The organism is Rhodococcus sp. IEGM 1381 (genome assembly GCF_030056795.1).
Lineage (GTDB): Bacteria > Actinomycetota > Actinomycetes > Mycobacteriales > Mycobacteriaceae > Rhodococcoides.
Genome location: NZ_JASHKQ010000001.1, coordinates 1,893,294 through 1,950,964 on the forward strand (window position 1 = coordinate 1,893,294; position 57,671 = coordinate 1,950,964).

Sequence of the window (57,671 nt, forward strand, 5' to 3'; positions counted from 1 at the left end):
GAGGCCAACCAGTTGACCGTCGCCGCGATCGGTGCCGGAGAATTCTCGGCGCCCGCACCGTGCAATTGCGCGACGAGGCGAACCGATCGAACAGCCGACACGATTGCAGGCACGTATTCGGCGATCATGCCGGCATCGTCCAGAACGACCGCCGCCACACTGTCGTACCCGGATGACACCCAGGTGGCCGCGTCGCTTGTTGCACTGTTGGGACCGATGAACCGGGCCGCGCCGGCTGCGTGGTTCGGAACTCGACCGGGGTGCCACGGGTCGCTGGATGCGGGACCGCGAATCTTCGACCACTGCCATCCGCCGGTGTCGTGAGTTGTGACGGACGTGGTGACGAAACTCGATCCGTATGTCGTCTCACTCATCGAAGTCCTCCTGGTGTTGTTCCAGGACTGCCCGCACTGCACCGCACGCCGCCGCAGTGCCGAAATAAGCCTGCATGCCGCTGGTGTTGAGAACCAACTCGTCGACTCCTGCCGATCGATAGGCTTTCAACAGTGAGGACAGTCGAGCGCTTTCCGCATCGAGCACGGCCGTCGATGCCGCCAACACCTCGGCGTTTCGCCGTCTGTCGTCACCCACGTCCAGACCGGCTCTACGCAGCATGTCGAGGTAATGCGGCATACCGAGATGCGGCGACTCGACCAGAACGTTTGCGGGAATCCCGTGTCCCGATTCATACAGCGGGTTGACCGCGACCAGCCGTGGCGTCGGCCGACCCAGTCGTTCAGCGCCACGCTTCATTGCCGGAACGACGACATCATGTAAGTACTTCGGCGGGCACAACCACGTCACTGCGAAATCGGCTGTTTCGCCTACCATTTCGGCCATTGCCGGCCGGAGCACCCCGACTCCGATTTCGATGCCTGGGAGGTGGGTTCCCCTGCTCTCGATCTGCATTCGCAAGCGGTCCGTATGCGCGCGGAACTCCTCGACATACAGGCGCGTGGCCTGAATCGGCTTCCGTATACGGTGCCCGAGCCAGCTTTCCTGATACTCGATCGAACCCGGTCCGACGCCGAAAGCTACCGGCTGTCGCGACATCTGAGCATGCGCAGTCACCTCGAGTGCAGCAGTGGACGCCGGCCGCATTCCCATCAGCGCGACGGAAAATCCGACCGCCGACGATCGACCGGCACCGGCAGCATAGGCGAACATCGACGCTGCTGATCCGAGATTGGCCTGCCCGGTCCACAGGGTGGTCTCGAAACCACTCGCCAACTCTGCGAAGGGGAGTAGGTCGGCTGGTGCGTCGGGCGCCCGTCCTACGATCAACGACAATTTCACCGGGACCTCCGTATCGTACGCAACGCTGGAGTCCACGAGGACTCCAGTAGTCGGTGAAGGTGCTGGTCGATATCGGCCAACCTGCGGAGCGGAACCCCTGCCGCGTAATAGGACGACGCCATCGACAGCAGGCCCCGTCCGGACGATGCTGCATAGTTGTGGCGCGTCGAAACGGTTGCGGCCGCGGCTGTCAGAGTTGGACGAGGCACCCCTCCCTCGAGGTCGGTACACACCGCTGTCATGTTGTCGACACAGTCTCGGACCTTGCTGTGTGCAACGCGTGCGTGGGCGAGGACAACGTGCCTACCTGCCCGAGACTCGACCCCGGACCACACCTCGTAGGCTATTCCTGTCTGCTCGCGCAGCTTGCCGATCAACAGGGAGTTACGCGTAGATCCGAGAAGAGCCGACACCAACTGTGTCTCAGGGAAATCGCTACCGATGAAGTCGGTGGCAACAGCCATGGTTACGACCGCGTTTGCGCCGTTCTCGACGTGCACCCACGGTTCGCAGGAGTCTCCGACGTGCGCGAAGACGGATCCACCCACGATATCGGTCACGGTGATTGTGGCGGTCGATTCGGTGATCACGTCGATCATTCGGTCGGTGTCGAATGCGCCACCCAGGCATACCAGGGGAACGAGATCCCGTCGTACCGTTGTCGTGGTACTGGTCGGCCTCAATTCCCGATACAGACTGGCTTCGGCCGAGCCAACGGCAAGAGTGGAGTGTATTGGCGGGAGTTGTTCTGTGACAGGTGGTCTCGTGGCAAACCGCGCGACGGCAGAACGCAGATTCGTCAGGCAATTACGCAAGGCCGATTCGCCTGCCTCGGGAGTGGCAGTGAACTCTGCGCACAAAGCGGTACGGTCGTCGTTGTAAGCGAGTGTGCCGGCGTGATGATTGCCGACGAAGGTCGTGGTATCGATCGAAACCGTTGCCGCGACCCATCGTGGAACCGGGAGCGAGACGGTTCCAAAACATATCTCCGATGCGAACGGGCTGAGAAGAGCCTGGCTGGAGTCAGTTTCGATGGACACTGCAGGCGCGCCGAGGAAATCAGTATCCGTGCGCATCGATACCGACCCAGTTGTTGTGCCGTGTGAGTAGCGTGTGGACGAACGCTTCGACGTCTGATGACGTCACGGATCGAACTGCGATCCTGAGCCGGTCGAGAGCGGTGTGGTCTCCGAATAACTGCTGACACCGTGCGAGCGCGCTTGCGTAGAACTCGTTGTCGTCGAGGGCTGTTCCGATCTGCACGGCCGACGCAACCGCGCTTCGTGCCGCACTCTCCGCGTCGATCGAGTGTGCGAACTCTTCGCAGACGAGGTGTGCTGTCGTTGCCAGCTGTTCGGCGTGCGTCCCGCCGGTGAAGCACAGAACGAACGTCTCGGGCCCGGCTGTCGTGGCGGTACCGAAGTACCCGACCGAGGCATCCAGAGCGACCAGCGAATGTCCGGCGGTTCGGGCGGCTACATTGCCGAACGTCGAAATCCATTGAGCAGTGACAACGGCGGTAGCGTACTCTTTCTGGTCTTCGATCATGGACGCGATCCTCACTCCGATCGCTACCGCGGCGTGGCGACCCGCGCGAACGAAGGGTGAGCACTTCTCGACCTGACCGTCGGGATCCGGTGGAATGGGTGCGCCCAGAGCGGCGGGAACTCCTTCGAGAATGTGAGATGCTTGTTCCAGCACGCAGCCGACTCTTTCGGGGCTGCACAGTACAGAGACCACCAGCCGGTCGGGCCGCCACGCGGTAACGAACGCATCCACGGTGTCACCTGGCGTGGGGAGGTTGTCGGGTCGGCCGTACCCGTCACTGCCGTGTGCGGTAGCCGGGTGCAGGGCGGCAGGCAGAATCCGCCAGGGAAATCCGCCGTAGGGCGTCGACTCCATGACGTTCAGCTCGTTGGTCACTGCCGCTGTCTCGGCCCGCACGTCGTCTTCGTCGATAATGCCGTGCACGCCGATCGTTTGCAGAGTGGACAGTGCGTTGCCGATGCGCGAAGCAGGCACGATCTGCGCGATGGTCATCGAGTCCCGAAAAGTGCGTCCATTGACCAGAGGATCGTCGGCCAACCTCGAAATCCCCCGTACGGCAAGATGCTCGAACAAATGTGACAAACCGGGATTACCAGAGTCTTGGTCGAACCCATGAGCAAAAGAAGTCGAAACCGCGGCCACTGTGGAACTTCGTATTTCGCCCGCGATGACTGTAATTCCATTGTCGAGTGTCCGCACGAGTGTCCGAGTGTGCATCGTGATTATCCGAACCTTTCGGCGGCGCTGTCGGAAATTTCCGTAGCCGTGCACTCCGGTAACGTCGAGAGTGCACGGCAGGCGAAAACTGACTCAGCAGTTGTACTTGAAGGTGAGTGCGGTATCGACGCCGCTCGTGACCGAGATGATCGAAATAGTTACTGCAGCAGACGACTCGATCGAAGCGGGTGCCGCCGAGGCGGCGGACGCCACCATGTCGGCTGGGGCGGTGTACGTGTCGATGGAATCGAAAAGAACGTTGGACATTGTTTTCTCCTCGTGTGAAGTATCTCCGAAACGAATTACTTACTTATGCTAACTTGCGTGCAGCTTTTTCGCAACGGCTGCATCGGATTCGATAATCGATCGCTGCGCTTTGGCCATGGTTTCCGAAATTTTCTCCATTCCCATCGGCTCGAAGTCGAGAATGTCCGGTAACCGGTTCACTCCCGCGATCAATGTAATGAATCCGATTTCACTTGTACGGGTCAAGTATTCGCCCTGAGCTTGTGCGCGCTGCATGTAATCTTCGCGCTTCCGGTGGGGATCGTAGAAGTATCGAACGTAGCCGAGTATGTCGTCGACCAATTGGCGATAGATCCGTTCGTACGCCTCGAAAGGAGCGGCCGCGGTGTTACCCGGCATCAGAGCTGCGTCGATACTTTTCGCGGCGAGCCACCCGGCCGATCCGGCAAGAAAGACTCCGGAGGAGAAGAGAGGGTCGACGAAAGCGGCCGCGTCGCCGGCCGCCATCCAACCGGGGCCGTGAAACCGATCCGATGTGTGCGACCAGTCGCGGGCCGTGCGTAATTGGGCATCGTCGAATCCTGCACGAGGCGGGACGGCGTGTTTGGTGACCGTCGAGCGCTCGATGGCATCGTGAAACACATCCGCAACGGTGCGTGTGCCGTCACTCATCGATCGGCGTAATTGGGATGCGGGCAAAACGTGTCCCACGCTTGCCCTGTTCTTTGCCAGCGGTATGGTCCACAGCCACCCGCCGTCGTTCATGGACTCGATCAGAATGTCGTTTTCCGACTCATCCGAGTACGGCGTGAAGTCGCCGTACCCCCATATCGCCACGTTGCGGAGATCTTCGTGAAACTCGACCTCGGCCCGCCCGCGGGTCACTACCCTTGCCTGCCCGCTGCAATCCAATACGACCGAGGCAGAGACGATGTGTTCGGCATCGTCGGCGCGATATCTCAGCCCCGTCACGACTCCGTCGGTTTCCGACACGGACGTCACCTTCGCTTGCTCCCGAACCACAGCACCATGATTGCGCGCGTTGTCCAACAGCAGGAGATCGAACTGCGCGCGATCGACGTGCCACGAGTGGGTGTAGCGGCTTGCCAATCCGAACGGCGTTCGCCACGGGCCGGGATCATGCCCCCAGATCAGGGATATCCCAAGTTTCTTCTGAAATCGGGCGTCCATATCGGCTTGGGTGATGCCTACTTCTTCGAGTATTGGAACGAACCCGGTAACGAATGATTCGCCGATGTGGTAGCGCGGGAAGCTTTCCGATTCGAGAACCAGTACGGATCGACCGCGATCGGCGAGAGAGGTAGCCGCTATGGAACCGGCTGGACCACCTCCGACGACGACCACGTCGAATGATTCGACCGACATGAGTTCAGTCCTTTCGCATTTCGTCGAGCCACGGAACAATAGGGGAAGAAAGATTGCGACTGAGGTCCGTTGGATCGATTCCACGGGCGGCGAGGCGCTCGACCAGGTATTCACTTTTCGGCTTCGCGGTCAGGGCGGAACCGGCCGCATGACTGATCAGCGCTTCCGCCACGGCAGTCGAGCGATGTTGTCCGAAGCTCATCGCAGTGGATCGAGGGTCGGGGTCGGCCGGCTCGAAGGCGTAGGAAATTCCTGGTCCCACGCGTGTGGTGAACGGTGAGTGACGATCGGACGTCGTATCGGACAACGCGATTGCCTCGACCACAGCCGGAATTGTGGGCCATGCTCGGCGTGGGAAGTAGATGACAAGAGAATCGTTTCTACCCAACAGTGGCGCGTCCGAGATCATCTTCATCTGCCACGGCACATCTTGCTCTCCGAGGAATCGAACCAGGGTCCGCCAGAGCCCGAGCGCGGCAACCGGATTGTCTACGGTGCAGTACAGCCGCACCAGCGTGCCGCGGCCGACGAAAGGACGGCGACTGCCGCGGACCAGAAAGAAGCCGGGCGATACCCGTGGTCTGCGGCCGTCGAGCCGAATCGACGCCCCGTCCCTTGTCTCTGTCACCGATCGCGCCGGAACGGCAATTCTCACTCCCTGATGCATCACGATCCACCGGTCGGCGTCCCGTCGATCCACGATGTCGACCGGCGTTACCGACACGAAGTCAGCTGCTGCAGAGGCGATGTCGTGCTCGAACGCGTTGCCTGAACCCCGCTTGACGAATTGGGCGGCTTTCGGATCCCGGCCCGCGTGCTCGCGCACATAGATACGGTCCGACAAACGGGCGATGAGCGCTCCACGCGTTCGAGCGTCTATCGTGTCGCCTGCGTATTGCGCAGAGGTGGATTCGAGATCGACGGAAATATCGTCGAGGAGGTCGGCCAGCAGACCGGATTTCGTGTCGGCGGTGGTGGTCATCGGATCAGTCCCTCGATTCCCAAACTGTGTGCGTGTGATTCTGGTTGCAAGACCAACGATCGGCCGATCCCCGCCGCGGCCCGCGCCACGGCCGAAACAGACGACATGGAACCGGCAAGCGCAATCATTCGGTCCCACAGATGCCAGCCGGCGAAGGCCGCGACGCGTTCCGGTAACGGCCTGCAGTGATCTGTGTTGGACGCATCGAGGTGGGTCACACGCCCTCGATACCCGTCGGTGAAGGCCCGGACCAGTGGCTTTGCGTTCTCGAATTGGGCCGCCGCTACCTCGCTGACCAGTTCTCGGGTGACGTTCGGGTCCTCGGATTCGCCGGCCAGCAGCGAAGGTACATCTGCGATCGCGTAGTACAGCCATTCGCCCACCATGGAACCGAGATCACGCGCTCGGTCACCGAGTTGGAGATCTTCTAGGTCCAGAATGTATGTGTCGTCATTCGAAAACAGGAACTGGTCGAACCGGAGGTCGCCGTGGATCGGTACGTCGCCGACCTCGTCCCGTAGCAGTGTGTCGATCGAACGCGCGAGTTCCATGTCTGCATGGAGTAATTGCCATACTGCAATTTCGGCGGCCGTGGCGCCGAGATATCGGTCGAGAGTGACCTCCGTGATCCCGATCAGACGCCACGTCGGGTGAGGATGGGGTGTCACCGAAGCGGGGGCGATGTTGTGAATTGCCGCGGTCAGCTCTCCGCACCGTCGGGCTTGATCGGTCGTCAACGCGCCCTTCTCGACGCTGAGCTCCAGCCCGGAGCGTGCTTCGACGATCTGCTCGAACACGATCAGAGAATTCTCTGGGTCCGTGGCAACGATGCGAGGAGTCGTGAAGCCCTCGGTACACAGAGATTCGGCAAGCACCGTTCGCTGAAACCGTTCGGCGTCGGTGTCGCCGAGGAAGCGTTTGGCGAACAATCGATCGCCGAGACTGGTGGTACCGGCGAGGGTTTCGTTCCGTCCGTAGAAACTGTGTCTGTCCGACGCTTCCAGCACGCCTAGCCCGCGGTTGGACAACAGTGCCTCGAGGCCCGGAAACATCTCGGCCGGGGACAATCGGAAGGTCGTCACAATTGGTGTGCCTCTCTGCTTGGTGAGCGGTGAGCATCTGGCAGGAGCCGTAACGCGAGATCGTTACCGAGAGTAACTGATGCGACATACCATCCGCGCTGTTTGGTAAGTGAACTTTATGTGAACTAATTAGTTGAAGTATTGAGTTTGTCCATATTGACCAAATTTGTTCCTCTGCAAAATGTTTCGTAGAGCGGTGCATGGATACAGGGCTATGCAAGACGGACATCGCGTCCTACACTCGGCCGCAGACGATCGATTCTCGACGGCGTTGTAGCGAAGCAGTCGTCGATTCCATGCCTCGAAGAACTCGACGAGAGGAAACACGTGACTGTCAACCGACACGGGGGCGCGCTGACTGTGGATGGCGTCCACAAATCTTATGGAGTTGTCTCTGCACTCGTGGATATGACTTTCTCGGTCCAGCCCGGTGAGATCTTCGGCTTCGTCGGCAGTAACGGAGCAGGGAAGTCCACCACCATGAGGATCGTGCTCGGCGTGCAGTCGGCAGATGCCGGCCGCGTTCTCCTCGATGGTCGCGAACTGGACCACCGGTCGAGGCGGTCGATCGGATACATGCCGGAGGAGCGTGGGCTGTATCCCAAGATGGCAGTGGTGGAACAGCTTCGGTACCTTGCGAGATTGCACGGCGCGACGAGAGAGCGAGCGGCCGAAAACGCGGAGCGTTGGATTCGCCGGCTCGGTCTGCACGAACGTGCCGACGACAACGTCGGCGACCTCAGTCTGGGAAATCAGCAGCGCGCTCAACTCGCTGCGGCACTCGTTCACGATCCAACGGTTCTCGTTCTCGACGAGCCATTTTCGGGTCTGGACCCCATCGCGGTCGATGTGATGAGCGATGTCTTGAAAGAGCAAGCAGCCGAGGGAGTTCCGATCCTGTTCTCGAGTCACCAACTCGAACTGGTGGAGCGGTTGTGCGATCGAGTCGGCATCATCGCTGGGGGACGCATGCGTGCGCTGGGGTCAGTCGACGACCTGCGCTCGAGAGGAGCCAGCACGCTTCGCATCGACGGGAGAGGCGCGACAGGGTGGGCCGATGGACTGCCCGGTGTCGTCGACGCGGTGTACAGCCCTGGAACGGTGGAACTCTCGCTGTCGCCTGGTGCCGACGAGCAAGCAATCCTGCAAGCCGCACTCGAACTGGGCCCTGTCCATCGGTTTGCGCAGGAGAGACCGTCGTTGAGCACTCTGTTCAGAGAGGTTGTGGCGCAATGAAAGAACGAACCACCGAGACTCGCCTACGGGCGCGTGAGGCAGTGTCACTGATCGCTTCCCGGGAAATTCGCACGAGAGTGCGCGCCAAGTCGTTTCTTCTCAGCAACATTGTCTTGATCGCGGTCGTGGTCGGCGGGATTTCGGTGTGGTCGATTCTCGGTAGCGGTAGTGACGACACGCAGAGGGTTGGTCTCGTCGGAGTCGATCAGGTTGTCTCGCAGGCGATCTCCGATGAGGCCGGTGCCTCGGGCGCGCGAATCGAGATGGTGCAAATCCCCGATGAACCGAGTGCCCGCACGGCGACCGCGAGTGGGGACCTCGCCCTCGCGCTGGTACTTCGATCGGATGGCGACGGTTACACCGCCTACACGCCGGACACGGTGGACACTGCATTGGAAACGGTTGTTCGAGGTGCCGTTGCTACGCGCGCCGTCACCGAGGTGCTTGCCGAACGGAATATCGATTTCTCTCAGATTTCCAGCGAGGCCGCGGCGGATTCCGCACTTGCTGTAGTGCCGGCGAATCCTCCAGAACCGTACCGGGACCAGCGAATCGCTGTCGCGATGGTCGGCGTCATCGTGCTGTTGATGTCGATCATGTTGGGAGGCACCATGGTTGCGGCAGGAGTTGTCGAGGAGAAATCGTCACGGATCGTCGAACTGCTTCTCGCAGCGGTGCGTCCTCTACATCTTCTGTGGGGCAAAATTCTCGGCATCGGTCTCGTGGCATTCTTCGAAGTGATGGTGTTGGGGGTTCTGGCCACCGTCACTGCCTCTCTCACCGGACTCTTGGACGTACCGTCGGTTGCGATATCGATGATGCTTGCGTCGGTGGCGTGGTTTCTGCTCGGGTACTTGTTCTTCTCGACGCTGTACGCCGCCACAGGCGCGATGGTGTCGCGGCAGGAAGAGCTCGGTGCAGCCTCCATGCCGCTTGCGATCCTGTCGATGGCGACCCTTTACGTCGCGATCTTCGGTATCAACTCACTCGACTCGGGATTCGTGCGAGTGATGAGTTGGATCCCACCGTTCTCGGCGTCACTGATGCCGATCCGAATTGCGACCGGCGACACCGACGCTGTCCAAATCATCGGCACGTTCGTCATCATGATCGGCGCGTGCCTGGGGGTGTCCTGGATTGCTGCTCGGGTCTACCAGCGATCGATCCTGAAGACGGGAGCGCGGGTTACGTGGTCCGAGGCGCTGCGTTCCAAGCACTCCGAGGCCACATCAGTCGCCGCCGTGCAGCCGGACCCCACACGTTAGCTGCTCGGTCGACGGCCGAGCAACTTCTCCAGTGCATCGAGGACGGCTGGATCCTCGATGGTCGACGGCACGCCGTACTCCTCGCCGGCGACGATCTGGCGCATCGTCTTCCTCAGGATCTTGCCCGATCGGGTCTTCGGAAGCGCTCCGACGACCGTCACGTCGCGGAACGTCGCCAGCGCGCCTATTTGATCGCGCACCATGGCCACCAATTCGGTACGCAACTGCTCCTCGGTGATGTTCTCCCCGGCCTTGAGCACTACGTAACCGCTGGGGCGCTGGCCCTTGAGATCGTCATGGATCCCGATGACAGCGCATTCGGCCACGGCGGGGTGGCCGGCGAGCACCGCCTCCATCGACCCGGTCGACAGACGGTGGCCGGCGACATTGATGACGTCGTCGCTGCGCCCGAGTACGTAGACGTAGCCGTCGGCGTCGATGTAGCCGGAATCGCCGGTGAGGTAGTAGCCGGGGAACGTATCGAGATACGAACGCTGGAAACGTGATTCGTCGTTCCACAGACCTACCAGTGCTCCCGGCGGCAGTGGCAGCTGCACGACGATGTTGCCCTCGGTGCCTGCGTCCACCGGATTGCCCGACGCGTCGAGGATGCCCACCTGGAAGCCGGGTACCGGTACCGTCGGCGATCCGGGTTTGATCGGAAGTGGCTCCAGGCCCCGAAGATTGGCGCAGATCGCCCACCCGGTCTCGGTCTGCCACCAGTGGTCGACCACCGGTCGATCGAGCGTGCGCGAAATCCACTCGTAGGTATCGGGATCCAGGCGTTCTCCGGCGACGAACAGAGTTTCGAGCGAGGAGGTGTCGTATTTCTCGAGCTCGGCGGCGTGGGGATCGACCTTGCGGATCGCGCGCAGCGCAGTCGGTGCGGTGAACAGGGCGCGGACACCGTGATCCTGGATCACCCGCCAGAATGCGCCTGCATCTGGAGTGCCGACGGGCTTGCCCTCGTACAGAACCGTTGTGGCACCGGCGAAGAGCGGTGCGTAGACGATGTACGAATGTCCGACGACCCAGCCGACATCGGACGCCGTCCACATCACCTGGCCGGGCCCCACGTCGTAGATGTTGCGCATCGACCACGTCAACGCGACCGCATGGCCGCCGTTGTCGCGTACCACGCCCTTGGGCTTACCCGTTGTTCCCGAGGTATAGAGGATGTACAGCGGAGCGGTAGCCAGCACCGAAACCGGTTGTGCGGCGGTGGCGTCGGCGATGAGGGTGTCCCAGTCCAGCCAGTCGTGGTCGCCGGGAATTCCCTCTCGTGATTTCACGATCACCGACGGTGCGTCGGCGGTCGTCAGAGTGAGGGCGCGCTGCACCAGGGGAAGGTATTCGATGACGCGCCCCGGCTCGAATCCACCGCTCGCGGTGATCAGCAGCACTGGCTCGGCGTCGTCGATGCGCGCTGCGAGCTCCTTGGCCGCGAAGCCGCCGAAGACCACCGAGTGCACCGCACCGAGTCGCGCACACGCCAGCATCGCGACGACGGCCTCGGGAATCATCGGTAGGTAGATCACCACGCGGTCGCCCGGCCCTACGCCCTGCCCGCGGAGTACCCCGGCGAAGCGAGCGACCTGGTCGAGCAGTTCGGCGTAGGTGTAGCTGCGGGTGAGTCCGAGCATCGCCGAGTCGTAGATCAACGCGGTCCGGTCGCCGTGCCCGGCGTCGACGTGCCGGTCGAGGGCGTTGAAGCAGGTGTTCAGACGGGCCCCAGGAAACCACTGCGAGCCGTCGAACGCGCTGGTAGGCGGTGTATCCCAGTCGACTCCCGTTGCGGCATCGAGCCAGAATTGCTCGCGGTTGTCGATGCTGTCGTCGAAGGCCTGCCGATACTCACCACTCATGTGCCGAGCCTAGTTGGGCACGTCCTGCCGTTTCGAGTTATCGCCAACGGGGCGTGAACGTAGCGTCCGGAGCACTTCGCGGCCACCGTAGAACCCTGCGCTGGCCGCGAACATGCCCGCTACCAACAGCAACCATCGCATTGCGTACGGCTCCTGCGTCAGACCCGTGGCGGCCTCGTACGTCTCGCTTCCGTGCGAGAAGATCCCCGGTGCGAAGAGCAGCAGGCTCAGACCCGCACCGAGCGCAGGGATGCGAACCGCGTTGACGAACCTGCCCAGTCGAGCAACCAGAGTTCTGTCGAGCACGGCATACAGCGGAAACAGGATCGCATCGTGCACGACGGCGGCACCGACGAACCAGAGGCCGATGGACTGCCACCACACGTCGGTGTTCCACAGTGCTGGAAAGCCGATCGTCAGGACCACGACAACGGCCAGTGCGAGGCAGCAGGCCGTCACGGCCAGATGCAGCGGGCCGGCGCCGTAGCGCGCCCGAAACGTGCTCATGCGTTCTCCCCGAAGAATTCGATGGATTCGATCCACTTGGTGGCATGTACCCCGGGAATCGCCGGCATCATGATGCGAGCGGGATAACCGTGATCGAGAGACAGGTCCGCCCCGTTCACCCGAAGGGCGAGAAGCGAGTCGGGATGCATCATCTGGTGTCCCCCGAAGGTGACTCGGTTGAAGGACCCGACCGGCTCCAGGGAACGTACTTCACCGGTGTCGACGGCGTCGATGCCCGCGACTGCGGCGAGATCGCGCAGCCGAACACCGGTCCACGTCTGCACCGTCGACCAGCCTTCGACACAGGAAATCGGGAGTTCGACGGTGTGCATGGGCATCTGCTCGAGTTGGGCTCTACTGAGCACGACCTCGGTACTGCCGGCCCGCACGGTCAGCCGCCATGAATCTCCGGTCTGCGCATCGGTGACGCCGGCAGACTGTGCAGTCCGATTGATCTGAAAGTCGTTGGGTCCGTTGCCGTAGGACCGCCCGCGGGGGAGCAGGATCGCCGCATCGCGAAGAAAGCCGCCCGTCGTCTGTCCGGCGCTGAGGACGGCGACGAACAGTGCGCTGCCGCCGACGAGCGTGAGCGCTCCGCGTCGGCTGATCGTTGCTGGAGCGGGATCGGTTGTGGCCAAACCTGATTCGTCATCGGCGTCGGGTACCGTGTCGGCCACCTTGATGCGCATCAGTTCCAGGAACGGTCTGGTTCGCAGCGCCGTGACCATGGTCGGAAACTTCAGCACTACGTGGGCGAGGAATCCGGCGATGAACACCCAGGCACCCCAGTAGTGCGCGGTGTAGAAACTGAATCCGAAGACGTAGTCGTACTGAATGTTCAGCACACCGGTGATGATCTCGAAGAGGATGCCACCGACCAACGCCAGCAACGATATTCGCTCGAGAAGATGCGCGACACTGCGAATCGGGGGCATCTCGATCAATTTCGGGATCACCGACCACAGCTTGGCCAGCACGATCGGCACCATGACCAGTCCGAGCCCCACATGGAGGCCTTGGGTGAGCCGGTACAGCCAGGCGGGCTCCGTCGGCCAGTCGAACGACGGTATCCGTAGCCATCCGACGTCGCCCGGCATGGCTTGGCCGAATTGAGGACCGTAGGCGGCCCAGGAGATGAGACCGGTGATCGTGACGATCGGCAGCGCGACGAGCAGGACGGAGGCGAGGACCGACGTGAACCAGACGCCGCGGATCGGGCTACGGAACGTGGGAATTCGTTGCATTCTGGTTCCCGTCTCCACTTTTGTACCCAATAGTACAAACTGTGAGGTCGAGGTTAGCTCACTGGCGGTCCTTTCGCCAGGGTTCGTCCCGGCGTCAGTTCTCAGGTTGCGCGCCGACGCAACGCGGCAACTGCTGCGTCAAGCGTGTCGCGCAGCGGTTGCACATCGCCCGCGATGCGGGCGATCAGCATTCCGCCTTGCAGTGAGGCGATCAAGGTAGCGGCGGCGGCGGCCGGATCGGTCGCCACGTCGAGTTCGCCTCGGTCGATCATGCGATGAAGTCCCTGCTCGAGTGGTTGCTCCCAGCGTCGGAACGCGGCGTGCAGGGTGGGAACGAACGCCGCGTCGTTCTTGAGTTCAGCAGCGAGCGAACCGAGGGGGCACGAGAACGGCCCTCCAGGCTGCTCGTGATTGCGGACGATCTCGGCGGCCCATGCGTCGATGTCCTCGAGGCTGTCGATGTGAGCCAGTCGTGGCTGGGCGGCGAGAACGCGTTCGAGTTGACGTGCGATAACAGCTTCGACCAGGTCCGACTTATCGGAAAAGTAGTGATAGAGCTGCGATTTTCCGGTCTCGGACGCGGTGAGTACGTCGTCGAGAGTCGTCCCGGCAACGCCGTGGGTGTACATCATCGATGCTGCGGCGTCGACGATCGCAGCTCTGGTTCGTCTGCCCTTGGCCGTTCTCGGCAGCTCCTTGCTCACGGGTCCTCGGCTCCTCGGTCGATGCTGTGAACAGCGAGTTCCACGAACACTCGTCCGTTCGATTCGATGGTTCGACGGACTCGAAGGCCCGTGGTCACCGCCAGCGCGTACAGCGCGCTCGCGCCGACGCTGGCCCAAGTGAACCACTCGCCCACCGAGTCCTCGGTTTCCCATCGGACCATTCGGTTCCGATCGTCGACATCGGACGTGGACTCGACTTCGACGATGGCCGTCCCGCTCTCGTGCAGCAGTGCTCGAACCGTCGCCAGTAGCGCGGCAGGATCACCACCGATGCCGATGTTGCCGTCTGCGAGCAGTACGTGTGACCATTGGCCGGCGCTGGGGAGTGCCGAGAATATGTCCTGTTCCACAGCGAATCCACCCCGGTGATTCGTCATCTCCACAGCGACCGAGGATGTGTCGACTCCCAGAGCGGGAACGCCGGCGCGGGTGAGAGCTTCGGTCAAACGCCCTGGTCCACAGCCGAGGTCGAGGGTGGGGCCGCTGCAGAAGGCAATCGAGGCTTCGTCCGCCCGGATGTCTTCGACCGTCGAATGGGTTCCGCCCATCCAGCGCGCGATTGGAAGTTCGGTGCGGCGGCCGTCGTAGTCGGTGATCCACGAGGGCAGGCCGGCTCGGCCGCGGCGATAGACGTCGTCTGCAATCACCCGACTGAATGTACCAGTGAGTACAGTTTTGTGTACTGGTGCCGGTCTGCGTCAATATTCGATGCTGCGCCGTCAAGATTGCGTCAACACCTCTGTTCGACGGCACCGCGCGGCGCAAGACTGCTTCTCATGACTCTTCTGGACATGCTTCCGTCTCTCGGTTCCGCCTATGTTGCGCGGTGCGATCCATCGCTGTGGCCCGCCGATACGCACTGTGTGTGCGGCCGAATCACCGTCGACGGCGTTGCACTGGAGGATCTTGCCGATGCTCAGGGCACTCCGGTGCAGTGGGGCCGCATTCTGGTGACTCGGGTGCGCTCGGTCATCGCAGGCGAAGTGGGCGTCGATGCCGAGTTCGGTGACCTGCTGCAGGCCGTGGTGGTCAACCGACATTCGGTGGGTCCGGTGGTCAAGGTCGACGTGCACAGCCCAGGGCGCAGCTGTGTCAGTCCGGTGGAGCTACCCGCCGACCTGCGCGCGGGTGACGTGGTAGCGCTCGTGACCTCGCAGGTGCACGAAAACTCGTAGCGGGGGTCGGCGGGAGTGGAGCCTGCGGAACGACCTATTGGGGGCGCCCGCTCACATGCGGCGAAGCCGCTCATCCCAGCGTGCGGTAGCGACCGAGTCTGGACTGAGCGCGGGCGGCGGGATCGACGGTCGACAGCGCGTGCAGTTCGCGGGCGATGGCATCGGCGATGCGACCGGAGAACGCAGCCGGTTCGTCGGCGGCGTCGGGGAGTTCGGGAACGATGACGTCGACGATGCCGTCGCGCATTAGATCGATCGACCTGATGCCCTGTGCCTCGGCCATCTCTGCAGCGTGGACGGTATCGCGGTGCACGATGGCACTGGCACCCTCGGGCGGAAGTGGTGCGAGCCAGGCGTTCTGAGCGCACAGGACTCTATCGGCAGGCAGCAGCGCGAGTGCTCCGCCGCCGGTGCCCTGGCCGAGCAGCACCGAGACCGTGGGAGTGTCGACGGTGACCAGATCCGAAATGGAGCGTGCGATCTCGGGTGCCAGGCCGCCTTCCTCGGCTTCCTTGGACAGTGCTGCGCCGAACGTATCGATCACGAGCACCAGAGGGATACGTAGTTCCTCGGCCAGCCGCATTCCGCGCCGGGCCTCGCGCAATGCCGCCGGGCCCATTGTCGCGCTGGCCGAGCTGCTGCTCCGGTCGTTTCCGAACAACACGCAGGAGATACCGCGGATGCGGCACAGCGACAACAGAATCGAGGTATCGGCCTCGCCCTGCCCGGTACCACTGAGTGGAACCTGCTCGGTGGCAGCATGTTCGATCAGTTGACGAATTCCGGGGCGATCGGTGCGACGCGACGACTGCACCGAATGCCAGGCCGACCGCTCGATCATGGGTGCGGGACTGTCATCAGCGATATCGGTCCACGTCGGGGCGTCGACGATCACCCGCAGGGCTCGGGTGAGCAGATTTCTCAACTGATCGACCGGCACCACCCCGTCGATGACCCCGTGTTGGTAGAGGTTCTCGGCGGTCTGGACTCCGTTAGGAAAAGGCTTGTCGTACAACGCCTGATAGACGCGGGGGCCGAGGAAGCCGATGAGTGCTCCGGGTTCGGCGACGGTGACGTGGGCCAACGATCCCCAGGATGCGAACACCCCGCCGGTCGTGGGATTGCGGAGGTACACCAGGTATGGCAGATGTGCCATCTTGTGCGCGGTGACGGCAGCGGCGATCTTGACCATCTGCACGAACGCGAGTGTGCCCTCCTGCATCCGTGTTCCACCGGACGTGGGGGAGGCGATCAGCGGCAACCGTTCGGCGGTGGCGCGTTCGACAGCGGAGGTGATGCGCTCGGCCGCCGCAACGCCGATGGACCCGGCGAGAAAGGCGAACTCGCAGGCGATGATCACCACGCGTCGACCCTCGATGGTGCCCTCGCCCGTCGACACCGATTCGTCGACGCCACTCTTCTCGCGAGCCTTGGCCAGGTCCCTCAGATAGGACTCCCCAGGATGGACGTCCACGGGCGTGGAGTCCCACGACACGAACGATCCGCCGTCGAGAACGGAGTCGAGAATCTCGGCGGCGGATGTCCGTGGGCTCATATCGGGGAGCCTACGCAGCGAACCCTAGCGAGCAAACGCTTCCTTCCAGGAGACGGTCTTGCCGATTCGCAGAATGGAGCGCTGGTAGATCTTCGCTGCACCCATCGCCAGGATTGCGGTGGTGACGATCATCAGGACCGCCGATCCGACGATCTGCACCGGTGAGGTCACGCCGGCGGCGATGCGCAACGGCATCATGATCGCGGAGAACGGGGGGATCCAGCTCAATGTGTTCGCGAGTGTGCTTTCCGGATCGCTGACTGAGTAGAAGGCGGCGAAGAACATTGCCATGATCAGGATCAGGAGCGGCATTGTCGTCGAGTTCACGTCCTCCTGCCGCGAGACCATCGACCCGCCCGCCGCATAGAGCACCGCGAAGAAGGCAAAGCCCAGGATGAACCAGGCCAGCGTGGCAGCGAAGACACTGACCGCGGCGCCGGTGACGGTGAGTACGCCCGTGCCCAATCCTGCTCCCACACCGGCAATTCCGTACAGTGCGAGCTGCAGGATGCCGACCGCACCGATGCCGAGGATCTTGCCCCACAGCAGCTGCAGTGGGCGAACGGTGGAGAGCAGCAGTTCGACGACACGTGAGGACTTCTCTTCGACGACGCCCATCGCGACGTACATGCCGAAGCCGATGATCTGGGCGTAGAGCAGGAATACTGCCGACAGGGCCAGAGCGGTCCGCTGACCGGCTTCGGGGTCCGGCGGATCGATCGCGTCGACAGTGACCGTCGCGGCATTCGCTGCGGCGGCGAGCACGTTCTGGTCTACGCCCTGTTGCGCCAGTGCAGTATTGGTCGCCTGCGTCGCGACACTGCCTTCGACGACTGCTCTCAAGGTCCCGGCCAGATCGGAGTCGGTGACTGCCGTGTACGCGCCCGCAGTGCCGTCCGGGACCAACGCCACATCGAGATCTCCCGATTCGACGCCGCTCCGTGCGGCCGCGGCGTCGGCGATCTCGCGAACTTCGACCGGAGAACCGACGGCGTCGCCGGTTGCTTCCACTACGGCCGCGATGGACTGATTGCCCGCGATGCCGACGACGTCGCGCTCTTCGTCGCCGCTGCCGGAGAAGATCGAGAATGCGATGATTCCGCCGACGATGACGGCCAGAATGATGACGTTGCTGATGACGAAGCTCTTCTTCATCACCTGAACGGTGAACTCGCGCTTGGCGATCAGTGAGACCGCGCTGAAGGAATTCAGTTGTGAGCTCATGCCACTACCGCCTCTCGGAACAGGTCGCTCAGGGAAGGTTTCTGGATGGAGAATTCGTGTACCGGCCCGGTCGCGAGCGCGGCCCGCAGAACTGATTGATCGTCGGCTCCCGGTGCCAACCCCAGAACGGTGATGCCGTCGCTCTGGCCGAGGATGCTCACTCCGTCGATGCCCGACGCCCATCCGGGGGCAGCGTTCGGTGCGTGGACGTGCAGGTGCGAATCTCCCGATCCGCGTAGTTCGTCGACGGTGCCGACGGCTTTCATCGACCCGGCGGCGATGATGCCGACGCGGTCGCACAGGCGTTGCACCAGATCGAGCTGGTGGCTCGAGAACACCACCGGCACTCCGGCAGCGGCCTTTTCGCGCAGGACCTCGCTCATGACGTCGACGGCGATCGGGTCGAGGCCAGAGAACGGCTCGTCCAGCACGAGAACTGCGGGGTCGTGCACCAGTGCGGCGGCCAACTGCACGCGCTGCTGATTACCCAGGCTCAGCGCGTCGACGGTGTCGTTGACCCGCTCGTCGATGCCCAGACGTTCGGTCCAGCGAATCACCGCGGCCTTGGCGTCCTTGGACGACAAGCCGTGCAGCTCGGCCATGTACGCCAATTGCGGGCCGACCTTCATCTTCGGATACAGGCCACGTTCCTCGGGCATGTAGCCGATGGTGCGGCGAACGTCGAGGTCGACAGGCTTGCCGCCCAACAGAACCTGGCCGGAATCTGCAGACAGTACGCCCAATGCGATGCGCATCGTGGTGGTCTTGCCCGCGCCGTTGCTGCCGACGAAGCCGAACAGCTCGCCCGGCCGGACGTCGAAACTCAGGTTGTCCAGGGCGATCTTGTCGCCGTATCTCTTGGAGACGGAGTCGATCGTGAGGGTGCTCATGGTGCCCTTTCGGTCGTTACTGCTGGTCGAGATCTTCGAGTTCTGGATCGGGGGTGATCCAGGTGAGAATGACTGCGGGAGTAGAGATTCCGATCATCAGTGCCGCGGCGGTCCAGCCGCCGCCGGCGTAGGCGAGACGAGGGAGGTCAGGAAAGGCGGTCGACAGGAAGATCAGCGCAAAGGCCGCGAGCAGGACCAACCCCTGTGTGACGGTGAGTCCGATGGACCGAGCGTCGTTGCGCTGCTGTATCTCCCACTCGTCGAGTGCGCCCTTGGGTGCATCACTGTGGCGGCCGGACACCGTCTGTAGAGCTGTCCAGATCGGCAGGAAGATCACCACGGCCGGAATCCAGACGATGGCAGCCCACGGGAAGAACAGTGTCGAGATGCTGATGACAAGGAAGGTCAGGTCGGCGACAATCACGGCAACGGCGAGAATGCGGCGTCGATGCTGCGTCCGCCACTTCGGGAGCCAGTGTCTGGTGTTGGCGTCGTTCTCCAGGAATCGCCGCGTGCGATAGGCCTGGTAGCGGGTGAGGATGTCAGGTCGTTCGCTCATGATCTCAGCCGTCCTCGGGATCGTGATCGGGAGTGGTCCACGCGAGAAGCATTGCGGGAGTCGATCCCCCGGCGCTCAATGCCGTCAGCACCAGTGCGGCGCCCGATACACCGAGGTTCGTTTCGCTGAATACCGATCCGAAAAGTAGGTAGGCAGCAGCTGCGGTTCCGAGAATCCGAGTGATCGTCAGGCCGATCGATCGGGCCGCGTTGCGCTTTTGGATTTCGAGTTCGTCGAGTGCGTCTGCTGGGGCTTCGGCTTCCCTGGGGGACACGATCCCGAGGACGATGGCCGCGAAGGCGAATACGGCATAGCAGATCCCCCAGGAACCGATTCCCCACTTGAACACCGGGTCCGAAAGTGCGAAGCCGGCAGATGCAACGAGCAACACCATCAAGAAGATCACGAATTTTCGGCGTCGGGCCTGGGGTCGTAGTGACGGTAGCCAGTTGGCGTAGTGCTTGTCGCTGTCCAGGAACATTTGCGTGCGGGATTCCTGGTAGCGGGTGAATAAGCTGGGCTCGGGCTTGGTCATCGATCCTTCTCCTTTCGGAAGAGTTCGGCCGAGAGTGGTCCGAGTTCGGTGCGCGAGAACACTGCTTCGATCGGCAGATCGAAGACGTCGCAGATCCGCATCGCGAGGTCCAAGCTCGGGTAGTGGTCGCCTCGTTCGAGGGCACCCACCGTCTGGGGATTCACTTCGACGAGTTCGGCCAGTTGCGCGCGGCTCATCTTTCGTTCTGCCCGCAGAACACCCACCCTGTTGAAGATCGGGAGCGCGGTACCGCGCTTGATGGGGCTCATGACAATGAAGTGTTGTATAAACCCAACGATCTGTCAACGGGTAATAACGGACTGTTCGAGTCGGCTACGTTTCCTGTTGCTCCCGGGCGTCGGCGACGATGGCGCGCATCGTCGTCAGGAACTCGTCGATCGTCGCCCGCTGCTCGGGTGTGAAACGCGCCAGCTCGTCGACTGCACGGCCGATGACGGGGCCGAAGAACGTGGTGCCGAGTTCCGACGCATGAGCGGTCACGCGCAGCAGTACTCGCCGGCGATCGGATGGGTCCGCTTCGCGTGATACCAAGTCACGCTTGCTCATTCGATCGACCAGGGCCGTGACCGATGCGGATTCCAGGCCCAGCTGGGTTCCTAGCCAGCCGGGCGTGGCGCGCGTTCCGGCTCGGTCCGCGTCGAGGAGGCAGATCAGCGCCCGGATATCCGTCGGGTGGAGCGCATGTCTCTGCGCGAACTCCGCGCCCAGAAGGTCGAGGTCGACGGTCAGTGCGCGTAGCTGATGGACGGTAGAGGTGGGCTGTGTCATGTGCTGACCCCTCGGGAGATGCTGGACGCGAAGTCTCTTCATTGTCTACTATCTCGATCATCGAGAGATTAAGGGGCCGGAGATGTCGACAGTCGACGAGTTCTATGCCGCGTACGACCGAGTTCTGCAGAAGTGGCCGGTCGAGGTCGAGGTGATGAATGTGAACACCCCGCACGGGACCACGCGGGTCAACGCCTGCGGACCGGTTGATGGTCCGGCGTTGGTGCTGCTACCGGGCGCGGGAGCGACGTCGACCGTCTGGTTCGCCAATGTCGACGCGCTCGCACGGCACTATCGGGTGTACGCGGTGGACCTGATGGGCGACGTCGGTCGGAGCGTGCCCGGTGGGCAGGAGTGGAGCCTGCGGAACGACCCAGGTGACCGTGCCATCGACTCTGTCGAGGAGCTGTTGGGTTGGTTGTCGGCCGTCTTCGACGAGTTGAACCTGCCAACCGCGGCGCTCTGCGGCCACTCCTACGGCGCGATGATCGCTCTGGCATACGCGCTGCGTCACGAGAACCGCGTCGATGCGCTGACGCTACTCGATCCCAATTCCTGCTTCGGCTCCATGAGTCCGCGGTACCTGCTTCATGCCCTGCCGATACTGCTGTCTCCCAACGAGAAGCGGCAGCGTAGCTTCGTTCGATGGGAAACCGATGGCGCGCAGCTGGATTCGGATTGGCTCGACACACTTGCTCTGGGAGCCGCGCACGCCCCGACGACCAAGACCATCGTGCCGAAACGGCCGAAGCCTGCTGCCTTCGAGAACTTCGGTGTCGCGACCACAGTGGTGCTGGCAGGGAAGGGCAAGGTGCACAACGCCGCTCGCATCGAGGCGGCAGTCCGAACTGCACTGCCTGCAGCGAGAACCGTGATACTCGGCGGAGCCACACATCACACGTTGCCGATACATCCCGCAGCCGAGGTGAACGCGATTTTGCTGAGCTGACGTGAATCGGGTGCAGCTGACCGCGCTCACCGCGGTCAGCTGCACTCGATTTAGATCACCGCGACTACAACTCCGACAGCTGTCCGTCGGCCATCGTCCAGTGACGAGTGCTGCGAACGGTGTCGAGCATTCTGCGGTCGTGGGTCACCAGCAACAACGTTCCCTCGAAGTTCTCCATCGCGCGTTCGAGTTGCTCGATGGCGGGCAGGTCGAGGTGGTTGGTCGGCTCGTCCAACACCAGCAGATTTACGCCACGGGCCTGCAGTAGAGCGAGTGCGGCGCGGGTTCGCTCACCGGGCGAGAGCGACGATGCGGGCCGCAGTGCATCGTCGCCGCGCAGTCCGAACTTCGCCAACAGGGTGCGGACCTCGGCATCGGGCCACTCGGGAACTGCCGCGCTCAACGCGCCGGACACCGTCCCCTCGCCGACGAAATGCGTTCGCGCCTGGTCGATTTCACCGACGGCGACACCGGATCCCAGTGAGGCCGTGCCCTCGTCCGGGCTGAGCCTGCCCAGCAGTACCGACAGCAGCGTCGTCTTGCCGGAGCCGTTCGGGCCAGTGATCAGAATTCGATCACCCCACTCGATCTGCGTCGTCACCGGTCCGAACGTGAACCCGGATCGCTGCACGAGAGCACCGCCCAACACCGACACGACGGTGCCGCTGCGAGGAGCCGCCGCGATTTCCATTCGCAGTTCCCATTCCTTGCGGGGTTCCTCGACTACTTCGAGTCGCTCGATGCGGCGCTGTGTCTGACGAGCTTTGGCGGCCTGCTTCTCGGTCGACTCGGCGCGGGTCTTGCGAGCGATCTTGTCGTTGTCGGTGGCCTTCCGACGTGCATTGCGCACGCCCGACTCCATCCAGTTCCGCTGCATCTGCGCCCGAGACTCCAACGTCGACTTGGTGTCTGCGAACTCGTCGTACTTCTCCCGCGCATGCTGGCGCGCAATCTCGCGTTCCGCCAGATAGGACTGGTAGCTGCCGTCGTACACATCGATGCGACGCTGCGCTCGATCGAGCTCGACAACGCCTGTCACCGTCCGCGCCAGAAACTCGCGATCGTGACTGACGACGACTATCGCCGCCCGCGTCGCGACGACGAACTGCTCGAGTTGCTCGAGGCCTGCCAGATCGAGATCGTTGGTGGGCTCGTCGAGCAGAAGAATGTCGTAACGGGCGAGCAGAATCGCGGCGAGACCGGCGCGCGCAGCCTGCCCACCCGACAGGTCGGTCATGAGGGCGCTGCCGTCGACCTCGAGGCCCAGGTCCGCCAGCACCTTCGCCGTTCGCTCCGCCAGATCCGCGCCGCCGAGCGCCAGCCACTTCTCCAGTGCCGGGGTGTAGAGGTCCTCGTCACTCGAACCAAGAGCCTCGGCGGCCTCGTTCATCGTGGATTCGGCCGCCGTGACTCCAGTCCGCCGACCGAGAAAGTCCAGCACCGTTTCCCCGGCGATCCGTTCGGGCTCCTGCGCCAGATAGCCGACGGTCGCGTCGGGTGGGCTCGTGTAGATCTCACCCTCGTGATCGGCCGTCCCCACTCCGGCGAGCAGCGTCAACAACGTCGACTTGCCCGCGCCGTTCGCGCCGACGAGCCCGATCACATCGCCCTCGGTCACCGTCAGGTCGAGGCCGGAGAACAGAGTCCGATCGCCGTGAAAAGCGGCGAGATCGTCGATGCGCAAGGTGGCAGTCACACCCGAAACCATAGGGGGCGGGAACAACACCACCCCACCCACCGTTGCCATTCGTATGACGTATTCAGCCGAGACCAGTACTGTCCCGACCATCGTGCTCAACGACGGCACGTCCATCCCCCAGCTCGGGTTCGGTGTATGGCAGGTTCCCGACGACGGTGCCCAGGCCGCAGTGGCCGAGGCGCTGAAGGTCGGGTACCGCAGCATCGACACCGCCAAGGTGTACGAGAACGAGGCCGGCACCGGCAAGGCGATCGCGGAGTCCGGCATTGCCCGCGACGAGCTGTTCATCACCACCAAGTTGTGGAACGACGATCAGGGCTACGACTCCACCCTGCAGGCGTTCGACGCGAGCATGGATCGCCTCGGACTCGAATACCTCGACCTGTACCTCATTCACTGGCAGCAGCTCGATCGCGACAAGTACATCGATACCTTCAAGGCTTTCCAGAAGCTCAAGGCCGATGGCCGCATCGGTTCGATCGGCGTCTCCAACTTCACCATTCCCACCCTCGAGAAGCTGATCGACGCGGTCGGCGAGACGCCGTCGGTCAACCAGATCGAGCTGCATCCGCGTCTGATTCAGGAAGAGCTGCGCGCTTTCCACACCTCGAAGGGCATCGCCACCGAGGCCTGGAGCCCGCTCGGCTCCGGCACCGTGCTGGACGATCCGGCCTTCACACCCATCGCCGAGGCGCACGGAGTCACTCCGGCGCAGGTGATCCTGCGCTGGCACATCCAGCTCGGCAACGTCGTGATCCCCAAGTCCGTCACCCCGGAGCGCATCGCGAGCAACTTCGACGTGTTCGGGTTCGAGCTCAGCAACGACGAAATTCAGCAGATCAATGCACTGGACTCCGCCGACGGCCGCACCGGCCCGGACCCGGACAAGTTCAGCAGCTGACCTGTCAGTTCCAGGCACGTCGGGGGCCTAGTCTGTACCCATGTCGGAACCGCTCGACGGCAAGACCGTTGCCCTCACCGCCGAGCGGCGCGCGGACGAATTGGCCACCATGCTCGAACGCCGCGGCGCGAACATCGTTCACGCCGCGGCGATTCACGTTCTGCCCCTGATCGACGACTCCGAGTTGAAGTCGGCCACGGAGGGCATAGTCGAGCTTCCACCGCAGATCGTCGTGATCAGTACCGGCATCGGTTTTCGGGGCTGGCTCGATGCGGCCGCCGACTGGGGTATGCGCGAAGACCTTCTGACCGCACTGGGGCACACGCGAATCATTGCCCGAGGTCCCAAGGCGCGCGGAGCAATTCGCGGCACGGGGCTTCGTGAAGAGTGGTCGCCGGCCACCGAGGCCTCGCAGGAAGTATCCGATCATCTTGCCGCCGAAGGTGTTTCCGGAGTGGACGTCGCGGTTCAGCTGCACGGGGTCATCACCGAGTGGGAACCGACGATTCACCTGAGCGACGCGTTGAGCGAGCTCGGCGCACATGTCCGACCGATCCCGGTGTACCGCTGGATCCGTCCCGTGGATCAGGCCCCGCTCATCGACTTGCTGGAGCAGATCATCGACCATCGGGTGGACGCGGTGACGTTCACCAGCGCCCCCGCCGTCGCGTCCCTGCTCTCGACCGCGAAGGACAACGGCCTGCTCGACGCGTTCCTGGACGCGCTTCGAGGCCCCGTCGCCGCGATCTGCGTGGGGCCGGTGACGTCGGCCCCGTTGGACGCGTTGGGCGTCCCGACCTCGATGCCGAGCCGGGCGCGATTGGGCGCGCTGGCGAAGTTCGTGACCGAGCAGCTCTCCTAGCCCAGCGTTTCGAGCAGCTCCGTCACCGCAGCTCGTCCGGCGCGGTTGGCTCCGATCGTGCTGGCGGACGGCCCGTAGCCGAGCAAGTGGACGCGATGGTTGGCTGCCACTCGAGTGGCGAGTCGGCCGTCCATGACGATTCCTCCACCGTGCCCGCGCAAGCGCAGAGGAGCCAGGTCGTCGAGTGCGCTGCGAAAACCGGTGGCCCACAGAATCACGTCCGCTTGTTGGCTCGATCCGTCGTCCCACACCACCGAATCTGCGGTGATCCGCGAGAACATCGGCTTGCGCTCGAGCGCGCCGCGCTGCCGTGCAGCGGCCAACGACGGCGTCAGCAGCAGCCCGGTCACCGACACGACCGAGCCGGGTGGCAGGCCCGCCCGCACCCGCTCTTCGACCATCGCCACGGCCGTGCGTCCGGCATTCTGATCGAACTCGCCGTCCCGGAACACCGGTGGTCGGCGCGTCACCCATGTTGTGGTCGTCACCTGGGAAATCTCGTCCAGGAGCTGGACGGCCGAGATCCCGCCGCCCACCACCACGACGTGCTTGCCGGCGAACTCGTCGGCCGTCCGGTAATCCTTCGTGTGCACTTGCCTGCCGGTGAACGTCTCGGCTCCGTCGTAATGCGGTACGAAGGGCCTCTCCCACGTTCCGGTGGCGTTGATCAATCCCTCGGCCATGACGACCGTCTCGCCGGCCTCGACCCGGAAGAGAGGTTCGCGATCGCACACGACGGTGACCGTGACGGGGCGTCGAACATGCAGTTCGAAGCGTTCCTCGTACTCGCGGTAGTAGCGGGGGACGGCGTCGGCGGCCGGAACAGACTCGGCCGGCTCGTCACCCAGCGTTTCGGCGAAGGTCATGCCGGGCAGGTCGTGTACCCCGTTGACGGTGCTCAGCGTCAGCGAAGGCCACCGGAATTGCCAGGCGCCGCCGGGGCCGGGGGCGCTGTCCAGCATCACGAAGCCTGCGCCTGCGTCCAGGCCCGCTCGGCGGAGGTGGTAGCCGGCCGAGAGTCCGGCCTGCCCCGCGCCGATGACGGCAACTCGAGTGTCGATCACGGCTACCAGTAGATCAGCCACCCAGTAGGTAAAACCGGTACTGGTCGGTAACCTCTGCACTCGTGATCGGACTCTCTCGTGACGGCGATGTCGTCACTCTCGAATTGCAGCGCCCGGATCGACGCAATGCGTTGAACACGGAGCTGTGTCTTGCGGTGCGCCACGGTGTGGAACAGGCCGAGCGTGAGGGGGCGCGGGTTCTCGTCATCACCGGTCAGGGCACCAGCTTCTGCGCGGGTGCGGATCTGACGGGGGATGCGTTTCCGGAATCGTTCGGGCAGATCCTCGAGGAGATGTTGATCGCCGTCGAGTCCGTGTCGATTCCGGTGGTCGCGGCGATCAACGGCCCGGCTGTGGGGGCAGGCACCCAGTTGGCGATCGCCTGCGATCTGCGTGTGGTCGCGCCTGACGCTTTTTTCGAGATTCCGTCGACGCGGCTGGGTATCGCGGTGAGCAACTGGACCATCCGGCGGTTGGCTGCGCTCGCAGGCGGGGGAGTTGCCCGCACGATTCTGCTCGGCGGGGAGCGGGTGTATGCCGAGCAGGCCTTCACCTGCGGGTTGGCGAACAAACTCGGTGACGTCGATGCGGCGATGAAGTGGGCCGAGTCGATCACCGAGCTCGCTCCGCTGTCTTTGCGTCATCTCAAGCTCGTGTTCAACGACGATGAGATACACGATGATCCGACGCCGGAGCAGCATGCGGCGTTCGAGGCCGCGTGGAGCAGTGAGGACATGAAGGAAGCGCGCCGCGCCCGATCCGAGAAGCGCGCACCGAAGTTCGTGGGCAGGTGATCTCCGGCGCGCCCGATGCGGGCGATACCGCATGGCTGCTGGCCAGCACCGCGCTGGTCTTGCTGATGACGCCCGGCCTGGCCTTCTTCTACGGCGGCATGGTGCGCTCGAAGAGTGTGCTCAACATGATGATGATGAGCCTGTCGGCCATCGCCGTGGTGTGGCTGTTGTGGTTGGCGTTCGGGTTCTCGATGGTGTTCGGCGACAACGTGATCGGCGGGTGGATCGGAAACCCGTTGCAGTACGCCGGTTTCGAGGGTCTGTTGGGCGGGGTGTACACCTCGGCCGGGGGAGCGGTGTCGATTCCGTTGGTGGGAACCGTTCCGGCACTGGTGTTCGCGGCGTTCCAAGCGGGGTTCGCCATGGTGACGGTGGCGTTGATTTCCGGTGCTGTCGCAGACCGGATGCGGTTCGTTCCATGGGTGCTGTTCGCGGCGTTGTGGTCCACTCTGGTGTATTTTCCGGTGGCGCACTGGGTGTTCTCGCTCGACGGGCTCACCAGTGAGTTCGGCGGATGGTTGACCAACAAGCTCGGCGCGATCGACTTCGCCGGCGGCACGGCCGTAGAGATCAACGCCGGAGTTGCCGGGCTGGTGCTCGCGCTCGTAGTCGGCAAGCGTCGTGGCTGGCCGCGAGATCCCATGCGCCCCCACAACCTTCCGGCGGTCATGCTCGGTGCCGGGTTGCTGTGGTTCGGCTGGTTCGGCTTCAACGCGGGATCGTCGTTGGCCGCGGACGGCGTCGCCGCAGTGGCCCTGGTGAACACTATGGGTGCTGGAGCGATGTCCATGGCGGCGTGGCTCGTCGTCGAGAAGTGGCGGGACGGTCACGCCACATCGTTCGGCGCAGCCTCGGGTGTCGTGGCCGGTCTGGTGGCCATCACACCGTCGTGCGCGGCGGTCACCCCGATAGGTGCCGCGGCAATCGGCATCGCGTCGGGTGCTCTGTGTGCTCTGGCCATCGGCCTCAAATACCGCTTCGGCTACGACGATTCACTCGACGTCGTCGGCGTGCATCTCGTCGGTGGCATCGTCGGCACGCTGATGATCGGGCTCGTGGCCAGTGCGCAGATGCCGGCGGGTGTGGACGGGCTGTTCTACGGCGGCGGCCTGCATCAGCTGGGGGTGCAGGCGATCGCGGTGGTGGCGGTGTTCGTCTACTGCGCGGTGGTCACCACCGGCATCGCGTTCGCGATCAAGGCGGTCATGGGCGTGCGCGCCGACGCGCAGCACGAAGCCGACGGCCTCGACGAGCACGAGCACGCCGAGTCCGCCTACGACTTCGGGGTGGGCCACGGAGGCAGCAACAAGCCTGGCCTTTTCGGTAAGTAGGGACAACCCGTACACGCCCTTTACGAACCGATCGGTCGCTGAAAGTCGTTCTGTCCCTTTCGGGTTGATGCGATCGATCGTTGTTCGGTTCGACCCCGTTCGTTCATCTTCGGTTCGCTCTACTCGCTTGTTGTGCCCATAGTTTTTCGCTGCTCGGTATCGAGAGATGGACACGACGAAAGACAGAGGAACATGAAGCTGACTCGATTCGCGGCAACGTCCGCATTGGTCATTGCAGCGATGACGACCGCCATGGGCACCGCCTACGCGGATCCGGCACCGGCTCCCGCCGCTGCCGTCGGGTGGAACGTCACCCAGGCCGGCAACCAGGTCCTCGTCGACACGACGGCCGGCACCCTGAGCAACGAAGACAACCACCTCGTGGTCCGTGACGCCAATGGCGCACTGGTCGACTCGGTTCCGCTGGCCATTGCCGCCGACGGATTCTCGCACCCCGTCGCCGCCGTGATCGACGGTAACCACGCCACCCTGACCGCTGATGTCTCGCCTGCCGCGGCAACCCCGCTCTCCACCACCCTCCCCGGCCTGCAGCAGGTCGACCTGCCCGCCGCAGTCGCGGGCGTCAAGGACAACCTCGCGCTGTCTGCTTCGGTCGGCGGATTCCTCGGCGCTGCAACCGGTCTCGTGGGCGGATGTGTCCTCGGAGCAATTGCGATGGGCGTAGTTTCGGCTCCGACGGTTGTGCTGTTCGGACCGGGAACCATTGCAGGCTGCATCGGTGGCGCGTTGCTTCTCGGCTCGACCGCGTCGCTCGCCGGCACCGCTGTGGGTGGCCTGTCCGCTATCGCCAGCAACGCCGCACCGTTCGTCCAGCTCCTCAACGCTCCGCCCGCAGTCAAGAAGTAACACCGCCTCGACAACAGTGCTGTGGCCCGCATCGGATATCCGGTGCGGGCCACAGTCGTCGAAAGGTACTAGCGTGCCAGAGCGAGATCCCCCACGTGAGCCCGTCGGGCTGCCGTGACGAGTTCGACGATGGCGTCCGCCACCTCGTGTGCTCGTTCGAGAATCACCATGTGTCCGGCCTGCGCGACGCGCACCAACCGCGCGTCGGGAAGGTGGGAGGCGAGGGTTTCCGAGTGTCGCATCGGCGTCATCAGATCGTCCGAGCCGCACAGCACCAGAGTGGGAATCGAGGCCAGTGCCGCCAGACCGGCCACTTCGTCGAGACCGCGGAACGCCCCGAGGAACGCTGCCATCGTCACGATCGACGTATCGCCGAGCATGGCCGTCGCCAGCGTGACCACCCGCGGGCTGACTTTGTGGGAGCCGCATCCCGCCGTCCTGACGATTGGGGCGCACACTCCGCGACTGAGCCTCTTGGCACCCGACATCAGTCGAGGGGCGCGTCGAACAGCTGCCTGAAACGCCGACACGGCCGGATGCGCGAGGCAACTGCCGAGCCCGTCGTCGGTGATCCCGCCCGCGGACGTTGCGATCAACCCGACCCCTACCAGGCGCGAGCCGATGGCGTCCGGGTACTGACGCGCGTAGGAGAGCGCCGTCATGCCGCCCATCGAGTGTCCGATCACGACGAACGGCCCCACCGGGACGACAGCGCGGATCACGTCGGCCAGGTCCTCACCGAGCTGATCGATGGTGCAGCTCTCCGGCGCGGCCGCACTCGATTCCCCATGACCGCGGTGGTCGTACATGACGATTCGGACGCCGTCTCCCCACGTGTGTTCCACCTGCCGGCGCAGGTCGGTCCACGACTGCATGCGCAGGCAGTGCCCGTGCACGAATACCGCGGTCAGAGGCGCATTTGGACATCCGAATTCACGAACCGCCAGCGCAGTGCCATCGCCGGTAGCGACGGTGCTGCGGCGCCCGACCTGATTGGCCTGCTCGCTGGTGTTCATGTGCGCTCCGCGGGTGTGAGGGTCACGTGCTGCGACTTCGGTTGTTGCCCGGTACTTCGCTCTCACGACACGCCGTGTTACTTGAATCACATTTACTTCGGATGTGGTAGCCGATGCGACCAAGCCGAGCGGGAATCTGCGCCGAAGCACTCATGAGCGTTCAGGTGAGGGCGCGCGTTGCCAGTGAGGAGATCGGCCATGGGCGTGGACAGGCTCGACGAGGTAGTACCGCAGGCCGTCGCGGGAGATAGAACCGCCCTCGAGCAGGTGCTCGTACTGATCCAGCCGCCGGTACGCAGATATTGCGCCGCCCGAATCGGCAATCTCGACGTCGCCGCCGACGATGTGGTGCAGGACGTATGCCTCGCCTTGGTCACCGCCATTCCCAAGTACCGCGACATGGGCAAGCCCTTCATGGCCTTCGTGTACGGAATAGCGGCTCACAAGTTGGCCGACGCCGCGCGTAAATCGGTACTTCGACAGACGTTTTCCATCGACGAAATGCCCGAAGAGCAGTCGCAGGATGCCGGGCCGGAGCAGCTCGCTCTCGGCGGCGAACTGCGCAGTCACGCGGAGGCTCTGATGGACACCCTGCCGACGAAGTATCGCAAGATCATTCTGATGCGAGTGGTGTGGGGTCTGACGGCACCGCAAACCGGTGCTGCCCTCGGAATGACGGCCGGAGCCGTGCGGGTGGCCCAGCATCGGGCTATGAACATGCTTCGTGCCGAACTGTCGAACTTCTCGCTGCTGGACGCCCGCGCGGCCGCCTGATACGGCGTCGACGGCGGGTCTCAGCAGCGAATGTCCGAAACGCCGGAATGAGTAACACCAGCTACATCAACGCAAGACACTCCGGCAACTTGGTGGTTCTACGTTACTGATCCATGACCGCCGTACAGCCTGCGCCGACAGACACCGCGCTGAAAGAGACGCTCGAGGACTACACGCTGCGCTTTGCGCCGCGTAGCTACCGTAAATGGGGAACCGGTGTTGTCGCGACGTCCGCGCTCGGCGGCATCGCGTATCTCGCGGACTTCGCCATCGGTGCCAACATCGGAATCTCCTACGGAACCGGCAACGCACTCTGGGGCATCCTGGTTTTCGCGGTCGTGATCTTCCTGACCGGGCTTCCGCTCGCATACTATGCTGCTCGATACAACATCGACCTCGACCTGATCACGCGGGGAAGCGGATTCGGCTACTACGGCTCGGTGGTCACCAACGTCATCTTCGCGACGTTCACCTTCATCTTCTTCGCGCTCGAGGGCTCGATCATGGCGCAGGGACTCGAACTGGGACTGAACATTCCGCTGCCCATCGGCTACGCGGTCTCCACGATCATGGTCATCCCGCTGGTCATCTACGGCATGAAAGCCCTTGCCAAGCTTCAGGTCTGGACCACTCCGCTGTGGCTGGTGCTGATGGTGCTGCCGTTCGTGTACCTGGTGGTCAGCAATCCCGACTCGGTCGGGCAGTTCATGGCCTACGGCGGAGCCGATGGCGAGGCAGGTAAGGGTGTCAACCTCGGCTCGGTGATGTTGGCTGCAGGCGTCTGCCTCTCGCTCATCGCCCAGATCGCCGAGCAGATCGACTACCTCCGGTTCATGCCGCCCAAGACACCGGAGAACAAGCGGCGCTGGTGGACCGCAGTCATACTCGCCGGACCGGGCTGGGTGATCTTCGGTGCACTCAAGCAGGTCGTCGGCCTCTTCCTCGCCGTGTACCTGATCGCCAACGTCGTCGACGGATCCACCATCGCCAACGAGCCGGTGCACCAGTTCCTGGAAATCTACGAGAACTTCATGCCCGGCTGGCTCGCCATGACGCTCGCGGTGATCCTGGTCGTCATCAGCCAGATCAAGATCAACGTCACCAACGCGTATTCCGGATCGCTGGCGTGGACCAACTCCTACACCCGCATCACCAAGACCTACCCGGGCCGCATGGTCTTCGTGCTCTTCAACCTCGCGATCGCGCTGGTCCTGATGGAAGCCAACATGTTCAGCTTCCTCAACAACATCCTCGGCTTCTACGCCAACTGCGGTATCGCATGGATTGCCGTCGTGGCCTCGGACATCGTGTTCAACAAGTACATCCTCAAGCTCTCACCCAAGGTGCCCGAGTTCCGACGCGGCATGCTCTACAACATCAACCCGGTCGGTTTCGGATCCATGGCGGCGTCGGCGATCCTATCGATTCTGGTGTTCTTCGGCGCATTCGGACCGGCCATCAAGCCGTACTCACCGATCGTGGCTCTCGTTCTCGCTCTGGTACTTCCGCCCATCCTGGCAGTGGCGACCAAGGGCAAGTACTACCTGCGACGCACCGATGACGGTATCGATATTCCGATGTTCGACGAGCACGGGAATCCGACCGACGTCACCCTGCTGTGCCACGTCAGCGGCATGGAGTTCGAGCGACCCGACATGATCGCGTCGAACGTGCCCGGGCCCAACGGAGAGAAGCAGTACATCAGTTCACTGTCGCTGAGCACCGACAAGACGGGGGAGCACATCCTGCCCCCGCAGTGAATCATCGTGTGAGTGGAACTTCGTAGCAGGCTACGAAGTTCCACTCACATGCGGCGAAGCCGCTCAGATGGTGCGCGTCAACCGATCAGCAAGCAAGCGAGAGAACTTCGCCGGATCCTTGAGCTCGGTGCCTTCGGCCAACAAGGCCGTCGCGTAGAGCAATTCGGCAGTCTCGGCGAGGTGCGGGTCATCGCTGCGATCCTCGCGGGCCTTCTTCAATCCCGTCACCAGATCATGGGTGGGGTTGAGTTCGAGGATCCGCTTGGAGGTCGGCACGAACTGGCCCGAGGCCTTGTACATCTTCTCGAGCTGCGGGGAGAAGCTGAATTCGTCGCCGACGACGCAGGCCGGTGACGTCGTCAGTCGCGTCGACAGACGTACCTCCTTCACGTCCTCGCCGAGGGTCTCGGTGAGCCAGGTCAGCAAGTCTGCGAATTCCTTGTCCTGCTCCTCCCGCTTGGCCTCGGACTCCTTCTTCTCCTCTTCCGTGTCGAGATCCACCTCGCCTTTGGCGATGGACTGGAACGACTTTCCGTCGAAGTCGGTGACGTTGCCGACCCACACCTCGTCGACAGAATCGGTGAGCAGCAGCACCTCGAGCCCGCGAGCCTTGAACGCCTCCATGTGCGGCGAGCTCTCGATCTGCTGACGCGATTCGCCCGTCATGTAGTAGATCTGCTGCTGGCCGTCCTTCATCCGGTCCACGTACTCGGCGAGAGTGGTGACGCCCTCCTCGGAGTTCGTGGACGCGAACGACGCGATGCCCAACAGGGTTTCGCGGTTGTCGTTGTCGGAGATCAGGCCCTCCTTGAGGACCGTGCCGAACTGCGACCACAAGGTCTTGTACTTGTCGGGCTGCTCGCTCTGCAGTTCCTTGACCGTCGAGAGCACCTTGCGCGTCAACCTGCGACGGATCGCGCGAATCTGCCGATCCTGCTGCAGGATTTCACGAGAGACGTTGAGCGAGAGGTCCGCTGCGTCGACGACACCCTTGACGAACCGCAGGTACTCGGGCAGCAGTTCCTGCGAGTCGTCCATGATGAACACGCGCTTGACGTACAAGTGCACGCCCGCCTTGCTCTCGCGCATGAACAGGTCGAACGGTGCCTGCGACGGAATGAACAGCAGCGCTTGGTATTCGAACGTGCCCTCGGCCTTGAACGGGATGACCTCGAGCGGCTCGTCCCAGGCATGGCTGACGTGCTTGTAGAACTCCTTGTACTCCTCCTCGGACACCTCGTCCTTGGAGCGAGTCCACAGCGCCTTCTGCGAGTTGATCGTCTCCGTCTCGATCGTGACGGTGTCCTCGCCGCCTTCCTCTTCACTCTTGACGCGCTTCTCGACGTCGATGCGAATGGGCCAGGCGATGAAGTCGGAGTACTTCTTGACCAGTTCCTTGATCTTGCGTTCGGACGCGTAGTCGTGGAGGTGGTCTTCCTCGTCGGCGGGCTTGAGCGCCAGCGTCACCGAGGAGCCCTGCGGCGCGTCGTCGACGTCGGTGATCTCGTAGGTGCCCTCGCCGGTGGACTCCCACTTGGTGGCAGTGCTCTCGCCGGCCTTGCGGGTGAGCAGCGTGACCTTCTCGGCCACCATGAACGTGGAGTAGAAGCCGATGCCGAACTGGCCGATCAGTTCCTCGGAAGCAGCTGCATCCTTGGCTTCCTTGAGCTTCTTGCGCACCTCGGCGGTGCCGGACTTCGCCAGCGTGCCGATCAGGTCGATGACCTCCGCGCGCGACATGCCGATGCCGTTGTCGCGGATGGTGAGGGTGCGGGCCGCGGAGTCGATGTCGATCTCGATGTGCAGATCCGAGACGTCGACGTCCAGGTCCTTGTTGCGGTACGACTCCAGGCGCAGCTTGTCCAGCGCGTCCGAGGAGTTCGAGATCAGTTCACGGAGAAAGCTGTCCTTGTTGGAGTAGATGGAGTGCACCATCAGATCCAGGAGCTGACGCGTCTCCGCCTGGAATTCGAGCTGTTCGGTACTCAATGTCTCCCCTTCTAGCAGCAAAACCGACGCGAGCATTCTAGGGCAAGGCTACGGGTGAGCTGCGAAGACGTCGGCGCCGCCTACTGTGGTGACGTGACGAAGACGAAGTTCGTACTGGGAGCCACGGCAGCGATCAGCGGGGCATGGTTGGCGCGTGCGCTGTGGGGTCTGCCGTCGGCCATCGGTGCCCGACGGGCGCAGATCACTCCTTACGCGGCCGGGTCTCCGCGGTATCGCGATCGCCGGTTCCACAACTCCGACCCCAGTTCCAGCTACGTGCCGGGGCGCGGCGAGAAGGGGCAGCAGAACATGCTCGTCTCGCTCGTCACCGACCGCGGCAAGGGCAGGCCCCAACGCCCGATTCCGTTGGCACCGCCGATCGCTCCCGTGGATGCGGGTGAGCTTGCGGTCACCTGGTACGGACATTCGAGTGTGCTCATCGAGGTCGACGGCTATCGCGTTCTCGCCGATCCGGTGTGGAGCAATCGCGTCTCCCCGTCCTCGGTGGTGGGGCCGGCGCGGTTGCATCCGACGCCGGTCGAGTTGAGAGATCTGCCGACGGTCGACGCCATCGTGATCTCCCACGACCATTACGACCATCTCGACAAGGCGACCGTGCAGAAGCTGGCCGCCGCGCAGTCGGCCCCGTTCGTGGTGCCGCTGGGAATCGGGGCGCATCTGCGCAAGTGGCGGGTGCCCGAAGATCGCATCATCGAATTGGACTGGGACGAGCAGACGAGCATCGGCGGCCTCACCGTCACCTGCACCGAAGCTCGGCACTTCTCGGGCCGCGGTCTGACCCGGGACTCGACGCAGTGGGCGTCCTGGGCCTTCGCCGGTCCGATTCGTCGGGTCTTCTTCGGTGGCGACACCGGCTACACACCGAAGTTCGCGGAGATCGGCAGCAACTACGGACCGTTCGATCTGACGCTGCTTCCCGTCGGGGCCTACGACGTGCGGTGGCCCGACATCCACATGAACCCCGAGGAAGCGGTCACGGCGCACATCGATCTGACGGCGTCGGGCATCTTCGTGCCTATTCACTGGGCGACGTTCAACCTGGCTTTTCACCCGTGGTCCGAGCCGATCGTGCGCCTGCACGCCGCCGCGCAGGACGTCGGAGTGCAGGTGGCGGTGCCGATGCCGGGCCAGCGAATAGACGGCACGCGAACCCTGCACGACGATCGTTGGTGGGCTCGGCTGGGCTGACCGAACCCCATTAAGCTGCACGCATGTCTATCGACGCCGATGCGCAGCGTGATTCCGGGCTGACCCAGGCGGATGTCGCCAGGCTCAGGGCCGAGGGCAAGTCCAACGATGTGCCGGCGCGGGCCAGTCGGTCTGTCCGCGACATCGTCCGTGGCAACGTGTTCACCCGCATCAACGCGATTCTCGGTGTGCTGTTGATCATCGTGCTCTCGACGGGTTCGGTGATCGACGGAATGTTCGGGCTGTTGATCGTCGCGAACAGCGGCATCGGCATCATTCAGGAGATTCGCGCCAAGCGCACGCTGGATCGGCTGGCGATCGTCGGTCAGAACAAGCCTCAGGTGCGACGCGACGGTGTCTCGCAACAGATTCCGCCCGACGAGGTCGTTCTCGGCGACGTCGTCGAACTGGGGCCCGGTGATCAGATCGTCGTCGACGGCGAGGTGATCGAGACCGCGAGCCTCGAGATCGACGAGTCGCTGCTCACCGGTGAAGCTGACGCGGTGCACAAACTTCAGGCAGCGCAAGTACTTTCGGGCAGCTTTGTGGTCGCGGGCAGCGGTGCGTATCGCGCGACGAAGGTGGGGCGCGATGCCTACGCGGCCAAGCTCGCCGAGGAGGCCAGCAAGTTCACCCTGGTCAAGTCCGAGCTGCGTAGCGGTATCGACAAGATCTTGAAGTTCATCACGTACCTGATGATTCCGGCCGGTGCGCTGATCATCTACAACCAATTGTTCTCCAGCGGGCAGGCTTTGAAGCCGGCCCTCAACGGCATGGTGGCCGCGCTCGTTCCGATGGTCCCCGAGGGCCTGGTACTGATGACCTCGATCGCGTTCGCGGTGGGTGTGATTCGGCTCGGTCAACGGCAATGCCTGGTGCAGGAGCTGCCGGCGATCGAAGGACTCGCCCGTGTCGACGTGGTGTGTGCCGACAAGACCGGCACCCTGACCGAGAACGGTATGCGTCTGTCCGAGTTGGTGCTCATCGATGAGCACGACTCCGATTCCGTCTCAGCAGCTCTCGCGTCTCTGGCGAACAACGATCCGCGGCCCAATGCCAGTGTGCAGGCCGTGGGCGAGGCGTATCCGGACGCTCCCGGGTGGACGCAGACGGCCGTCGCCCCGTTCTCCTCGGCCAAGAAGTGGAGTGGGCTGTCGTACGGCGAGCACGGAAACTGGCTCCTCGGTGCTCCGGACGTACTGCTCGACCCAGGCTCCGAGACGGCTCGACTCGCCGAATCCACAGGATCGAAAGGCCTGCGGGTATTGCTGCTCGCCAGCAGTGACATCCCGGTCGACGCCCCGGATGCACCCGGTGTCGTCACCCCGCGAGCGCTGGTGATTCTCGAGCAGAAGGTTCGCGAGGACGCCCGAGAGACGTTGGACTACTTCGCAAGTCAGCACGTACAGGTGAAGGTGATCTCCGGTGACAATGCCGTCTCGGTCGGTGCGGTCGCCGGATCACTCGGCCTACCCGGCGGCGACGCCCCGATCGACGCGCGAGAGCTGCCCGAGGACTCGGAGCAGTTGGCCGACGCTCTTGCGAGTTCCACCACGTTCGGCCGCGTCCGGCCCGATCAGAAGCGGGCGATGGTAGGCGCGTTGCAATCTCGTGGCCACACGGTCGCGATGACCGGCGACGGCGTCAACGACGTCCTCGCGCTCAAGGACGCCGATATCGGCGTCTCGATGGGTTCGGGAAGTGCGGCGACGCGAGCCGTCGCGCAGATCGTGTTGTTGGACAACAAGTTCGCCACTCTGCCCTACGTCGTGGGGGAGGGGCGACGCGTCATCGGCAACATCGAGCGAGTCTCCAACCTGTTCCTCACCAAGACCGTGTATTCGGTGCTGTTGGCGTTTCTCATCGGGCTCTCGGGCGTGCTGTCGCAGATCTTCCACTTCGAGCCGATTCCGTATCCGTTCCTACCGCGGCACGTGACGATCGCGGCGTGGTTCACCATCGGCATTCCGGCGTTCGTGCTCTCGCTTGCGCCCAACAACGAGCGAGCGCGCAGCGGGTTCGTCTCACGGGTGATGCGGCTGGCCGTCCCGTCCGGACTGATCGTCGGCTCGTGCACGTTCGTCTCCTACCTGCTGGTGTACGCGGGCCCGAACGCCACCGAGTTTCAGGTGACGCAGGCCAGCACGACCGCACTGATCACCCTGATCATGATCGCGCTGTGGGTGTTGGCCGTTGTCGCACGGCCCTACAACTGGTGGAAGATCCTGCTGCTCTCCGGATCGGTCGGCGGCTACCTGTTGCTGTTCGCAATCCCGTTCTGCCGTAGCTTCTTCAAACTCGACCCGTCCAACATCGGAGCCACCACCAGTGCACTGATCATCGGCGGAATCGGTATCGCGCTCGTCGAGGTCGCCCACCGGATCGGAACAACACTGCGCAACAGGCAGCACAAAACGTAAGCTGGCCAGTGTTCGGTTTCAACCCAGAAGGTAGGAGAGAGTCATGGGCTTCGCAGACAATCTGAAGGGCATCGTCGACAAGGGCAAGGACCTTGCGGCCGAGAACTCGGACAAGATCGACGACGTCGTAGAGAAGGCGGGGGACTTCATCGACAACAAGACCGGCGGCAAGTACTCCGACAAAATCGACAAGGTCCAGGAAGCAGCCAAGAAGGCAATTCTGGACAAGTAGGACCTATCGGTCGTCCGGAGCTCGTCGTTGCGGCCGTCGGTCGCGCCGTAGTGTGCGGCTGACGGCACAATCGTCTCGGTGGACGGACCGATTCTTCTTCTCGTAGTCATCTTCGCGATTGCCGTCGCCGGTTTCGCCAAGCGTCTGGACCTACAGGTCCCGCTCGTTCTGGTCACCGTCGGGTCCATCGCGTCCTTCGTTCCCGGCGTTCCGCATGTCAGTCTCTCGCCCCAGCTGATCCTCGGCGTGGTGCTTCCGCCGCTGCTCTACTCGGCCGCGCTCGACTTCTCGTTCGTCACCTTCCGGCGGAACCTCGGCCAGATTCTTCGGCTCGGACTGGTCATGGTGATCGTGACGACGGTCGCCGTGGGCTGGTTCGCGAATCTGCTGATTCCCGAACTGACGCTCGGTGCGGCCCTGGTGCTCGGTGCCGTTGTGGCCCCACCCGATGCGGTGTCTGCGATCTCCGTCGGCCGCAAGCTCGGCCTCCCCGCGAGAATGATGGCCATCCTGACCGGGGAGAGCCTGGTGAACGACGCGGCCGCGTTGACCCTGTTCACCCTGGCCGTGGCGTCGGTGACGGGTAGCCGCATCGAACTGGGTTCACCGGTGTTGTTCTTCGGATACGAGATCGTCGGGGGCGTTCTGGTCGGGCTGGTCCTGTCGCGCATCGTCCGGTTCATCCGCAAGCGCATCGCAGATTCGGCCCTCGAGACAGTGCTCGGTCTCGTGCTGCCGTTCGCGGCCTATCTGGCGGCGGAGGAAATTCACGCCTCCGGTGTCCTTGCCGTTGTCACCGCCGGCTTCGTGTTGGGCCGCATCACCGCAGACGTCTCGGTCACCACTCGGGTCCAGGAACGTCAGGTGTGGCCGACGCTGGATCTGCTCCTCGAGGCATTCGTGTTCGCCTACATGGGTTTACAGCTGAAATTCGTGATCGAGGAAGTGCAACGCGAGGGGTTGCCGGTCCATCATGTATTCGGGTATGCGCTGGTGGTGCTCGTAGTGGTCATGGCTGTCCGTCCTGCCTGGATTTTCGTCAATTCGGGTCGACACATGTTGTTTCGCAGACTGTTTCGGCGAAAGGCGCCACGCGAGACCGGTCTGAGCTGGCAGCAGAACCTGGTGCTCTCGTGGGCAGGTATGCGCGGAGTGGTGACGCTTGCCGCGGCCGCCGGTGTGCCGTTGACGACGGTGGTGGGGGACGAATTCCCCGGTCGCGCTGTGATTCAGGCCGTCGCATTCGTCGTCGCGGTCGGAACGTTGCTGCTGCAGGGCTTGACGCTTCCGCTGCTGATCCGCCGACTCGACGTCGCCGATCCACTCGAGCAGCAACGCACCGACAATCAGCGATTGCTTTCGCAGGCCATCGCCCGCACCGCCGCCGAGACCTACCTCGAGCGTGCTGCGAAGGACGGAATCGAGGGGGTCGACAGCGATCGGGTAAGCGAGGTGATCTCGCGTGTTCGCCGTTCGGTACGGGCACGGTTGGACGCGGACGAGACCGAGGATCGAGAGAAGCGAATCGCCGCGGCCGGAGCGCTGTTCGATACCCTGCGGCACAACGTGCTGGTCGCGCAGCGGGCGGCGCTGGTCGCCGCCCGGGACTCGGGGGAGTTGGACGACGAAGCTCTGCGCGCAGTGTTGAATGGTCTGGACGTGGAAGAGATTGCGGCCGAAGCCCGCATCGAACGACGCACGATGTAGACGAACGCAATGTAGGAGCGCAGAGACAGTGAGGTCGAGCGGGTTGGTGGCGGCCGCGGCACTGGCGTTCGCACTGTCCGCCTGCAGCGCGCCGGTGGTGCCACCCGAACCGTCCGTCCCGGCAGCGATTGCTGCGCCCGAGGGCTCCGAGCGCGGCGCTATCGTGTCGGCGATGCAGCTGGGCCAGGTCGACATCGGCGTCGCGTACCTCGGCGGGACGGCCTTCAAGATCGTCTACCGCACCACCGACGGGGTGAGCGGTGGCGGTACCGAGACGTCGGGAACGGTGTTCGTGCCCAGAGGTTCTGCGCCTGCGGGCGGCTGGCCGATCGTGTCGGTGGGGCACGGCACCACCGGCGTCACCGACGAATGCGCACCCTCGCTCTACCCGAATCTGTTGGGCACCGTCGGATTGGTGACGCCGTTCCTCGAGCGCGGCACCGTGGTGGTGGTGACCGACTACCAGGGGCTCGGCACACCAGGGGATCCGGCCTACCTCGACCGAGACGCCGCCGCCTACGACGTCATCGACGCGGTTCGAGCGGCCCGCAACGTGGTGCCCGACGTCGGCACCCGGTGGGGCGCGGTAGGTACTTCTCAAGGTGGACAAGCAGTCTGGGCCGCTGCCGAACGCAATGCCGACTACGGTGACGGCTTGCAGTTGGTGGGTGCCGCGGCGCTCTCTCCGGTGGCCGATGCCACTCGATTCTTCGCACCCGAGACCGAACAGACCTTGGCGCGCCAGTTGCTGGTGCCGTACCTCGTAGAGGGTCTGCACGCGGTGGAATCGAGCGTCGACCGCTCGGACTACATTCGCGGATCGTTCGCAGACAACGTGACTGCACTGACGGCGTGCAGCGATCTGCTCGGCTTCTCCAAAGCCGACGCCGGAGCCGTCATCGATCCGGCCGACGCACTCCCGGCCACGGACCAGGCGGCGAACCGAATGTCGGACTGGCTTGCATCGGTGGCGTTGCCGAAGTCTCGCACCGAGGTCCCTTTGTTGGTACTGATCGGCGAGCGGGACGACCTGATCGATCCGCAGTGGACGCGTGCCGCCGCGACGAAAGCCTGCGCGTTGGGCGACGACGTCGAGTTGCGCTCCGAACCGCAGCAGGGGCATGCCGATCTGGCGGCCAACGGCATCGGCGTCGACTGGCTCGTCGAACGATTCCTGAACGTACCGACTTCGAGTACGTGCGTGCCATGACGGCGGCCTTGGCCTGGCTGGCGGTGATCGTGGCGCTGATCGTCACGGTGATCGCAGTCATCAGCCTGCGTGGTCGACGTGATCTGACCACACCGGCCGAACGAGCCGTGCACTCCACCCTGCACACCGCATCGCTGGCGGCCAAGCCGCTGCGCGACGGTCTCGACGCCCGTTCTGCATCGGTCGCGGCGCCTCATCTGCGGGTACTGACCGGGGCGGACGCACTGGGTATCTGCGATCCCGACGGTTCCCTGCTGGCCTGGGACGGTCCGTGGGAGGAGCTGACACCGGCGTTCGTGGAGGCGGCGAATCGAGCCGTGGACGGGCAGCGGCGAGTGTTGGTGCGTCTGCCGCTCGGTTCGATCCACCCGGTGAAGGCGCTGGTGGCGCAGCCGCTGGTAGTCGACGATTCGCCGGTGGTCGGGGTGTTGGGTGCGGCCATGGTCGACGAGCCGGGACCGGGCGTGCTCGGTGCCATCGCCGAGGTCGCTCGCTACGCGTGTGGGCAGATCGAGCTCGCCGAACTCGATGCGTCGAGGGCTCGGTTGGACCGCGCCGAGGTGCGGGCGCTCCGGGCGCAGATCAGCCCGCACTTCATCTACAACGCACTGGGCACCATCGCGTCGTTCGTCCGTACCGATCCCGATCGGGCCCGGGAACTGGTGCTCGAGTTCGCCGATTTCACTCGATATTCGTTCCGCAATGCCGGCGAGTTCACCGTGCTCGCGGACGAACTTCGCAACATCGACCGGTACCTGACGCTCGAGCGTGCTCGCTTCGGTGATTCTTTGCAGGTCTCGTTGCAGGTCGCGCCCGAGGTGTTGGGGGTTGCGCTGCCGTTCCTCGCGCTGCAGCCGCTCGTCGAGAATGCCGTTCGGCACGGTCTGTCCGGCAAGGCCGACGGCGGCCGCGTGACGATCATCGCCGCCGACGAGGGCACCGACGCGGTGATCAGCATCGAGGACGACGGCGTGGGGATGGACCCCGAGGTGCTGCGGTCGGGCAGCCTGCACACCGAGGACGCGGCTCATGTCGGATTGGCGAACGTGGACGATCGGCTGCGGGCGGCCTTCGGAAACGACTACGGTCTCGTCGTGGACACCGCACCGGGCGCAGGCACCAAGGTGAGCATGCGCGTGCCGAAATTCAGGCCGGGTGTGCGGGCATGACGCAGGCCGAAACCACGGGCGGACGCGGATTGGTCGTGCTCGCGGTGGACGACGAGCGCCCCGCGTTGGACGAACTCGCCTTCCTGCTACGCGAGCAGGATGCCGTCGCCGAGGTGTTCACCGCGCAGGACGCGACCACCGCATTGCGGCAGCTCCAGCAGTCCTCCGCACAACCGGTTGTCGATGCCGTGTTTCTCGACATCAATATGCCCGGCCTCGACGGACTCGAGCTGGCCGGCATTCTGTCGGCGTTCGCGCGGCCACCCGCCGTCGTGTTCGTCACCGCCCACGACGATCGGGCCCTCGCCGCATACGATCTGGGTGCCGTGGACTATCTGCTCAAGCCACTGCGTGAGGATCGGCTCGCCGAGGCGGTTCGACGCGTCCTGGTTGCCCGCCGTCGACCGGTGCAGTCCGCCGACACCTCAGCCGACGAGGTCATTCCGGTCGAACTCGGCGGAACCACCACGTTGGTGCATCGGTCCTCGGTCGCATGGGTCGAGGCCGACGGTGACTACGCCAGATTGCATACCGGTACTGGCTCTCATCTCGTGCGGATACCGATCTCGGCACTCGAAAGTCGCTGGGCCGATTCGGGATTCCTACGGGTACACCGCTCCTATCTGGTCTCGCTGCGACTGGTGACGGGAATCCGTAGCGTCGGTTCGGGTCTGGTGGTGTGCGTGCGTGGAAGTGGTGATCTGGCCGCCTGCGAGTTGCCGGTGAGCCGCAGGCACGCCAGGGAGCTCAAGGACAGACTGGTCCGCGGGCCGCTGCAATCGTGGTCGTCGCGATGATCAGGGGTGCGCGGTGAGTCAACCGCATCGGCAGCGCGTCGTACTCTCGCAGCGTCGCGGCGCACGGATGGTGCGCACCCGCGTCGAAGTGCAGGAGCAAACCGAGGTGGGCGACGCTCTGGTTCGTAGTCTCGTTCGTGCCCAGCTGCTGCTGTCGGTGCGGTTGGCGGTGATGACGCTGTCGATACTGTTCGCAATCCCACTGTCGGTCGTGCTGCTCGAACGTTTCACCGATGTCGCGCTGCTGGGTATCGGGTTGCCGTGGTTGGTGCTGGGGGTGGCGATCTATCCGCTGCTCTTCGGGGTCGGCTGGGCGTACGTGCGCCGGGCCGAGCGCAACGAGACGGAGTTCGTCGGTCTGGTCGAGGACTAGGCGTCGGTGAACCAGTCCATTCCCGTCGCAACGGTGATCGCGCTGCTTCTGGCAGCTGCGGCCACCGTCGGCATCGGCGTCTACGGAGTTCGGTTGGCCCGGACCACGTCGGACTTTCTGGTGGCCTCACGTTCCGTCGGTCCGCGGTGGAACGCCGCGGCCATCAGCGGTGAATATCTTTCTGCTGCATCGTTTCTCGGTGTCGCCGGTCTCATAGCCAAATACGGTGCCGATGCGCTGTGGTATCCCGTGGGCTTCACCGCGGGCTACCTGGGTCTGCTGCTGTTCGTCGCCGCGCCCCTGCGCCGGAGTGGTGCGTACACGGTGCCGGATTTCGTCGAATTCCGGCTCGGTGCACCGTGGTTGCGGACCGTGGCCATGCTGGTGGTGGTGATCATCTGCGCGCTGTATCTGGTGCCGCAGTTCCAGGGCGCGGGCCTGACCTTGAACATCCTCCTCGGAGTACCGGGCTGGGTCGGGGCCCTGGCTGTAGGGCTCATCGTGATCGCCAACGTCGTCGGCGGCGGAATGCGCTCTATCACCTTCGTGCAGGCGTTCCAGTACTGGCTCAAGCTCACCGCGATCGCGATCCCGGCCTTGGTGTTGGCCGTGTACTTCTTCGCCGACGACCGTAGCGTCGGCAGCCCGGCCCCACCGACGGTGTCCGAGGAGACCGTGGTCGACATCACCACCGATGTTCTCGTACAGGTGGATTCGCCGATCGTCGTATCCGTGGCGGGCACCCTCGACGACGAGAGCGTCGACGGGCGGATCCGCATCGAGGCCGGTGAACACCGCCTCGGATCAGGCACTTCGCTCACCTTGGACGCAGGCTCGCCCGTCCCCGTGGTGGCGGGAGCGCCGACGACCGACCGGGCGTGGTCGATGCCCGGCGGGGGACTGGGCGGCGCGCATCCGCTGTATCAGGTGCATTCGCTGATTCTGGCCACGTTCCTCGGAACCCTCGGCCTGCCGCACGTGCTGGTGCGGTTCTACACCAACCCGGACGGCCGAGCCGCGCGACTCACCTCGTTGACCGTCCTTGCGTTGCTCGGCATGTTCTACCTGTTCCCGACGGTGCTCGGCGTCTTCGCTCGCCTGTACGTGCCGCAACTGCTCATCACCGGGGCATCGGACGCCGCGGTACTGCTGTTGCCCGGCTCGGTGCTGTCCGGAATTCCGGGGCAGCTGCTCGCCGCTCTCGTGGCCGCCGGCGCCATCGCAGCATTCCTGTCGACCTCGTCCGGTCTGCTGGTCAGCATCGCCGGAGTGTTGAGTACCGATGTGCTCTCGGGCAAAGTGCGAGACTTCCGCGTCGCCGCGATACTCGCCGGCGCTGTACCGCTTGCCCTGTCGATCGGCGTTGTCTCACTCGACCTTTCACGCACAGTCGGGCTCGTGTTCGCCGTTGCGGCGTCCACCCTGTGTCCACTGCTCGTACTCGGTATCTGGTGGCGCGGACTGACCGCAGCAGGAGCAGCAACCGGACTGCTCCTCGGCGGCGGGATCTCCCTCGTGGCCGCGTCGATCTCCGTCGTCACCCCCATCTCCGACGGCATCCTCGGCGGTTGGGCGGCAGCGATACTCGGCTACCCGGCCGCGGTCAGCGTTCCCGTCGCCTTCGCCGCGATGATCGTCGTCAGCCTCGCCACCCGAAAAACGGTGCCGTCGGACATCTCCCGCATCTTCGCCCGACTGCACCTGCCCGAGGGCCTCGACATGGGCAAAGACCGAGAGCGCGAACTGTAGGGCGCACCGCTCGGCCGCCATTCTCGACCGCTCGTCGCACACTCCCGCAGCCCACCGTGTGATCGACGCCACCTCCTGATTTTGTGACCTGACTCTCACTACTGTTCCGACTCAGCTAGAGCTCACATCTACTTCAGGAGTCCAAGGTGACCGCACCGGAAACCAATTCGCCACCGGACGCGCAAGCGTTCGTAGACATGCAGGCCAGTCCGGAGTTCCAGGAACTCCGACGTCGCCTGCGTAGCTTCGTGTTCCCGATGGCCGGGTTCTTCCTGGTCTGGTACGTCGTCTACGTGCTGCTGAGCACCTACGCCGTCGACTTCATGTCGACCAAGGTGTGGGGCAACATCAACGTCGGCCTGCTGCTCGGCCTCGGCCAGTTCGTCACGACGTTCGCCATCACCGGCATCTATGTGAAGTTCGCCAACCGTGAACTCGATCCTCGCGCCGCAGCCTTGCGCGCCGAGATGGAAGCCTCCCAGGGAGCCAAGTCGTGAACGTATTAGCCCAGGCCGCCGACACCACCGTCGGTGAACCGCTCGTCAACATCGCGATCTTCGGTGCGTTCGTCCTCATCACGATGGCCGTCGTCATTCGCGCATCGAAGAAGAACGCGACCTCCGCGGAGTTCTTCACCGCCGGTGGCGGATTCTCCGGACCGCAGAACGGCGTCGCCATCGCCGGTGACTACCTCTCTGCGGCAAGCTTTCTCGGTATCGCCGGTGCCATCGCCGTCTATGGCTACGACGGCTTCCTGTACTCCATCGGCTTCCTCGTCGCTTGGCTCGTCGCCCTGCTCCTGGTCGCCGAGTTGCTCAGGAACACCGGCAAATTCACCATGGCGGACGTGCTGAGCTTCCGGCTCAAGCAAGGCCCGGTTCGCACCGCGGCCGCGTTGTCCACCTTGACCGTCTCGCTGTTCTACCTGCTTGCACAGATGGCAGGTGCCGGCGGACTCGTCGCATTGCTGCTCGACATCTCCGACCGCACCGGGCAGTCCATCGTCATCGCCATCGTCGGTGTGCTGATGATCGCGTACGTGCTCATCGGCGGCATGAAGGGCACCACCTGGGTGCAGATCATCAAGGCCGTTCTGCTCATCGCCGGCGCCGCATTCATGACCGTTCTCGTGCTCGCCAAGTTCGGCCTGAACTTCTCCGAGCTGCTCGGTAGCGCACAGGCCATGGTGTCCTCGTCGGCAAGCGACGCCGTCGCAGCGCGCGACGTCATCGAGCCCGGTGCCCAGTACGGCGGCAGCGCCACCTCGAAGATCAACTTCCTCTCGCTCGGTATCGCACTCGTGCTCGGCACTGCGGGTCTGCCGCACGTGCTGATGCGCTTCTACACGGTGCCCACCGCCAAGGAAGCTCGTCGCAGCGTCGTGTGGGCCATCGCGCTCATCGGTGCGTTCTACCTGTTCACCCTCGTGCTCGGCTACGGTGCCGCAGCGATCGTCGGACCGGACCGCATCCTGGCCTCGGCCGGTGGTCAGAACTCCGCGGCCCCGCTGTTGGCGTTCGAGCTCGGCGGCGTCATTCTGCTCGGCGTCATCTCGGCGGTTGCCTTCGCGACCATCCTCGCCGTGGTCGCCGGCTTGACGATCACCGCGTCGGCGTCGTTCGCTCACGACATCTATGCGAGCGTCATCAAGAAGGGCAAGGTCGACGACAAGAAGCAGGTCAAGGTCTCGCGGATCACGGCCGTCGTCATCGGCATCCTGGCCATCGGCCTCGGCATCCTCGCCAACGGGCAGAACATCGCCTTCCTGGTGGCTCTCGCGTTCGCCGTCGCTGCGGCCGCGAACCTGCCGACCATCCTGTACTCGCTGTTCTGGCGTCGCTTCACCACCACCGGCGCACTGTTCAGCATGTACGGAGGCCTGATCTCGACGATCGTGCTGATCATCTTCTCCCCGGCCGTCTCCGGATCGCCGACGTCGATGGTTCCCGGCTCGGACTTCGCCTGGTTCCCGCTCTCCAACCCGGGCATCGTGTCGATCCCGCTGGCATTCATCCTCGGCATCGTCGGAACACTGATCTCGAAAGACACCGAGAACACCGACAAGCAGGCCGAAATGGAGGTTCGCTCCCTCACCGGCATCGGTGCGGAAAAGGCCAGCTCGCACTGATACACCCGCAGATCCGATCGAGAAGTGCCCGTGTGAGCAAGGCCTCACACGGGCACTTTTCGTTCAGCGGTTACCATCCCTGCTGTGGCCAAGCTGAAGGTTTCCCTCGACGTCCCACTGACCCCCGAGCAGACGTGGGCGCATGCGTCCGACCTGTCCGGATACGAGCAGTGGCTCTCCATCCACGAAGCGTGGCGCGGGGAGCTGCCCGAGCAGCTGGCCGTCGGCACCACTCTGGACTCCATCGCGAGCGTGAAGGGCATGCGCAACCGGGTTTCCTGGAAGATCGAGTCCTACGATCCGCCCAAGAAGCTCGAGCTCAAGGGCAATGGCAAGGGCGGGGTGAAGATCGGTCTGAACCTGACGGTGACACCGAAAGGCGACGGTTCCGAGATCACGATCGACGTCAACCTGGGCGGTGCGCCGCTGTTCGGTCCGATCGGTTCGGGCGTGGCCCGTGCACTCAAGGGCGACATCGAGAACTCGTTGAAGACGTTCGTCAAGATCTACGCCTGACGTAGTATCTGGCGAACCGAACGGCGGGGTGGATGATCTTCTCCCTCTCGCTCGCTACGGAGAGGTCATGTCATGCCCGGTAGACACAGTGCTTCGTCGTCCACGACGAGCAGTAGGGGAGTGGTGAAGTACGGCGTCATTGCCGCTGCCCTCCTCGTGGTGGTCGCAGGTGGCGTGGTCGTCGCACAGAAGGCCCTCGGTTCCGAATGCGGCGACCCCGCGTCCTACTCGCTGGCCGCGGACCCCGCGATCGCGCCGGTGCTGCAGAAGATCGTCGACGGCACGTCCGCCGAAGATCTGGATTGCGCTCGGATCGACGTGACCGCGAGCGAATCGGGTCAGGTCTCGGCCGCGGTGGCCAAGGGTGCCGATGCGCCCTCTCTCTGGATTCCGGATTCGTCGCTGTGGGTCGGCAAGACCGTCCGGTCCACCGCGTCGCTGATCGACCTCGCGAGTCAATCGGTGGCCAGTACCCCCGCTGTGCTCGCTGCCCGCAAGGACGAGGTGCCGTTCTTCGACACGTGGCTCACTGCCTTGAAACTCGAAGGCCTGCGTATCGGAAACCCGTTGACCAACACCATGTCCGACGCGGCGATCCTGGGCGCGGTGGCCGAGGCCGGATCGGACGAGAAAGCCCTCGACTCGGTCTCGGCGGCTCTCGTTCCCATCGCACAGGCTCAGGCTGCCACCCGCGGTGAGGCCGATCCGAACGCCCGTCTGGACGACGTGGTCGCCGACGGCGGAGTCGCGGTGGTCTCGGAGCAGACCTTCCTGCAGTACCAGACCGACAACGACGGAGATCTCGGCGCGACGGTACCGCCGACGGGCAGCGTCTTCCTGAACTTTCCGTTGGCCGTGACCGAGCCTGCGGACGACCGACACGAGGCCGCGAAGTCCGTCGGAACGGCTTTGGCGGCGGCCATCGAATCCGAGCAAGGCCAACAGGCGTTGTCCGAGGCCGGATTCCGCGGAGCGGACGATGCAGTGCTGGATTCCGACCGTGGGATCGGGGAGGTGACGCCCCTGACGATTGCCGATCAGCAGGCCGCCGAGTCGACCCTCAAGCAGTATCAGGTGTTGGCGCTTCCCTCGCGGGCATTGGTGATGGAAGACGTCTCCGGATCGATGAACTACAGCGCAGGTGCGAACACGCGCATCGCCATGACGGTGCAGGCCAGCGAGACCGGCAATCGCCTGTTCCCCGACAACGCGTCGATGGGATTGTGGGCATTTTCGATCGGACTCGGCGGCGGCAGCCAGGACTACAAAGAGCTGGCACCGATCCGGAAGATGGACGAGAAGGTCGGCAACACCAGTCAGCGCGAGGTGCTGCTGCAACAGACTCGAACCCTTCCATCTCTGGTCGGGGGCGGTACCGGCCTGTACGACACCACGTTGGCTGCGTTCCGCACCGTGCAGGAGGGTTACGACCCCAACGCGGTCAACAGCGTCATCATTCTCACCGACGGCACCAACGAGGATCCCGACAGCATCTCGCTCGACCAGCTGTTGTCGACTCTGCGTGCCGAGCAGGACCCGTCCAGGCCTGTCGTCATCGTCACCATCGGCATCACCGATGACGCCGATGCCGGTGTGCTGCAGCAAATTTCTGCAGCCACCGGCGGCTCGAGCTTCGTAGCGCGAAATCCGGCCGAGATCCCGAATGTCTTCGTCAATGCGCTGAAAAGCCGTTCTGGTCGCTAACGGCATCGACCCGAAACGTTGGCGACGACAACGAAATTCGCGAGAGTTCTGGGTAATTCGCGGGACCGTCGAAGGGAAATATTCGAATAGTCGACTTCGGGCACCTCTTTGCCGGCGCCGGGTCTAGCGTTCGAGATAGTTCGCAGCGGTCTTCAGACCACGACAGGTTATTGACACTCCCGGTCGTCCTCTCCTCACCAGCGAACTTCGCTCTCTTCTGACCGGAGGACACCCTGTGATTCCTGACACTCTCACCACTGCCCAGTACGACACCATCTACAACATCTTCTCGTTGGTCATTGCGTCGCAGCTCTTTGCAGCGTTGTTCATGATCGCCTGTCTTCCCAGAATTCTGCCCCGGTACAGGCAAGCCATGTGCGTTGCGGCAGTCGTGTGCGGCATCGCCGCGTACCACTACTTCCGAATCTTCAACTCGTTCAACAACTCTTTTCAGACCGACGCTGTCGGCGGACGCGGCAGCTACAGTCAAGTTGTCGGAGAGGGATTCAACGAGGGCTACCGATACGTCGACTGGCTGCTCACCGTGCCGTTGCTTCTCCTCGAGTTGGTCGCTGTACTGGCGCTCGCCCGCAAGCTTCAGGCCAGTCTGCTGCTGCGGCTCATCCCTGCCGCGGCGCTGATGATCGCACTCGGATATCCCGGAGAACTCAGCGGGGACAATGGAATTCGAAACCTCTTCGGAACGCTGTCGTCCATTCCCTTCGTCTACATTCTCTACGTGCTGTTCGTAGAGGTGACGAAGTCCCTCGACAATCAACCGGAACAGGTGCGCAAGTCGATCAGTCAGCTCAGGCTTCTGCTGCTGATCACGTGGGGTGTGTACCCGATTGCATACCTGTTGCCGCAGTTGGGAATCGACGGTGCTGCGGCCTGGACCGGCAAGCAGATCGGTTACTCGATAGCCGATATTCTCGCGAAGGCTCTCTACGGTCTGATCATCTACCGAATTGCGCGGATCAAGTCCTTCGCCGACGATCCGACCTTCGCCGCGAGTGAACTCTCCAAGAGCGAAGCCATGGAGCTGGACCCGAGGCGCGACGAGGATCGACCGATTCCGAGTGGCGCGGCCTGACATCTCGCAGTCAGTAGCGAGCCGACGCCCTGTGCGTCGGCTCGCTCTGTTCGTTGCCTGACGGCGGACGCGTCGTTCGTCCTCCGTCACCGGAGGTCGGGCTCGAGAACCCCTGACCCGCTATGGTGTGCACCACATGCAGCGAGGTGCTTCGCTGCGCGGGAGTTCGGGATCTCGTCATGTCTGCTGTGATGAGGATCGAAGGGGGAGCCAGCTATGTCAGGACGTCACAGCGGTAGTAGTCGCAGATTCGGGCCTATCTCGACTTTGGTGGTCGTCGCCCTCGCAGCAGTGGTTGTCGTGGTCGGCGGTTGGTTCGGCGTCCAGGCCGTCCGCGCATCCGGTGCGGATTCCTGTGATTCCCTCGACACCGTGTCGCTGGCAGTGGACAACTCCATCGCCGAGCCGGTACAGCAGATCGTCTCCCAGGCCGGCGAGGTCGATCGCGGGTGCGTGAACTTCGACATCCGCTCCGAACGTCCCACCGACACCGCGACGGAGATCGCGGGCACCGAGAACCGCCCGGACCTGTGGATCCCGGATTCGACGTTGTGGCTGCTCAAGACCCTCCGCTCGACCGGTGCTCTGCCCGAGTTGGCCAAGACCTCCGTCGCGAACACGTTGCCCGTCCTGGTCTCCACGTCCGATGCCGTGCCGGTTACCGACACCTGGCTCGGTCTGTTGCAACTTCCCGGGCAACGCATCGGAGATCCCCTCACCAGCAGTGCATCGAATGCGGCCATTCTCGGCGCACTTGCCGAATCCGAGGTCGCGATCTCGGACGCCAAGGCCGTGTCCGCAGCTCTGGTACCCATGGCGCAGGATTTCGGTCGGATTGCCGACGCTCCGCACGACACCCCGGATCTCGTGGCCCAGGTGGCCGCCGAGGGTGGGACCAGCGTGGCCACCGAGCAGGCGTTGATCAAGTACGAGGCAGACAACCCGAGTGCGTCGCTCACCGAGTCGGTTCCGCCGACCGGCAGCTACTTCCTCAACTATCCGTTGGCAGTGACCGCTCCGGCCGGGCCCGATTACGACCGCGTCAAGGAAGCCGGAGCGGCATTGGCATCGGTCCTGGCCACCCAGTCGGCCACCGACACGCTCGTCGCGGCCGGCTTCCGAACAGCGAGCGGTACCCCGCTGCCCGACGGCAAGGGAGTCGGATCCGTTGCGTCGCTGGAGATCAAGAACCCCCTGTCCATCGAGACGACACTGAGAGATTGGGCCGTACTCGCACTGCCGCTGCGCACTCTCGTCGTCGAGGACGTATCCGGTTCGATGGCCGCGAAATCGGGTGACTCGACTCGCATCGCGTTGACGGTGGACGCGTCCGTCGGCGCCAACTCGCTCTTCAGCGATCAGACAGAGATGGGGTTGTGGGCGTTTTCCATCGGACTCGGTGGTGGCCAGCAGGACTACCGTGAACTCGTGCCGATGGGCAAGGCCGACGGTACTTTTGACGGCAAATCGCAGCGAGATGCGATCCTCGATTCCATCCGAGGGTTGCCGGCTCTGGTCGGAGGCGGGACCGGGCTCTACGACACCACTCTGGCGGCGTTCCGACGGGTCAAGGAGGGCTACGACCCCAACTACGTCAACAGCGTCATCATCCTCACCGACGGAGCGAACGAGGACAACGGCAGCATTTCCCTCGACCAACTCCTCACCGCCCTGCAGAAGGAGCAGGATCCGGTGCGTCCCATCGTGATCATCACGGTCGGCGTCACCAGTGATGCAGATCCCGTTGCGCTGCAGCAGATTTCGGCGGTCACGGGCGGAACGAGCTACGTGGCCGAGGATCCGCGCGACATCCCCGATGTGTTCGTCAAGGCCCTGAACTCGCGCACCGAACGCTTGGCAGGCGAGTAGTCCAGCCTCACAGGAAGCTGATCGCGATCGCTGCGGCGCAGGCCACCGTCACCACGGCCAGCGTCACCGCGTCCGAGGCCTTGAAGCGAGAGTCGGTGGCGGTGATCATCCCGGTGCCGCCGCGAGCAGTGATGGCGGTACCCATCTCGTCGGCCCGTCGGATGGCCACCGACATGACCGTCGTGACGATGTCGACCAGCGAATTGTCGGAGGCACTGTTGACAACGGGCTTGGGGCGAAGGCGTCGGGCCGCGTTGAGGGTTCGCATCTCTTCGATCAACAGCGGAAGCGATCGCAGGCTCAACGCCACGGCGATCGCCCACTCGTCGACCGGCAGTTTCAGCTTCTTCAGCGGTGCGCCGAGTTTCGATACGGCCGGGGCGACGTCACTCATCGAGGTGGTCCAGCCGATCATCATCGATGCACCGAGCAGCACGAAGACGAAGAGCGTCGCACGCAGGTACACCAGCACTGCTGCGCCGCCGATCGGCAGATTGATCAAGGCTCCGACGCCGAACAATGCCCAGATCCACCACGGTGGACGTGGCAGTGCCGTGATCGGAACATGCGCAATGATCGCCGCGATCACCAACAGCCCGAACACGATTCCGAGCGCAGGCCACGTCGGTGCCACCACGAGAGTGACACTGAGGAGCAGGACGACGACGAGTTTGGTACCGGCCCACAGGCGATGGATCGGCGAGAATCGCGGGACCTGACGCAATACGACGGTGGTCACGAGGGCACACTCCCCAGGATCGAGTCGGAGACGATGTGGCCGTCGGACATCGTGATGGTGCGGCTGCAGACGGTGTCCATGCCGTCCACATCGTGTGAGATGACGACGATCGCGACGCCGCGTTCACGCAGTCCGGCGAGAACACCGATGATGTCGTCGCGGCCGGGTGGATCGAGGCCGGCCAAAGGCTCGTCGAGAACCAGCACGCGAGGCCGACGTGCGATGAGCCCGGCCAGCACGACGCGTCGCATCTGACCACCGCTGAGCGAATCGATCTCGCGAGCAGCCAAAGACCTGTCGAGGCCGACCGCATCCATGGCGGCCGAGACTGTGGCAGAACCTGTTTCGGGCCCGGCTGCCGCGGCGATGTCCTCGGAGACGGTGCGACGCTGCAACTGCAGGCGGGAATGCTGGAACGCCAGTCCGACGTCGCCCACCCGCGTGGTCATGGCCTTGCCGTCGAGCTGCGCGGTGCCCTTCGTCGGGCCGGTGAGTCCGGCCATGATCCAGGCGAGAGTGGACTTACCCGAGCCGTTTCCGCCGAGAACGAGGACCCCTTCACCACGCTTGACGGTGATGTCGATCCCGTTCAGTGCGGTCTGCGCCCAGGGAGTGCGCCGATTGTAGGTGTGCCGAACGTCGGCCACCTCGAGCAGGCGTTGGCTCGAATTATCATGCGATACAGCAGAATTTGCGGTATTCGGTTGCATCCATGCCGAGTCGTGCCGTACCTGATACCCCTCGTGCAGGTGCACGACGCGATCTGCGGCAACAGTTTCCGAGAGATGGTGGGTGACGAGCACGACCGACATGCCATGTCTGCGAGGTAGTTCGGCGAGGAGCGAGACCAGATGCTCGCGGCCGGCAGCGTCGATCATGGCGGTTGCCTCATCGGCAATGAGCAGGGCGGGACGGCGAGCCAGAGCCGCCGCCACGGCCAGGCGCTGCATCTCGCCGCCGGACAGGGATGCGGTGTCGCGGGCACCCATGCCGCCGAGACCCACCTCGTCGAGCAAGGCGTCGACGTCGGGACGGGAGTCGCCGGGCGGCAGTCCCCACACCACGTCGTCGGCGACGCGGGTCCCGAGGATCTGGCTCTCGGGTCGCTGCAGGACCATGGCGGTGCCACCGTACCGGCCGAGACCGGTTGCGCCGGGCCTGTTCACGGTGCCTTCCGACGGTTCCAGGCCGGCGAGGATCCTCGTCAGGGTCGATTTGCCGGAGCCGTTGTGACCGACGATCGTCACGAATTCACCCCGTTCGATGCGCAGAGCGACTCCGGTCAACGCAGCTGTGACGCTTCCCGGGTACCGATATCCGACCGAGGTGAGGGTGACCGGCAGCGGCCCGATCTCCTCGTCGTCGGTGCTCGAGACGAGAGCCTCGGGAGTGGGGATGGTGGAGAGACGGTCCAGGATGGCGGTGAGGATCAGCCAGGCGAACAGCGTTCCGCTGACGATCCCGAACGCGATCGAACCGCCCACCCACCACCACCAGTTGTCGAGCACGGCGGTGGAGCTGCTGCGGAGCACATCGGCGGCACCTTGCAGGGCCGACGTGCGCTCGAGCAACCTGGACACTCCCTCCAGGGTGTTGCGGAGGGTGTCGAGGAACAACGTGCGTAGCGGAACGAGAATGAGGAGCAGCAACACCGTCAAGGCTCCGAGCGCCGGCCCGACGACCATCGAGGTGACCAAGACGCCGAACAGTCCTTGCTTCTTGCGCTTCGCGCGCCCGACCAGGCCGCCCAACAGTGCGGCGCTGGCCACGGTGAGGGCTGTCTGAGTACCGGCAGCGACGAATCCGACGAGGGTGCCTGCTACCGCAGCGGTGACAAGCGCGCGCGTGCGATACCGAAGTGCGACCACCGACATCGGAATGGCCGCGACGACCTGAAGAATCGCTGCCATGGGCACGAGTACACCGATCACCGTCAACGCGACTGTGAAGCTGCTCATGACCGCGGCGGTCGCCAATTCCTGGGGACCGAGGGGCCTTGACTTCGGAGTGCGAGAAGAACTGACGGTCACCGCTCCAGTGTGCCAGCTCGGCTGAGGCACACTGTTTGCGTGACTTCCGAGATCGGGACCCGCAGGCGGATTCATCCGGCGTGGACCGTCGCCGCGGTGGCATTCCTCGCCCTTGTCGGTGCAGCAGGCTTCCGGGCGGCACCGAGCGTGTTGATGGTGCCGTTGCAGGAGGAGTTCGGTTGGCCGCGGTCGATGCTGTCGTTGGCGGTCGGCGTCAATCTTGTGCTCTTCGGCCTGACGGCTCCGTTCGCCGCAGCCCTGATGGATCGCTTCGGGATCCGAGCGGTGACGTCGACGGCGTTGGTCGTCGTGGCAGCGGGCAGTGCTCTGAGCGTGTTCGTGACCCAGGCGTGGCAGTTGGTGCTGACCTGGGGCGTCATGATCGGGCTCGGCACGGGATCGATGGCTCTGGTCTTCGCGGCGGTGGTGACCAACCGGTGGTTCGTGAGTCGCCGTGGCCTCGTGTCGGGCATCCTGACGGCAGGCAGCGCGACGGGGCAGCTGATCTTCCTGCCGCTGATCGCGCAACTCGTCGACAAGTCCGGTTGGCGCGCGGCCTCGTTCCTCATCGCGGGTGGCTCGCTGATCGTGGTCCCGTTCGTCCTGCGCTGGCTGCGAAACATGCCGGCGGACATAGGCGTGACGCCGTACGGCGCGCCTGCGGATTACCTCCCGCCTGCGCCAGTCTCTGGCGTGAATCCTGCGCGGGCAGCAGTGCAGGCGTTGCGTGATGCGAGCCGCGTCCGTACGTTCTGGGCTCTGGTGCTGGGCTTCGCGATCTGTGGCGCAACGACGAACGGGCTCATCGGAACTCACTTCATCCCGTCCGCACACGACCACGGAATGCACGAAACCACCGCAGCGGGACTGCTGGCGGTGGTGGGAATCTTCGACATCGTCGGGACTATCGGATCGGGGTGGCTCACCGATCGCGTCGACCCGCGCTACCTACTGGCTGCGTACTACGGATTTCGTGGAGTGTCGCTGCTGTTCCTGCCGTGGTTGCTGTCCGCGACCATCCAGCCGTCGATCGTCATCTTCGTGGTGATCTACGGGTTGGATTGGGTGGCAACGGTTCCGCCCACGATTGCGCTGTGTCGAGAGGTCTTCGGTAATCGAGGTTCGCTGGTGTTCGGCTGGGTGTTCGCCTCACACCAGATCGGTGCCGGTATCGCATCGGTCGTCGCAGGCGTCGTACGGGACGCAACCGGCGCGTACACCATGGCGTGGTTCGGCGCGGCCGGCCTCTGTGCGGTGGCTGCGGTGGTGAGCATCAGAACAGGAAAGCGCGGAAAGCCCTCGTAAAAAGGGCTTTCCGCGCTCAGGCCGAGATCAGCGGCTGCGCTGGCTCGTGGCCGGTCCTGCTGCACGACGGCTGTGGCCGCCGCCACCGCTACGCGGCTGTCCGCCGGAACGCGGCTGACCACCACTGCGCGGCTGACCACCCGAGCGGGCCGGGCCGCCGCGTCGGGCGTTGTTGTTGCGCGGGGCTCCGGTGCGGGCCGGGGCCTGCTCGACTCGCGGTGCAGGCTCGACGTAGCGGGCCTGCTCGCCGACGAGGTTCGCCACGGCAGGCGAGTCGGCGGTGACGCGGATCGGGGTGACCTTGATGTCGGCCTTGCGCAGCAGCACTGCAGTGTCCTTGCGCTGCTCGGGCAGAACGACGGTCACGACGTCGCCGGCGCTTCCGGCGCGCGCCGTGCGGCCGGAGCGGTGCAGGTACGCCTTGTGCTCGGCCGGGGGATCGACGTGGACGACCAACTGAACGTCGTCGACGTGGACGCCGCGGGCTGCGACGTCGGTGGCGACGAGAACGCGGGCCTGGCCGGAGGAGAAGGCTGCGAGGTTGCGGTCGCGTGCGGCCTGCGAGAGGTTGCCGTGCAGGTCGACGGAC

General features: G+C 64.0%; 54 protein-coding genes (2 of these 54 cut by a window edge). 27 read left to right on the forward strand and 27 right to left on the reverse strand.

The features are described 5' to 3' along the window. From QM797_RS08940 to QM797_RS08975, 8 genes are all read right to left on the reverse strand, one after another. Positions 1-374 carry the 5' end (the start) of a hypothetical protein gene (locus QM797_RS08940; RefSeq protein WP_283274976.1) on the reverse strand. 454 nt of this gene lie to the left of the window's left edge, so 374 of the gene's 828 nt are visible here — the first part of the coding sequence; its start codon is at positions 372-374; its stop codon lies off the left edge, out of view. Continuing rightward, complete coding sequence (locus QM797_RS08945) at positions 367-1,296, reverse strand: LLM class flavin-dependent oxidoreductase (protein ID WP_283274977.1); 930 nt, start codon at positions 1,294-1,296, stop codon at positions 367-369. The genes QM797_RS08940 and QM797_RS08945 overlap by 8 nt, the downstream gene beginning before the upstream one ends. After that, on the reverse strand, positions 1,293-1,979 hold the full coding sequence (locus QM797_RS08950) for an insulinase family protein (protein ID WP_283274978.1): 687 nt from the start codon (positions 1,977-1,979) through the stop codon (positions 1,293-1,295). The genes QM797_RS08945 and QM797_RS08950 overlap by 4 nt, the downstream gene beginning before the upstream one ends. A gap of 376 nt (positions 1,980-2,355) precedes the next feature. After that, positions 2,356-3,381 carry a peptidase M16 family protein gene (locus QM797_RS08955; RefSeq protein WP_283274979.1) on the reverse strand — a complete coding sequence of 342 codons (1,026 nt, stop codon included), beginning with the start codon at positions 3,379-3,381 and terminating at the stop codon, positions 2,356-2,358. Between the two features lie 273 nt (positions 3,382-3,654). Next, a complete protein-coding gene (locus QM797_RS08960) occupies positions 3,655-3,828 on the reverse strand; it encodes a hypothetical protein (RefSeq protein ID WP_283274980.1) in 174 nt (57 codons plus the stop codon). A gap of 48 nt (positions 3,829-3,876) precedes the next feature. Further along, positions 3,877-5,193 carry an NAD(P)/FAD-dependent oxidoreductase gene (locus QM797_RS08965; protein WP_283274982.1) on the reverse strand — a complete coding sequence of 439 codons (1,317 nt, stop codon included), beginning with the start codon at positions 5,191-5,193 and terminating at the stop codon, positions 3,877-3,879. Positions 5,194-5,197: 4 nt separating this feature from the next. Continuing rightward, a complete protein-coding gene (locus QM797_RS08970; protein WP_283274983.1) occupies positions 5,198-6,175 on the reverse strand; it encodes a T3SS effector HopA1 family protein in 978 nt (325 codons plus the stop codon). Beyond that, positions 6,172-7,257 carry a phosphotransferase gene (locus QM797_RS08975; protein ID WP_283274984.1) on the reverse strand — a complete coding sequence of 362 codons (1,086 nt, stop codon included), beginning with the start codon at positions 7,255-7,257 and terminating at the stop codon, positions 6,172-6,174. Before QM797_RS08975 ends, QM797_RS08970 begins: the two co-directional genes overlap by 4 nt. A 408-nt stretch (positions 7,258-7,665) precedes the next feature. Between QM797_RS08975 and QM797_RS08980 the strand changes: the two genes are divergently transcribed. Continuing rightward, the gene (locus tag QM797_RS08980) at positions 7,666-8,493 is read left to right on the forward strand and encodes an ABC transporter ATP-binding protein (protein ID WP_283274985.1); all 828 of its coding nucleotides are present in this window, start codon (positions 7,666-7,668) and stop codon (positions 8,491-8,493) included. After that, on the forward strand, positions 8,490-9,758 hold the full coding sequence (locus tag QM797_RS08985; RefSeq protein WP_283274986.1) for an ABC transporter permease: 1,269 nt from the start codon (positions 8,490-8,492) through the stop codon (positions 9,756-9,758). The genes QM797_RS08980 and QM797_RS08985 overlap by 4 nt, the downstream gene beginning before the upstream one ends. On the opposite strand, the gene QM797_RS08990 is transcribed toward QM797_RS08985, so the two are convergent. The 5 genes from QM797_RS08990 to QM797_RS09010 form a co-directional block, all read right to left on the reverse strand. After that, positions 9,755-11,623 (reverse strand): propionyl-CoA synthetase, encoded by a 1,869-nt coding sequence (locus tag QM797_RS08990; RefSeq protein ID WP_283274987.1) that lies wholly within the window; start codon positions 11,621-11,623, stop codon positions 9,755-9,757. The two genes, QM797_RS08985 and QM797_RS08990, sit on opposite strands and share 4 nt — an antisense overlap. 9 nt (positions 11,624-11,632) lie before the next feature. Continuing rightward, a complete protein-coding gene (locus QM797_RS08995; RefSeq protein ID WP_283274988.1) occupies positions 11,633-12,130 on the reverse strand; it encodes a hypothetical protein in 498 nt (165 codons plus the stop codon). Then, complete coding sequence (locus tag QM797_RS09000; RefSeq protein WP_283274989.1) at positions 12,127-13,374, reverse strand: molybdopterin-dependent oxidoreductase; 1,248 nt, start codon at positions 13,372-13,374, stop codon at positions 12,127-12,129. The genes QM797_RS08995 and QM797_RS09000 overlap by 4 nt, the downstream gene beginning before the upstream one ends. A gap of 101 nt (positions 13,375-13,475) precedes the next feature. Beyond that, positions 13,476-14,078, reverse strand: coding sequence for a TetR/AcrR family transcriptional regulator (locus QM797_RS09005; RefSeq protein WP_283274990.1), 603 nt, complete (start codon positions 14,076-14,078; stop codon positions 13,476-13,478). Continuing rightward, the gene (locus QM797_RS09010) at positions 14,075-14,746 is read right to left on the reverse strand and encodes a methyltransferase domain-containing protein (RefSeq protein ID WP_283274992.1); all 672 of its coding nucleotides are present in this window, start codon (positions 14,744-14,746) and stop codon (positions 14,075-14,077) included. The genes QM797_RS09005 and QM797_RS09010 overlap by 4 nt, the downstream gene beginning before the upstream one ends. Positions 14,747-14,875: 129 nt before the next feature. On the opposite strand from QM797_RS09010, the gene QM797_RS09015 reads away from it, so the two are divergent. Beyond that, positions 14,876-15,274, forward strand: a complete 399-nt coding sequence (locus QM797_RS09015; RefSeq protein ID WP_283274993.1) for a hypothetical protein — start codon at positions 14,876-14,878, stop codon at positions 15,272-15,274. A 70-nt stretch (positions 15,275-15,344) separates the two neighbouring features. Here the strand turns inward: QM797_RS09015 and QM797_RS09020 are convergent, their stop codons facing one another. From QM797_RS09020 to QM797_RS09050, 7 genes are all read right to left on the reverse strand, one after another. Beyond that, positions 15,345-16,829 carry a carboxyl transferase domain-containing protein gene (locus tag QM797_RS09020; protein ID WP_283274994.1) on the reverse strand — a complete coding sequence of 495 codons (1,485 nt, stop codon included), beginning with the start codon at positions 16,827-16,829 and terminating at the stop codon, positions 15,345-15,347. Positions 16,830-16,853: 24 nt separating this feature from the next. Continuing rightward, complete coding sequence (locus tag QM797_RS09025; RefSeq protein WP_283274996.1) at positions 16,854-18,053, reverse strand: ABC transporter permease; 1,200 nt, start codon at positions 18,051-18,053, stop codon at positions 16,854-16,856. Next, positions 18,050-18,943 carry an ABC transporter ATP-binding protein gene (locus QM797_RS09030; protein ID WP_032404380.1) on the reverse strand — a complete coding sequence of 298 codons (894 nt, stop codon included), beginning with the start codon at positions 18,941-18,943 and terminating at the stop codon, positions 18,050-18,052. Before QM797_RS09030 ends, QM797_RS09025 begins: the two co-directional genes overlap by 4 nt. Before the next feature lie 16 nt (positions 18,944-18,959). After that, the gene (locus QM797_RS09035; RefSeq protein WP_283274997.1) at positions 18,960-19,502 is read right to left on the reverse strand and encodes a hypothetical protein; all 543 of its coding nucleotides are present in this window, start codon (positions 19,500-19,502) and stop codon (positions 18,960-18,962) included. Positions 19,503-19,506: 4 nt separating this feature from the next. Then, a complete protein-coding gene (locus QM797_RS09040; protein ID WP_283274999.1) occupies positions 19,507-20,037 on the reverse strand; it encodes a hypothetical protein in 531 nt (176 codons plus the stop codon). Beyond that, on the reverse strand, positions 20,034-20,306 hold the full coding sequence (locus QM797_RS09045) for a helix-turn-helix transcriptional regulator (protein WP_283275000.1): 273 nt from the start codon (positions 20,304-20,306) through the stop codon (positions 20,034-20,036). The genes QM797_RS09040 and QM797_RS09045 overlap by 4 nt, the downstream gene beginning before the upstream one ends. A gap of 64 nt (positions 20,307-20,370) precedes the next feature. Further along, a complete protein-coding gene (locus QM797_RS09050; protein WP_283275001.1) occupies positions 20,371-20,826 on the reverse strand; it encodes a MarR family winged helix-turn-helix transcriptional regulator in 456 nt (151 codons plus the stop codon). Positions 20,827-20,908: 82 nt separating this feature from the next. On the opposite strand from QM797_RS09050, the gene QM797_RS09055 reads away from it, so the two are divergent. Next, positions 20,909-21,775, forward strand: coding sequence for an alpha/beta fold hydrolase (locus QM797_RS09055; RefSeq protein WP_283275002.1), 867 nt, complete (start codon positions 20,909-20,911; stop codon positions 21,773-21,775). Positions 21,776-21,839: 64 nt separating this feature from the next. On the opposite strand, the gene QM797_RS09060 is transcribed toward QM797_RS09055, so the two are convergent. Beyond that, positions 21,840-23,471 (reverse strand): ABC-F family ATP-binding cassette domain-containing protein, encoded by a 1,632-nt coding sequence (locus tag QM797_RS09060; protein WP_283275003.1) that lies wholly within the window; start codon positions 23,469-23,471, stop codon positions 21,840-21,842. Positions 23,472-23,526: 55 nt separating this feature from the next. On the opposite strand from QM797_RS09060, the gene QM797_RS09065 reads away from it, so the two are divergent. Then, entirely contained in the window at positions 23,527-24,375 is an 849-nt protein-coding gene (locus tag QM797_RS09065; protein ID WP_283275004.1) for an aldo/keto reductase, read from the forward strand. A 40-nt stretch (positions 24,376-24,415) separates the two neighbouring features. Further along, a complete protein-coding gene (locus QM797_RS09070; RefSeq protein ID WP_283275005.1) occupies positions 24,416-25,237 on the forward strand; it encodes a uroporphyrinogen-III synthase in 822 nt (273 codons plus the stop codon). Here QM797_RS09070 and QM797_RS09075 read toward each other — a convergent pair. Next, the gene (locus tag QM797_RS09075; RefSeq protein ID WP_502942304.1) at positions 25,234-26,298 is read right to left on the reverse strand and encodes a flavin-containing monooxygenase; all 1,065 of its coding nucleotides are present in this window, start codon (positions 26,296-26,298) and stop codon (positions 25,234-25,236) included. The genes QM797_RS09070 and QM797_RS09075 overlap by 4 nt on opposite strands. A gap of 65 nt (positions 26,299-26,363) precedes the next feature. On the opposite strand from QM797_RS09075, the gene QM797_RS09080 reads away from it, so the two are divergent. The 3 genes from QM797_RS09080 to QM797_RS09090 all read left to right on the forward strand — a co-directional run bounded on the left by QM797_RS09080 (position 26,364) and on the right by QM797_RS09090 (position 29,293). Then, positions 26,364-27,095 carry an enoyl-CoA hydratase gene (locus QM797_RS09080; RefSeq protein ID WP_283275007.1) on the forward strand — a complete coding sequence of 244 codons (732 nt, stop codon included), beginning with the start codon at positions 26,364-26,366 and terminating at the stop codon, positions 27,093-27,095. Continuing rightward, the gene (locus tag QM797_RS09085) at positions 27,092-28,426 is read left to right on the forward strand and encodes an ammonium transporter (protein ID WP_283275008.1); all 1,335 of its coding nucleotides are present in this window, start codon (positions 27,092-27,094) and stop codon (positions 28,424-28,426) included. The genes QM797_RS09080 and QM797_RS09085 overlap by 4 nt, the downstream gene beginning before the upstream one ends. Before the next feature lie 192 nt (positions 28,427-28,618). Further along, complete coding sequence (locus QM797_RS09090) at positions 28,619-29,293, forward strand: DUF8020 domain-containing protein (protein WP_283275009.1); 675 nt, start codon at positions 28,619-28,621, stop codon at positions 29,291-29,293. Between the two features lie 68 nt (positions 29,294-29,361). Here QM797_RS09090 and QM797_RS09095 read toward each other — a convergent pair whose 3' ends face one another. Then, positions 29,362-30,309, reverse strand: coding sequence for an alpha/beta fold hydrolase (locus QM797_RS09095; RefSeq protein WP_283275011.1), 948 nt, complete (start codon positions 30,307-30,309; stop codon positions 29,362-29,364). Between the two features lie 198 nt (positions 30,310-30,507). Between QM797_RS09095 and shbA the strand changes: the two genes are divergently transcribed. Together shbA and QM797_RS09105 are read left to right on the forward strand one after the other, a co-directional pair. Then, positions 30,508-31,083 carry an RNA polymerase sigma factor ShbA gene (gene shbA, locus QM797_RS09100; protein WP_283275013.1) on the forward strand — a complete coding sequence of 192 codons (576 nt, stop codon included), beginning with the start codon at positions 30,508-30,510 and terminating at the stop codon, positions 31,081-31,083. Positions 31,084-31,196: 113 nt separating this feature from the next. Next, positions 31,197-32,843 carry a purine-cytosine permease family protein gene (locus tag QM797_RS09105; protein WP_283275015.1) on the forward strand — a complete coding sequence of 549 codons (1,647 nt, stop codon included), beginning with the start codon at positions 31,197-31,199 and terminating at the stop codon, positions 32,841-32,843. A 63-nt stretch (positions 32,844-32,906) separates the two neighbouring features. Here QM797_RS09105 and htpG read toward each other — a convergent pair whose 3' ends face one another. Then, positions 32,907-34,832 (reverse strand): molecular chaperone HtpG, encoded by a 1,926-nt coding sequence (htpG, locus tag QM797_RS09110; RefSeq protein ID WP_283275016.1) that lies wholly within the window; start codon positions 34,830-34,832, stop codon positions 32,907-32,909. 93 nt (positions 34,833-34,925) lie between these two features. Between htpG and QM797_RS09115 the strand changes: the two genes are divergently transcribed. The 15 genes from QM797_RS09115 to QM797_RS09185 all read left to right on the forward strand — a co-directional run bounded on the left by QM797_RS09115 (position 34,926) and on the right by QM797_RS09185 (position 53,008). Next, a complete protein-coding gene (locus tag QM797_RS09115; RefSeq protein ID WP_283275017.1) occupies positions 34,926-36,041 on the forward strand; it encodes an MBL fold metallo-hydrolase in 1,116 nt (371 codons plus the stop codon). 23 nt (positions 36,042-36,064) lie between these two features. Continuing rightward, entirely contained in the window at positions 36,065-38,461 is a 2,397-nt protein-coding gene (locus QM797_RS09120; RefSeq protein ID WP_283275018.1) for an HAD-IC family P-type ATPase, read from the forward strand. 43 nt (positions 38,462-38,504) lie between these two features. Next, on the forward strand, positions 38,505-38,693 hold the full coding sequence (locus QM797_RS09125; RefSeq protein WP_283275019.1) for an antitoxin: 189 nt from the start codon (positions 38,505-38,507) through the stop codon (positions 38,691-38,693). 78 nt (positions 38,694-38,771) lie between these two features. Continuing rightward, positions 38,772-40,400 (forward strand): Na+/H+ antiporter, encoded by a 1,629-nt coding sequence (locus QM797_RS09130; RefSeq protein ID WP_283275021.1) that lies wholly within the window; start codon positions 38,772-38,774, stop codon positions 40,398-40,400. Positions 40,401-40,428: 28 nt separating this feature from the next. After that, complete coding sequence (locus QM797_RS09135; RefSeq protein ID WP_283275024.1) at positions 40,429-41,610, forward strand: alpha/beta hydrolase family protein; 1,182 nt, start codon at positions 40,429-40,431, stop codon at positions 41,608-41,610. Then, entirely contained in the window at positions 41,607-42,779 is a 1,173-nt protein-coding gene (locus tag QM797_RS09140; RefSeq protein WP_283275026.1) for a sensor histidine kinase, read from the forward strand. The genes QM797_RS09135 and QM797_RS09140 overlap by 4 nt, the downstream gene beginning before the upstream one ends. Further along, positions 42,776-43,576, forward strand: coding sequence for a LytR/AlgR family response regulator transcription factor (locus QM797_RS09145; protein ID WP_283275027.1), 801 nt, complete (start codon positions 42,776-42,778; stop codon positions 43,574-43,576). The genes QM797_RS09140 and QM797_RS09145 overlap by 4 nt, the downstream gene beginning before the upstream one ends. A 67-nt stretch (positions 43,577-43,643) precedes the next feature. Beyond that, entirely contained in the window at positions 43,644-43,949 is a 306-nt protein-coding gene (locus QM797_RS09150; protein WP_371833918.1) for a DUF485 domain-containing protein, read from the forward strand. 6 nt (positions 43,950-43,955) lie between these two features. Further along, positions 43,956-45,698 (forward strand): sodium/solute symporter, encoded by a 1,743-nt coding sequence (locus QM797_RS09155; RefSeq protein ID WP_283275030.1) that lies wholly within the window; start codon positions 43,956-43,958, stop codon positions 45,696-45,698. Between the two features lie 197 nt (positions 45,699-45,895). Next, on the forward strand, positions 45,896-46,195 hold the full coding sequence (locus tag QM797_RS09160) for a DUF485 domain-containing protein (protein WP_094613468.1): 300 nt from the start codon (positions 45,896-45,898) through the stop codon (positions 46,193-46,195). Then, positions 46,192-47,826: a monocarboxylic acid transporter gene (locus QM797_RS09165; protein ID WP_283275032.1), complete on the forward strand. Its 1,635-nt coding sequence runs from the start codon at positions 46,192-46,194 to the stop codon at positions 47,824-47,826. Before QM797_RS09160 ends, QM797_RS09165 begins: the two co-directional genes overlap by 4 nt. Before the next feature lie 84 nt (positions 47,827-47,910). Next, entirely contained in the window at positions 47,911-48,342 is a 432-nt protein-coding gene (locus tag QM797_RS09170) for a type II toxin-antitoxin system Rv0910 family toxin (protein ID WP_283275034.1), read from the forward strand. Between the two features lie 72 nt (positions 48,343-48,414). Then, on the forward strand, positions 48,415-50,046 hold the full coding sequence (locus QM797_RS09175; protein ID WP_283275035.1) for a substrate-binding domain-containing protein: 1,632 nt from the start codon (positions 48,415-48,417) through the stop codon (positions 50,044-50,046). A gap of 235 nt (positions 50,047-50,281) precedes the next feature. Continuing rightward, on the forward strand, positions 50,282-51,139 hold the full coding sequence (locus QM797_RS09180) for a bacteriorhodopsin-like (RefSeq protein WP_283275036.1): 858 nt from the start codon (positions 50,282-50,284) through the stop codon (positions 51,137-51,139). 216 nt (positions 51,140-51,355) lie between these two features. Continuing rightward, positions 51,356-53,008 (forward strand): VWA domain-containing protein, encoded by a 1,653-nt coding sequence (locus tag QM797_RS09185; protein WP_283275037.1) that lies wholly within the window; start codon positions 51,356-51,358, stop codon positions 53,006-53,008. 7 nt (positions 53,009-53,015) lie between these two features. Here QM797_RS09185 and QM797_RS09190 read toward each other — a convergent pair whose 3' ends face one another. Further along, complete coding sequence (locus tag QM797_RS09190; protein WP_283275038.1) at positions 53,016-53,747, reverse strand: energy-coupling factor transporter transmembrane component T family protein; 732 nt, start codon at positions 53,745-53,747, stop codon at positions 53,016-53,018. Next, a complete protein-coding gene (locus QM797_RS09195) occupies positions 53,744-55,777 on the reverse strand; it encodes an ABC transporter ATP-binding protein (protein WP_283275039.1) in 2,034 nt (677 codons plus the stop codon). Before QM797_RS09195 ends, QM797_RS09190 begins: the two co-directional genes overlap by 4 nt. A 39-nt stretch (positions 55,778-55,816) precedes the next feature. On the opposite strand from QM797_RS09195, the gene QM797_RS09200 reads away from it, so the two are divergent. Beyond that, positions 55,817-57,082, forward strand: a complete 1,266-nt coding sequence (locus QM797_RS09200) for an MFS transporter (protein WP_283275040.1) — start codon at positions 55,817-55,819, stop codon at positions 57,080-57,082. Positions 57,083-57,109: 27 nt separating this feature from the next. Here QM797_RS09200 and QM797_RS09205 read toward each other — a convergent pair whose 3' ends face one another. Then, positions 57,110-57,671, reverse strand: partial view of a DEAD/DEAH box helicase gene (locus QM797_RS09205; RefSeq protein ID WP_283275041.1) — the final stretch only. The gene runs 821 nt beyond the window's last position; only the last 562 of its 1,383 coding nucleotides appear in the window; its start codon lies off the right edge, out of view — the gene reads right to left on this strand; the stop codon is at positions 57,110-57,112.

Excerpts from the sequence above, each read along its gene's own strand:
- QM797_RS08995 (WP_283274988.1), bottom strand. The coding sequence starts at position 12,130 with ATGAGCACGTTTCGGGCGCGCTACGGCGCCGGCCCGCTGCATCTGGCC.
- QM797_RS09040 (WP_283274999.1), bottom strand. The coding sequence starts at position 20,037 with ATGACCAAGCCCGAGCCCAGCTTATTCACCCGCTACCAGGAATCCCGC.
- QM797_RS09120 (WP_283275018.1), top strand. The coding sequence starts at position 36,065 with ATGTCTATCGACGCCGATGCGCAGCGTGATTCCGGGCTGACCCAGGCG.
- QM797_RS09070 (WP_283275005.1), top strand. The coding sequence starts at position 24,416 with ATGTCGGAACCGCTCGACGGCAAGACCGTTGCCCTCACCGCCGAGCGG.
- QM797_RS09160 (WP_094613468.1), top strand. The coding sequence starts at position 45,896 with ATGCAGGCCAGTCCGGAGTTCCAGGAACTCCGACGTCGCCTGCGTAGC.
- QM797_RS09015 (WP_283274993.1), top strand. The coding sequence starts at position 14,876 with ATGACTCTTCTGGACATGCTTCCGTCTCTCGGTTCCGCCTATGTTGCG.
- QM797_RS08980 (WP_283274985.1), top strand. The coding sequence starts at position 7,666 with ATGACTTTCTCGGTCCAGCCCGGTGAGATCTTCGGCTTCGTCGGCAGT.
- QM797_RS09050 (WP_283275001.1), bottom strand. The coding sequence starts at position 20,826 with ATGACACAGCCCACCTCTACCGTCCATCAGCTACGCGCACTGACCGTC.
- shbA (WP_283275013.1), top strand. The coding sequence starts at position 30,508 with ATGGGCGTGGACAGGCTCGACGAGGTAGTACCGCAGGCCGTCGCGGGA.
- QM797_RS09105 (WP_283275015.1), top strand. The coding sequence starts at position 31,197 with ATGACCGCCGTACAGCCTGCGCCGACAGACACCGCGCTGAAAGAGACG.
- QM797_RS09150 (WP_371833918.1), top strand. The coding sequence starts at position 43,644 with ATGGTGCGCACCCGCGTCGAAGTGCAGGAGCAAACCGAGGTGGGCGAC.
- QM797_RS09025 (WP_283274996.1), bottom strand. The coding sequence starts at position 18,053 with ATGAGCTCACAACTGAATTCCTTCAGCGCGGTCTCACTGATCGCCAAG.
- QM797_RS09145 (WP_283275027.1), top strand. The coding sequence starts at position 42,776 with ATGACGCAGGCCGAAACCACGGGCGGACGCGGATTGGTCGTGCTCGCG.
- QM797_RS09125 (WP_283275019.1), top strand. The coding sequence starts at position 38,505 with ATGGGCTTCGCAGACAATCTGAAGGGCATCGTCGACAAGGGCAAGGAC.
- QM797_RS09140 (WP_283275026.1), top strand. The coding sequence starts at position 41,607 with ATGACGGCGGCCTTGGCCTGGCTGGCGGTGATCGTGGCGCTGATCGTC.
- QM797_RS09020 (WP_283274994.1), bottom strand. The coding sequence starts at position 16,829 with ATGAGCCCACGGACATCCGCCGCCGAGATTCTCGACTCCGTTCTCGAC.
- QM797_RS08965 (WP_283274982.1), bottom strand. The coding sequence starts at position 5,193 with ATGTCGGTCGAATCATTCGACGTGGTCGTCGTCGGAGGTGGTCCAGCC.
- QM797_RS09090 (WP_283275009.1), top strand. The coding sequence starts at position 28,619 with ATGAAGCTGACTCGATTCGCGGCAACGTCCGCATTGGTCATTGCAGCG.
- QM797_RS08970 (WP_283274983.1), bottom strand. The coding sequence starts at position 6,175 with ATGACCACCACCGCCGACACGAAATCCGGTCTGCTGGCCGACCTCCTC.
- QM797_RS08960 (WP_283274980.1), bottom strand. The coding sequence starts at position 3,828 with ATGTCCAACGTTCTTTTCGATTCCATCGACACGTACACCGCCCCAGCC.
- QM797_RS09065 (WP_283275004.1), top strand. The coding sequence starts at position 23,527 with ATGACGTATTCAGCCGAGACCAGTACTGTCCCGACCATCGTGCTCAAC.
- QM797_RS08990 (WP_283274987.1), bottom strand. The coding sequence starts at position 11,623 with ATGAGTGGTGAGTATCGGCAGGCCTTCGACGACAGCATCGACAACCGC.
- QM797_RS08985 (WP_283274986.1), top strand. The coding sequence starts at position 8,490 with ATGAAAGAACGAACCACCGAGACTCGCCTACGGGCGCGTGAGGCAGTG.
- QM797_RS09030 (WP_032404380.1), bottom strand. The coding sequence starts at position 18,943 with ATGAGCACCCTCACGATCGACTCCGTCTCCAAGAGATACGGCGACAAG.
- QM797_RS09045 (WP_283275000.1), bottom strand. The coding sequence starts at position 20,306 with ATGAGCCCCATCAAGCGCGGTACCGCGCTCCCGATCTTCAACAGGGTG.
- QM797_RS09175 (WP_283275035.1), top strand. The coding sequence starts at position 48,415 with ATGCCCGGTAGACACAGTGCTTCGTCGTCCACGACGAGCAGTAGGGGA.
- QM797_RS09095 (WP_283275011.1), bottom strand. The coding sequence starts at position 30,309 with ATGAACACCAGCGAGCAGGCCAATCAGGTCGGGCGCCGCAGCACCGTC.
- QM797_RS09000 (WP_283274989.1), bottom strand. The coding sequence starts at position 13,374 with ATGCAACGAATTCCCACGTTCCGTAGCCCGATCCGCGGCGTCTGGTTC.
- QM797_RS09035 (WP_283274997.1), bottom strand. The coding sequence starts at position 19,502 with ATGAGCGAACGACCTGACATCCTCACCCGCTACCAGGCCTATCGCACG.
- QM797_RS09185 (WP_283275037.1), top strand. The coding sequence starts at position 51,356 with ATGTCAGGACGTCACAGCGGTAGTAGTCGCAGATTCGGGCCTATCTCG.
- QM797_RS09055 (WP_283275002.1), top strand. The coding sequence starts at position 20,909 with ATGTCGACAGTCGACGAGTTCTATGCCGCGTACGACCGAGTTCTGCAG.